Annotated in this window: 37 protein-coding genes and 5 pseudogenes (1 of these 42 cut by a window edge); 22 read left to right on the top strand and 20 right to left on the bottom strand. The window is 71.8% G+C overall.

Features of this window, described 5'->3' with window-relative positions; translation table 11 throughout:
• Positions 1 to 99: 99 nt before the first annotated feature.
• Positions 100 to 915: an SDR family NAD(P)-dependent oxidoreductase gene (locus ACP4IX_RS08895; RefSeq protein ID WP_426555185.1), complete on the bottom strand. Its 816-nt coding sequence runs from the start codon at positions 913 to 915 to the stop codon at positions 100 to 102.
• 72 nt (positions 916 to 987) lie between these two features.
• Between ACP4IX_RS08895 and ACP4IX_RS08890 the strand changes: the two genes are divergently transcribed.
• On the top strand, positions 988 to 1,575 hold the full coding sequence (locus tag ACP4IX_RS08890) for a TetR/AcrR family transcriptional regulator (RefSeq protein ID WP_426517475.1): 588 nt from the start codon (positions 988 to 990) through the stop codon (positions 1,573 to 1,575).
• Between the two features lie 71 nt (positions 1,576 to 1,646).
• Here the strand turns inward: ACP4IX_RS08890 and ACP4IX_RS08885 are convergent, their stop codons facing one another.
• From ACP4IX_RS08885 to ACP4IX_RS08850, 8 genes are all read right to left on the bottom strand, one after another.
• A complete protein-coding gene (locus ACP4IX_RS08885) occupies positions 1,647 to 2,879 on the bottom strand; it encodes an MDR family MFS transporter (RefSeq protein WP_426555184.1) in 1,233 nt (410 codons plus the stop codon).
• Positions 2,876 to 4,666, bottom strand: coding sequence for an ABC transporter permease subunit (locus ACP4IX_RS08880; protein WP_426555183.1), 1,791 nt, complete (start codon positions 4,664 to 4,666; stop codon positions 2,876 to 2,878). Before ACP4IX_RS08880 ends, ACP4IX_RS08885 begins: the two co-directional genes overlap by 4 nt.
• A 3-nt stretch (positions 4,667 to 4,669) precedes the next feature.
• Positions 4,670 to 6,172 carry an ABC transporter substrate-binding protein gene (locus ACP4IX_RS08875; protein WP_426555182.1) on the bottom strand — a complete coding sequence of 501 codons (1,503 nt, stop codon included), beginning with the start codon at positions 6,170 to 6,172 and terminating at the stop codon, positions 4,670 to 4,672.
• A gap of 80 nt (positions 6,173 to 6,252) precedes the next feature.
• Positions 6,253 to 6,819: an N-acetyltransferase family protein gene (locus ACP4IX_RS08870; protein ID WP_426555181.1), complete on the bottom strand. Its 567-nt coding sequence runs from the start codon at positions 6,817 to 6,819 to the stop codon at positions 6,253 to 6,255.
• A gap of 85 nt (positions 6,820 to 6,904) precedes the next feature.
• On the bottom strand, positions 6,905 to 7,990 hold the full coding sequence (locus ACP4IX_RS08865; protein WP_426555180.1) for a DNA helicase: 1,086 nt from the start codon (positions 7,988 to 7,990) through the stop codon (positions 6,905 to 6,907).
• Entirely contained in the window at positions 7,987 to 9,861 is a 1,875-nt protein-coding gene (drmB, locus tag ACP4IX_RS08860; RefSeq protein WP_426555179.1) for a DrmB family protein, read from the bottom strand. The genes ACP4IX_RS08865 and drmB overlap by 4 nt, the downstream gene beginning before the upstream one ends.
• The gene (locus ACP4IX_RS08855; protein WP_426555178.1) at positions 9,858 to 13,043 is read right to left on the bottom strand and encodes a helicase-related protein; all 3,186 of its coding nucleotides are present in this window, start codon (positions 13,041 to 13,043) and stop codon (positions 9,858 to 9,860) included. Before ACP4IX_RS08855 ends, drmB begins: the two co-directional genes overlap by 4 nt.
• A 65-nt stretch (positions 13,044 to 13,108) precedes the next feature.
• Positions 13,109 to 16,963, bottom strand: a complete 3,855-nt coding sequence (locus ACP4IX_RS08850) for a sigma-70 family RNA polymerase sigma factor (protein ID WP_426555177.1) — start codon at positions 16,961 to 16,963, stop codon at positions 13,109 to 13,111.
• Positions 16,964 to 17,185: 222 nt separating this feature from the next.
• Here ACP4IX_RS08850 and ACP4IX_RS08845 point away from each other — a divergent pair, with 222 nt between their 5' ends.
• From ACP4IX_RS08845 to ACP4IX_RS08830, 4 genes are all read left to right on the top strand, one after another.
• Positions 17,186 to 17,641 carry a protein kinase gene (locus ACP4IX_RS08845; protein ID WP_426555176.1) on the top strand — a complete coding sequence of 152 codons (456 nt, stop codon included), beginning with the start codon at positions 17,186 to 17,188 and terminating at the stop codon, positions 17,639 to 17,641.
• A 14-nt stretch (positions 17,642 to 17,655) separates the two neighbouring features.
• Entirely contained in the window at positions 17,656 to 17,847 is a 192-nt protein-coding gene (locus ACP4IX_RS08840) for a hypothetical protein (RefSeq protein ID WP_426517816.1), read from the top strand.
• 226 nt (positions 17,848 to 18,073) lie between these two features.
• Entirely contained in the window at positions 18,074 to 21,004 is a 2,931-nt protein-coding gene (locus ACP4IX_RS08835; protein WP_426555175.1) for a GTPase, read from the top strand.
• Complete coding sequence (locus ACP4IX_RS08830) at positions 20,997 to 22,733, top strand: GTPase (RefSeq protein WP_426555174.1); 1,737 nt, start codon at positions 20,997 to 20,999, stop codon at positions 22,731 to 22,733. The genes ACP4IX_RS08835 and ACP4IX_RS08830 overlap by 8 nt, the downstream gene beginning before the upstream one ends.
• Positions 22,734 to 22,824: 91 nt before the next feature.
• Here ACP4IX_RS08830 and ACP4IX_RS08825 read toward each other — a convergent pair.
• From ACP4IX_RS08825 to ACP4IX_RS08810, 4 genes and pseudogenes are all read right to left on the bottom strand, one after another.
• A pseudogene (locus tag ACP4IX_RS08825) lies at positions 22,825 to 22,965 on the bottom strand (DUF397 domain-containing protein); the annotation flags it as partial.
• A pseudogene (locus ACP4IX_RS08820) lies at positions 22,962 to 23,822 on the bottom strand (helix-turn-helix domain-containing protein). The pseudogenes ACP4IX_RS08820 and ACP4IX_RS08825, both read right to left, overlap by 4 nt.
• Positions 23,819 to 24,121: a hypothetical protein gene (locus ACP4IX_RS08815; RefSeq protein ID WP_426517501.1), complete on the bottom strand. Its 303-nt coding sequence runs from the start codon at positions 24,119 to 24,121 to the stop codon at positions 23,819 to 23,821. The pseudogene ACP4IX_RS08820 and the gene ACP4IX_RS08815 overlap by 4 nt, the downstream one beginning before the upstream one ends.
• Positions 24,118 to 24,726: a helix-turn-helix domain-containing protein gene (locus ACP4IX_RS08810; protein WP_426555173.1), complete on the bottom strand. Its 609-nt coding sequence runs from the start codon at positions 24,724 to 24,726 to the stop codon at positions 24,118 to 24,120. Before ACP4IX_RS08810 ends, ACP4IX_RS08815 begins: the two co-directional genes overlap by 4 nt.
• Positions 24,727 to 24,814: 88 nt before the next feature.
• On the opposite strand from ACP4IX_RS08810, the pseudogene ACP4IX_RS08805 reads away from it, so the two are divergent.
• From ACP4IX_RS08805 to ACP4IX_RS08785, 5 genes and pseudogenes are all read left to right on the top strand, one after another.
• Positions 24,815 to 25,006, top strand: a pseudogene (locus ACP4IX_RS08805) (SAM-dependent methyltransferase); the annotation flags it as partial.
• Positions 24,991 to 25,501: pseudogene (locus ACP4IX_RS08800) on the top strand (DUF664 domain-containing protein); the annotation flags it as partial. The pseudogenes ACP4IX_RS08805 and ACP4IX_RS08800, both read left to right, overlap by 16 nt.
• 91 nt (positions 25,502 to 25,592) lie before the next feature.
• Positions 25,593 to 26,573, top strand: a complete 981-nt coding sequence (locus tag ACP4IX_RS08795) for an alpha/beta fold hydrolase (protein ID WP_426517505.1) — start codon at positions 25,593 to 25,595, stop codon at positions 26,571 to 26,573.
• A 452-nt stretch (positions 26,574 to 27,025) separates the two neighbouring features.
• Positions 27,026 to 28,867 carry a protein kinase domain-containing protein gene (locus ACP4IX_RS08790; RefSeq protein WP_426555172.1) on the top strand — a complete coding sequence of 614 codons (1,842 nt, stop codon included), beginning with the start codon at positions 27,026 to 27,028 and terminating at the stop codon, positions 28,865 to 28,867.
• A 194-nt stretch (positions 28,868 to 29,061) separates the two neighbouring features.
• A complete protein-coding gene (locus ACP4IX_RS08785) occupies positions 29,062 to 29,595 on the top strand; it encodes an ATP-binding protein (protein ID WP_426555171.1) in 534 nt (177 codons plus the stop codon).
• Between the two features lie 54 nt (positions 29,596 to 29,649).
• Here the strand turns inward: ACP4IX_RS08785 and ACP4IX_RS08780 are convergent, their stop codons facing one another.
• Positions 29,650 to 30,048, bottom strand: a complete 399-nt coding sequence (locus tag ACP4IX_RS08780) for a hypothetical protein (protein WP_426555170.1) — start codon at positions 30,046 to 30,048, stop codon at positions 29,650 to 29,652.
• A gap of 315 nt (positions 30,049 to 30,363) precedes the next feature.
• Between ACP4IX_RS08780 and ACP4IX_RS08775 the strand changes: the two genes are divergently transcribed.
• The 3 genes and pseudogenes from ACP4IX_RS08775 to ACP4IX_RS08765 all read left to right on the top strand — a co-directional run bounded on the left by ACP4IX_RS08775 (position 30,364) and on the right by ACP4IX_RS08765 (position 34,781).
• A complete protein-coding gene (locus tag ACP4IX_RS08775; RefSeq protein WP_426517513.1) occupies positions 30,364 to 32,001 on the top strand; it encodes a hypothetical protein in 1,638 nt (545 codons plus the stop codon).
• A 75-nt stretch (positions 32,002 to 32,076) separates the two neighbouring features.
• Positions 32,077 to 32,400, top strand: a pseudogene (locus tag ACP4IX_RS08770) (DUF4357 domain-containing protein); the annotation flags it as partial.
• A gap of 245 nt (positions 32,401 to 32,645) precedes the next feature.
• Entirely contained in the window at positions 32,646 to 34,781 is a 2,136-nt protein-coding gene (locus tag ACP4IX_RS08765; RefSeq protein WP_426555169.1) for a UvrD-helicase domain-containing protein, read from the top strand.
• A gap of 15 nt (positions 34,782 to 34,796) precedes the next feature.
• Here ACP4IX_RS08765 and ACP4IX_RS08760 read toward each other — a convergent pair whose 3' ends face one another.
• The 3 genes from ACP4IX_RS08760 to ACP4IX_RS08750 form a co-directional block, all read right to left on the bottom strand.
• Entirely contained in the window at positions 34,797 to 36,458 is a 1,662-nt protein-coding gene (locus ACP4IX_RS08760) for an HsdM family class I SAM-dependent methyltransferase (protein ID WP_426517517.1), read from the bottom strand.
• Between the two features lie 473 nt (positions 36,459 to 36,931).
• Positions 36,932 to 37,357: a VOC family protein gene (locus tag ACP4IX_RS08755; RefSeq protein WP_426555168.1), complete on the bottom strand. Its 426-nt coding sequence runs from the start codon at positions 37,355 to 37,357 to the stop codon at positions 36,932 to 36,934.
• 74 nt (positions 37,358 to 37,431) lie between these two features.
• On the bottom strand, positions 37,432 to 38,004 hold the full coding sequence (locus ACP4IX_RS08750; RefSeq protein ID WP_426517521.1) for a dihydrofolate reductase family protein: 573 nt from the start codon (positions 38,002 to 38,004) through the stop codon (positions 37,432 to 37,434).
• Positions 38,005 to 38,357: 353 nt separating this feature from the next.
• Here ACP4IX_RS08750 and ACP4IX_RS08745 point away from each other — a divergent pair, with 353 nt between their 5' ends.
• Positions 38,358 to 38,573 (top strand): hypothetical protein, encoded by a 216-nt coding sequence (locus ACP4IX_RS08745; RefSeq protein ID WP_426517523.1) that lies wholly within the window; start codon positions 38,358 to 38,360, stop codon positions 38,571 to 38,573.
• A 171-nt stretch (positions 38,574 to 38,744) separates the two neighbouring features.
• Positions 38,745 to 41,735, top strand: coding sequence for a tetratricopeptide repeat protein (locus ACP4IX_RS08740; RefSeq protein WP_426517525.1), 2,991 nt, complete (start codon positions 38,745 to 38,747; stop codon positions 41,733 to 41,735).
• 157 nt (positions 41,736 to 41,892) lie between these two features.
• On the opposite strand, the gene ACP4IX_RS08735 is transcribed toward ACP4IX_RS08740, so the two are convergent.
• From ACP4IX_RS08735 to fusA, 3 genes are all read right to left on the bottom strand, one after another.
• Positions 41,893 to 42,867 carry an alpha/beta hydrolase gene (locus ACP4IX_RS08735; protein WP_426517527.1) on the bottom strand — a complete coding sequence of 325 codons (975 nt, stop codon included), beginning with the start codon at positions 42,865 to 42,867 and terminating at the stop codon, positions 41,893 to 41,895.
• 191 nt (positions 42,868 to 43,058) lie between these two features.
• Positions 43,059 to 44,681: a phosphodiester glycosidase family protein gene (locus ACP4IX_RS08730; protein ID WP_426555167.1), complete on the bottom strand. Its 1,623-nt coding sequence runs from the start codon at positions 44,679 to 44,681 to the stop codon at positions 43,059 to 43,061.
• A 508-nt stretch (positions 44,682 to 45,189) separates the two neighbouring features.
• On the bottom strand, positions 45,190 to 47,262 hold the full coding sequence (gene fusA / locus ACP4IX_RS08725; RefSeq protein WP_426517531.1) for an elongation factor G: 2,073 nt from the start codon (positions 47,260 to 47,262) through the stop codon (positions 45,190 to 45,192).
• 584 nt (positions 47,263 to 47,846) lie between these two features.
• On the opposite strand from fusA, the gene ACP4IX_RS08720 reads away from it, so the two are divergent.
• The 7 genes from ACP4IX_RS08720 to ACP4IX_RS08690 form a co-directional block, all read left to right on the top strand.
• Positions 47,847 to 48,779 carry a trypsin-like serine peptidase gene (locus ACP4IX_RS08720; protein ID WP_426517533.1) on the top strand — a complete coding sequence of 311 codons (933 nt, stop codon included), beginning with the start codon at positions 47,847 to 47,849 and terminating at the stop codon, positions 48,777 to 48,779.
• An 83-nt stretch (positions 48,780 to 48,862) separates the two neighbouring features.
• Positions 48,863 to 49,102: a carboxypeptidase-like regulatory domain-containing protein gene (locus ACP4IX_RS08715; protein WP_426517535.1), complete on the top strand. Its 240-nt coding sequence runs from the start codon at positions 48,863 to 48,865 to the stop codon at positions 49,100 to 49,102.
• Between the two features lie 100 nt (positions 49,103 to 49,202).
• Positions 49,203 to 50,540, top strand: a complete 1,338-nt coding sequence (locus ACP4IX_RS08710) for a S8 family peptidase (protein ID WP_426517537.1) — start codon at positions 49,203 to 49,205, stop codon at positions 50,538 to 50,540.
• Positions 50,537 to 50,785, top strand: a complete 249-nt coding sequence (locus ACP4IX_RS08705; protein ID WP_426517538.1) for a hypothetical protein — start codon at positions 50,537 to 50,539, stop codon at positions 50,783 to 50,785. Before ACP4IX_RS08710 ends, ACP4IX_RS08705 begins: the two co-directional genes overlap by 4 nt.
• Positions 50,786 to 51,204: 419 nt before the next feature.
• Positions 51,205 to 52,314, top strand: coding sequence for a hypothetical protein (locus ACP4IX_RS08700; protein ID WP_426517539.1), 1,110 nt, complete (start codon positions 51,205 to 51,207; stop codon positions 52,312 to 52,314).
• Between the two features lie 102 nt (positions 52,315 to 52,416).
• Positions 52,417 to 55,146 (top strand): hypothetical protein, encoded by a 2,730-nt coding sequence (locus tag ACP4IX_RS08695; protein ID WP_426517540.1) that lies wholly within the window; start codon positions 52,417 to 52,419, stop codon positions 55,144 to 55,146.
• Positions 55,143 to 56,331, top strand: partial view of a hypothetical protein gene (locus ACP4IX_RS08690; RefSeq protein WP_426517542.1) — the 5' portion only. Its footprint extends 2,369 nt past the window's final position; the window shows 1,189 of its 3,558 coding nt (coding positions 1-1,189); it begins with the start codon at positions 55,143 to 55,145; its stop codon lies off the right edge, out of view. The genes ACP4IX_RS08695 and ACP4IX_RS08690 overlap by 4 nt, the downstream gene beginning before the upstream one ends.

Here is a 56,331-nt window from a genome sequence, read left to right as displayed (position 1 = left end):
GCATCGTCGCACCAGCACTGAAGATGCAGTCCGCCGGGGCACCTTCACTTCGATCCACCAAACGAGATGATCCCTTAGTGCCCTCAGGCCGTCAGGCCCTCAGGCCGCCGGGACGGTCGCCGCCCCGGAGGACCGGGCCGAGATCATCCCGCTGAGCAGGACGGCCCGCCGACGGGTGAAGAAGCGGGGCAGGCGCACCATGACCGCGTTCAGGCGGCCCGACTGCACGCTCGGGCGCCGGCCCCGGTCGAGGACGCGCATCGCGGTCGCCACGACCTGCTCGGGGGTCTGGTAGCTGCCCCGGTAGGAGCCGCCGCTCAGGCCGTCGAAGAACTCGGTGCGGGTGAGGCCGGGGGCGAGCGAGAGCACCCGCAGGCCGGTGCCGCGGGACTCGTACCAGAGCGCCTCGGTGAAGCTGAGGACGAACGCCTTGCAGGCGGCGTAGACCGCCATCGCGGGGGCGGGCGTGTAGGCCGCCGCGCTCGCGACGTTCACGAGGACGCCCCGGCCGGAATCGCGGAGCGGCTCGATGAACGCGCGGGTGAGGTCGACGAGGTTCGTGACGTCCACGTTGATCTCGTCGGTGAGGCGGTCGGGGTCCTCCTTGTGGAAGGCGCCGTCGGTGCCGAAACCGGCGTTGTTCACCAGGCCGTCGACCCGGATGCCGCGCCGGGCCAGATCGGCGGCCAGCCGCCGGCCCGCACCCGGCACGCTCAGGTCGAGCGGAACCGCCGTGGCCCGCACACCGTGCTGGGCCCGCACCTCGGCGGCGAGCTCTTCCAGTCGGTCGTGCCGCCGTGCGACGAGGACGACGTCGGAGCCGCGGCGGGCGAGTTCACGGACGAAGGCGGCGCCGATGCCGGAGCTGGCCCCGGTGACGATCGTGGACTGGCCGGAGAAGTCGATCGGTGTCATGTCTGCACTGTAGGCAAGTTCTTGCACTCGGTGCAACACTGCGCGTGCGATGCAAAGCCATAGACTGGGTGCATGGCCGAAACCCCCACGCTTCGAGAGCGGGCGCGGCGCGCGGCGCGCGCGGAGATCACCGCCACCGCCATGCGGCTCTTCGCGGAGAACGGCTTCGACGCGACGACCATCGACCAGATCACCGCGGCGGTCGGCATCTCGCGCCGCTCGTTCTTCCACTACTTCGGCAGCAAGGAAGACCTCGTCCTGGGCGACACCGAGGCGCTCGGCGAGTCGGTACGGGCCGCGCTGGAGGCCCGTCCGGACGACGAGTCGGCCTGGGCGGCCATCCGGGAAGCCTTCCTGACCGTCCGGCCGCCCGGGGCCGGCACGGAGGAACTGCTCGTCCTCGCCCGCCTCCATCACGAGGCGCCGTCGTTGCGCGCCCGGCACCTGGAGAAGCACCTGCGCTGGCAGGCGCTGCTCGCCCCCGACGTACAGCGCCGCCTCGGCCTGCCCCCCACCACGGACCCCGACCCCCGGGCCCTGGCCTTCGTCGCCGCCGCGCTGGCCTGCCTCGACGCGGCCGTCGACGCGTGGTACCGCTCGGGCGGGACCGCCGATCCCGAGCGCCTCTTCGACGAGGCGGTCGCCACGCTCCGCAGCTAGGGACGGTCTCCACGGACCGCTGGGCAGTGGCTCCCGGGCGGGGCTGCCCGCCTGCCGCCGCGCCGAAGGACTCAGTGCCGCCGGGGCAGCAGCCCCACCGCCGCCAGCGGTACGGCGGCCAGGACCAGCCACGGCACGGCGGCCGGCAGCCCGCTGTCCAGCAGCAGGCCGGTCGCGGAACTGCCGGCCAGCACGATGAGCCCGGAGACCGAGGACAGCGCCCCCGTGTACAGCCCGAGCCGCCCCTCCTCGGCGAGGTCCGGCACCCAGGCACGGGCGACGGGCGCGACCAGCATCTGCCCGAGGGTGAGCAGGACGACGAACCCGGCGGCCGGCACCAGTCCGCCCGTCCCCGTCCACCCGGCGGGCCGCGCCAGCGCGACGACGGCGAAGCCGGCCGCGATCAGCGCCAGCCCCGCCACCATCGACCGGCGTGGCGCCAGCCGCGCCCCCGCCCACCGGGTCACCGGCAGCTGCGCGGTCACCACCAGCAGCGAGGACAGCGCGAACAGCCAGGCCAGCGGCGCCTGTGAACCGGCGGCCCGCTCCACCTCGGCGGGCAGCGCCAGGTAGAGCTGGTTGTAGGCGAGCAGATAGGCGCCGTACGCGCAGCACAGCGCGAGGAAGCGCCGGTTGCGCAGCAGCAGCCGCGCCCCGCCCTTGACCCGGACCTGGGTCCGCCCGGGTATGCGCTGCGGCAGCAGCCACGCGTGCCCGGCGAGGACGAGCACGAAGACACCGGCCCCGGCGAGGCACGCGGTACGGAAGTCGACGGCCAGCAGCAGGGCGCCCAGCAGCGGTCCGACGAAGGCCCCCGCCTGCCCGGCGACGGTGAACAGCGCGAGCACCCTGGTCCGGTCCCCGCCGCCCTCCTCCTCCCAGACGACGGCCTGCCGGGCGACCTCGGACTCGACGGCCGGCGAGAAGAGCGCGGCGGCGAACCCGATCAGCAGCACCGCCCCGACGACCGCCCAGGTCCGCTCGGCGAACCCGAGCCACGCGAACCCGGCGATCCGCAGCACGCATCCGGCGAGCACCACGGGCCGGATGCCGTACCGGTCGGCCAGCGCCCCGCCGACCACGAACAGCCCCTGCTGGCTGAAGGTGCGCAGCCCGAGCACGAAACCGACCAGCCACCCCGCCATGCCGATCGCCCCGCCGAGATGCTCGGAGAGGAACGGCAGGACCGCGAAGAAGCCGATGTTGAAGGCGAGTTGGGTGAGGATGAGCAGCCGGAGCAGCGGGGAGAGCGGGGCGCCGCGACCGGCGGCCCCCACGCGCCGGCCGGTGGATGTGGTGATCATCGGAGTGCGGTCGGTTCCTTCTCTGCGGCGGGCCGCCGGCTGACGACGGATTCCGTACGACGAGTTCGCCACCGAGGGGGACGCAGGCCGCCCGCGGCGGTGACGGCCAGCGCGCCGAGCAGGGCGAGGACGGCGGCGGGGGCGAGGACGGCCCAGGGGGCGCGCTCGGCGTAGGGCTGGTTCTCGGCGAGGAGCAGGCCCCACTCGGGGGACGGCGGCTGGGCGCCCAGGCCGAGGAAGCCGAGCGAGGCGAGCGCGAGGGCGACACCGGGCAGCCGCAGCAGGGCGTGGCGCAGGACGGGCGGCAGGACGGCCGGCAGCAGTTCGCGCCGCAGCAGGTACCAGCGCCCGGCGCCCAGGCCCCGGGTGGCCGTGATGTGCAGGGTGGCGCGTTCCTGGCGCAGCAGCGCCGAGGTGTGGGCGGCGAGCGGCGCCCAGGCCACGGCCCCCACGGCCAGCGCGGGCGTGGCCGCCCCGCTCCCCGCGACGGCGGTGACGAGGAGGGCGGCGAGTACGGGCGGAACGGCGTTGACGGTGTCGACGAGCGGCGCGGACACCCGGGGTACCAGCCCGAGGAGTACGCCCGCGAGCAGCGCGGCGGCGCTGATGGCGGAGGCGAGGAGCAGGGTGTCCAGGGCGCCGTGACCGACGCGGGCGAGCAGGTCGCGGCCGAGGGCGTCGGTGCCGAAGGGGTGCTCGAGGGAGGGTGCCCGCAGCCGCTCCCCCGTAGTGAGGGCGAGCGGATCACGGGTCAGGCCGAGCCCGATGACGGCGAGCAGGACGGCTCCGTAGACAAGGGGCAGCAGCCCGCCGGCGGGTGGGGCGGGCCGGTGCAGGGAGGACAGGGCGCCGTCGCGCAGTGCGGGGCCGGTGAGCAGGTGGGCGGCGACGCGGGTGGCACCGGTGGCGAGCGCGGCGAGCAGGACGAGGGCGAGGGTGCCGGCCTGGAGGACGGGGAGGTCCTGGGCGAGGGCGGCCTGGAGGGTGGTGCGGCCCAGGCCGGGGATGTCGAAGACCTGCTCGACGGCGACGGCGCCACCGGTCAGTCCGACGACGAACAGCCCGAGGTTGGGCAGCAGCGCGGGCACGCACCGCCGCAGCGCCTGCCGTGCGATGCGCCGCCCGGTCAGTCCCCGGGCGGCGGCGGCCAGTGCCCACGGCTCACCGAACGCGCCGGGCAGCAGGTCGTCGAGCAGCCGCCCGAGCACGGCCCCGGCGGGCAGCCCGAGGGCGAGCGCGGGCAGGATCGTCCACTGGAGCCCGTACCACCCCAGCGCGGGCAGCCAGCCCAGCTGCACCCCGACGACGGTGGCGAGCACGGACGCGACGAGGAACTCGGGCAGGGAGGCGATCACGGCGGACGCGGTGCCGCCCCGCCGCCGCCCGCCGAGCCGCCGCCGGGCGCCCAGCCGCAGTGTGCGGGCGCAGATGAGTCCGGCGGTGACGGCGGCGACGAGGAGCGCGGCGGTCATGAGCAGCAGGGAGGCCCCGAGCGCCCGGAGCACGTCGGGCAGGACGTCGCCCCCGGAGATCCACGACTGCCCCGCGTCACCGCGCAGCAGCCCGCCGAGCCACCGCGTGAGCACGTGCAGCGGGCCCCCGTCGAGTCCGAGCTGCTCCCGGACGTCCGCGAGCACCTCGGGCGTGGGCTCGCGCTCGGCCGACCGTGCCTTGAGGACGGTGTACGCCGGATCGGTCCGCGTGAGCCACGGCAGCAGCCCGATCCCGCACACGAGCCCCGCCGCGAGGACGACCCGCCACACCGCGGTGGCCACCTGCTGCCGCACGGCTCAGCGCCGCGTGCCGGTGCCGACGAGGGTGCGCTCGTACGGGTCGAGGATCACGCCCTGCACGGAGTCGGCGACGCCGGTGATGACGCGCTGGTGCACGAGCGGCACGACGGCGTCGCTGCCGAGGATGCGGGCCTCGGCGGCCATGGCGGCGTCCTGCCGCTTCGCGGTGTCGGCGGTCTTCTCCGCCTGGGCCACGGCGGCGTCGACGTCCTTGTCGCACAGCTGGGCGATGTTGAAGCCGCCGTCGCAGGCGTAGTCGCTGGCGAGGACGGCGACGGGGTCACCGGTGTCGAGGAGGGTGTTCCGGGCCAGTACGAACGCGTCGAACTTCCCCTCCAGCGCGTCGCCCTCCAGCCGCGAGTACTCGCGGACGGTGAGCTTCACCTTGAACCCGGCCTTCTCCAGCTGCTGCTTGACCACCTGGGCGACCTCGGGCAGCTCGGGCCGGTTGTCGTAGGTGGCGAGGTCGATGGTGTCACCGCCGGGCTTCGCGGCCGCCGCACGTCCGACGGGCGCGGTCCGCTTCCCCCCGGCCCAGGTCACGGCGGGTCCGTAGAGGCCGGCACCGGGGTCGGCGTACCCCTCGTACACGTCCTTGGCGAACACCGGGGTGTCGACGGCTGCGCGGGCGGCGGCCCGCAGCCCGGCGTCCTCGAAGGGCCCGGACGAGGCGTTGAGCAGCAGGCTGGTCGTGCGGGTGGTGGCGGTGTCGCGCCGGGTGTCCTTGTCGAGGGTGGCCGCCTGGGAGACGGGGACGGCCTCGGCGATGTCGAGCTCGCCGGTCCGCAGCGCGTTGGTGCGGGCGGTGCCGTCGGCGATGAAGCGGGCGTCGATGCCGGAGGCCTGGGCACGGCCGCCCCAGTACGCGTCGAACCGGTCGAGGGAGACGGAGGTGGCGCCGTTGACCTTGGTCAGCTCGAAGGGTCCGGTGGCGGTGCCGACGGGGTCGACGCGGTTCTTGTCGGCGTAGGCCTTGGCGGACAGCACGGCGAGGCTGGGGCTGGAGAGCCGCAGCGGCAGTACGGGATCGGGCGCGGAGGTCGTGATCCGCACCGTCCGCTCCCCTTCGGCCTCGGCGGTGAGGGTGACGCCGGCCAGGGCGGCGGGCGCGGGCTCGGCGTCGGTGGCGTGGGTGAGGGAGTCGGCGACGGCGGCCGGGGTGACGTCGGTGCCGTCCTGGAAGGTGGCGTCGCGGAGGGTGAACTCCCAGGCCTTCTCGCCGTCCCGCCGCCAGGACTCGGCGAGCGCGGGGGCGGCGGAGCCGTTGGCGTCGAGCGCGGTGAGGCCCTCGGTGACGGCGAGGCGGCTGAGGAGGGTGGCGTCGGCGCCGTAGGGGGAGAGGTTCTCGGCGGGCGGGAAGGCGAGGGCCACGCGGAGGCGGGCGCCGTCGGCGTTGTCGCCGGAGCCGGAGTCGTCGCTGCCGCCCGAGGCAAAGCAACTGGATATCAGCGGTAGGAGCAGGAGAGGGGCGAGCAGCCGGGAGCGGCGGTGGGAGCGCATGGTCCTCGGATCGATCGGTGTGCGGGAGCGGGTCGGGCGAAGGCGGCGGCGAGCAGGAGCCTACATGGCAACCGTTTCCATTACCTTGCCGCCCCCGGTTCCGCCGACCCGCGCTCCATCGGCACGTCGAAGTGCACGATCCCCTGCCCGCCGCCCGCGTCCTCCCGTTCGTCGTGCACCACCTTGGCGAGCGACCGCCAGAACGGCTCGGCGCCGGTGACGGCCGGGTCGGTGTGCAGGTAGACGGCCTTGTATCCGCCGTCCGCGACGGCGAACGCGAGCAGTTCGTCGACGAGCCGCCGGGCCAGCCCGCGCCGCCGGTGCTCGGGCCGCACGTACACGCGGCGCAGCTGCGCGGTCACGCCGGAGGGGTAGCGCTCGGCGACGTGGCGCGGGTTCGGCGGGTGTACGGGGCCGCGGGAGTCGAGGGCGCCGGTGGCGACGACCTCGCCGGTCCCGTCGACCGCGACGAGGAGGGTGTGCCGCTCCGGCGCGAGGTACGCGCCGGCCGGGTCGACGATGTCGCCGTGCCAGCGCGGGACGTAGCCCGTGCCGAAGTCGCGGTAGACGGTGTCGAGCATGACGGCTCGGGCACCGTCGAGGTCGGCGGGGGTGGCTGTCCTGAGGCTGTAGTCACTGCTGCGCACTTGCACATGGTACGCATTAACGGAATCCGCTGATCAACATGCCCCTCGGGTCGTGCTCCTCCCCCGCCCGCCCCCGACCGCTCCCTCAGCCGCGCATCAGCTCGCCCTTGCCCACCTGGGCCAGCAGCGGAGGCTCCGACTCCCCCTCGTACCCGAGGTGGAGCTCGCGCCGGGCCCTGGTCGCCAGGACGTAGTACGTCATGCGCAGGGCGGCCGCGGAGGGGTCGCCGGCCGCGTCCGTGTGGGTGTCGGGGATCACGACCGTGTCGAAACCGAGCCCCTTGGCGCTGGCCCGGTGGACGATGACGATGCCCGGACGGCCGAGGTCGAGGTTGCGGTACTGGCCGCCCTTCGCCTCGGACGTGTACAGCTGGGGCCTCAGTCGCGGCGCTCGGCGGGTCAGGCTGCCGAGCAGCGAGAACTGCGTGTGCCTGGAAGCCACGACGACGCCGATGGTGTCCTTCGGGTGCCGCTCCGCCAGCAGGGCCAGCAGGTCCGCGGCGCCCCGCTCGTGGAAGCGGTGCAGGCGCGGCGGCGGCCCCTGCCGGGCGGGCAGGGCCGGCGCGCCGGCGCCCGTGTGGAAGTGGGCGGCGAAGGACGCGATCTGCTCGGTGTTGCGGTGGTTGCCGTCGAGCTCGTGCCGGGCGCAGCGGCCGAGGTTCCGGGCGATCTCGGCGAGGGTGGAGTGCGTGTCGGTGAGGCGCTGGCACTCGTCCGCGTAGACCGTCGTACGGGCCCCGAGCATCCGGCAGAGCAGGTAGAACTCGGGCGGCAGGTCCTGGCCCTCGTCGACGACCAGGGTGAGGCCGGGGATCGGGCCGGTGTCGGCGGCCCGCTCGTACAGCGCGTGCCAGTCGTACCAGCCGTCGGCGCTGCGCGGAGCCGTGCCTCCGTGCCACTCGGCGAGCCAGGCGTGGGCGGTCGTGACGCGCACGCCGCGGTCGGCGTTGCCCAGGGCGTGGACCGTCGCGGCCAGCGACTGGCGCAGCAGGTTGGAACGGGTGAGCACGGCGACCGGGGTGCCGGTGAGGGCGAGCATGAGGGCCCGCTGTGCCGCCAGCAGGCTCTTGCCGCTGCCCGGCGGGCCGCTGATCAGATGGTTGCCGTCGAAGGGCAGGGCGTCGAGGCCGGCCCGTTGTCCGGGGGTGAGGTCGAGGTAGGTGAGGGTCACGTCTCCTCCAGTGCGTCGGCGGCGGCCGCGCGTGCGGCGGTGACGACGGGCTCCAGGTATCCGGGTACGTGCTCGCCGCCGACGACGAGGGCGCGGTCCAGGAGGGTGTTGCCGGTTTCGCAGCTGGTCTCGGGCAGCAGGGCGCAGGCGTGGCAGGCCGCGCGGTTGAGGTTGCCGAAGCCCTGGCCGGTGTGCTCGGCGCAGAGCGGGTCGGCCGAGCACCAGGCGGCGGCCTCCGTCATGCGCAGGAGTGTCTCGGCCAGTCGCGGCGGCTCGCCCTGGCGGACCAGCCCGCCGAGGGTGCCTTCGGCGTCGCCCGCCGCGGTGTAGACGAGGATGCCGTACTGGTCCTGCTCGGGGCGGGCGTACACGCGCTCCCGCAGGCTCGCGGTGGTGTAGCCGGACTCGAAGGAGAGCTGGCGGATCAGCAGGTGCGCGAGCGTGTGGAGGAGGACGAAGCGCGGCGCGAGTTCCGGGCCGGTCAGGGCCTCCAGGCGGTCCCGTTGGAAGGAGCGGGCCAGGTCGGTCCGCATGCCGGTGACACGCCTCCGTACGTCCGCGTCCGCCTCCCAGCTCGCGAGTTCGGCCCGGTCCAGGGTGAGGAAGATCCCCTCGCCGAACACCTCCACCGCCGGCAGCCACTTGAGGCGGCGGGCGGTGTCGGCCGGTACGGGGGGAGCATCCGGGGAGACCCTGCTGAAGCCGGACAGGGCGCGCACCTCGCGGAGCCGGTCGGCGAGGACGATCCTGCCGAAGCGGCGGCTGACGGCGGCCCACGGGTCGGTGGTCTCCCCGGCCAGGCCGAGGGTGGTCTCGCGCAGCGCGAAGTCCCGGGTCGCGGGCGGGACGGGCGCGGTGAAGGCGGCCCACTCCTCGCGGCTGAGGTCGGGGCGGGCGGGCGCGGCCTGCGCGTCGGACGCCGAGGCGTCCGGGGAGGCGCCCGACGAGGGCACGGGCTGCCCCGTCTCCTCGGCGAGCAGCGCGTCCATGAGGGCGTCGTCGGCGCCGGTGTCCTCCTGGATCATCGTCCGGAACACCCCCGCGCGCGGCGTGGCGGCCACCCGGCACAGTGACACCCACAGGTCGTGTTCCCGCACCTTGGCCGCCAGGCCCTCGTCGCCGTGGGCCGCCGGTACGTCGGACTCGGGGATGTCGAGTGCCGAGTGGACGATCGGGTAGTACAGGTTGCCGGCCGTGCGCTGCACGATCTGCACGGGCCGGGGGCACTCCGTCCGCTCGTTCGCCCGCTGCCACGGGTTGCGGCCGGAGCAGCGCATGCCGTGCGTGCCGAGGATGTCGAGGAGGTCCCGGGACGCGCCGCAGCCCTTGGCGGTGCAGGTGACGGAGAGCGCCTCGAGGCCGGAGGCCCGCTCGGAGACGAGGAAGCGCAGCCTGTCGCGCTCCTCGCAGCGTCGTCGTTCCCCGGCGTCGCGCCGCGAGTGGGCCCAGAACCACCAGTCGACGTCGCTGAGGTGCCCGGCCTGGCAGATCTGCACGAACCGCATGGGCGCGAGCGTCCGCGCCGGCGAGCAGGACGGGCAGCGCGGCGGCTGCCCGGGCTTCTCGTCGGCGATCCGCCAGCGCCTCATCCGGCGGCAGGAGCCGCAGAACAGCCAGGACGGGAAGCGGATGTACGGCGCTCCGGGCGCGTCGGGGACGTCGAAGCGGTCGTTGGCGGTGGCCGGTGCGGCGTAGAAACCGGTGACGCCCAGCCGGGAGGCGAGACGCGGGGACTCCAGCTTCTGCCTGCCCCTGGCCGGCCAGTCCCCGATGCCGGTGGCGACGAAGGACTCGCCCTGGATGTCGAAGACGGCTCCGACGCCGAACGGCACCACCGTCTGCGACTGGCGTACCCGCAGGGTGCGGCTCACAGGTCGGCTCCCTTCACCGTCACCTGGCATTCCCGGTCCACGTTGCGCATGGAGTTCGGTGTCTCCCACAGGCCGTAGTTCTGCTCGAAGCTCTTGATCAGGTTGGACTGGCCCTTGCCCTGGCTGCGGTAGTACAGCTCGCGGCCGTCCTTGCGGGCCTCGCGCGCCGCGTCCTCCCAGTCGGCGACCAGTCCCGCGATCTCCTTGCGGACGGCCTCACCGGCGGCCGGGTCGGCCGCCTCGGCCCGTACGGCCAGCTCCTCGGCGAGGGCCTCCACGTCGGGGAGGCGGTCCAGGACCTGCCCGGCCTGGTTCTCGGCGGTGAGCCCGAGCCGGTGCCGTACGAGGACGACCAGCGCGGCGTGCAGGGCGCGCCGCCGGGAGGGCACGGACCAGGGGGTGACGCTGGTCGGTTCGACGTGCCGGTACAGGGACCGGTGGTACACGTCGAAGGTCTCGTAGTGCGAACGGTCCCTGGGCCGGGTGGCGTTGAAGAAGGTCACGACGAGGCCGGGCACGGTGTGCCGGCCGACCCGGCTGGTGGCCTGGATGTACTCGGCGGTCGTCTTGGGCTGCCCCTGCATCAGCATCAGCGCGAGCCGCTTGACGTCGACCCCCACGGACAGCATGTTCGTGCAGGGCAGGAAGGACACCGACTGCGGGTCGTCCCAGTCCTTCTCCAGCCGGTCCAGCAGCACGGGCTGCTCGGCACGCGGAAGGTTGCTGGTCAGTTCCTGCACCTGGTTGTCCGCCAACGGCCGTACCCCGCTGCCCGTGTCGAGTCCGGCGAGCTGGGCGGGGATGTCGTCGGCGGCGGCCGTGACCGTGCGGCCGAGCTCGCGCAGGCTGTGGTGGTAGGCGACCAGGGTCCAGTAGGCGTCCCGGTGTTCCTCGGGCAGCTCCCACGCTCCCTGGAGCAGGGCGGCGGCGGTGGCCACGGCGGCGCGGCCCGCCGTATGGCCCTGGGCCATGACTCCGAGGTAGCGGCGGCCGGGCTTGGAGGTGTCGGGTTCCGCGAAGTAGGAGTGCCGGGCGTCGAGTCCGGCCGGCGGGAAGAGCTGGACGCCTCCGCCGTACAGGGCGCGGACCTGCTCCCCGGAGCGGCGGATGGTCGCCGTGGACGCCACCACCTTCGGTCCGGTGCCGTCGGGGCCGGCGCACAGGCCGAGGACGGCGGACTCGTACAGGCCGACGGTGGTGCCGAGCGGGCCGGTGAGCAGGTGCAGCTCGTCCTGGATGACGAGCGACGGCGGCAGGTTGCCGGCGCGGTCCGCCCTGCCCGCACTCCCGGGGCCGCCCGCACTCCCGGGACCCCCCGGGCTCCCTGCGGCGCCGAACAGGCGGCCCGCGCGCGGCTCCCAGGCGAGCCGGGCGAACTTGTCCACGGTCCCGAGGACGAACGTCGGCGGCCGGTCGTAGAGGTGCTCGTCCACGACGGCGACGGGCAGTTCGTCGTGGAAGACGCACTCCTGCCGTGGGCAGAAGAAGGCGAAGGAGTCGGCCGTGGCGCGCACACCGTAGTCGCCGATGTCGGACGACTTGTGGGCGGGCAGGATGCGGGTGCCGCACCACGGGCAGCGGTCGAGGATGAAGACGTCGTCGGGCTGGGCGGCCTGGCGGGCGTTCTCGAAGGCCGTCCGTGCCTTGTCGTACGTGTTCGGGGTGGTGGTCTCGCCCACCCACAGACCGATGGAGAAGGGCTCCTCGCCGTACGCCGCCGGATCCGCGCGGCGCAGCGTCTCCAGGGCGCAGACGGTGCCGGCGGCGCGCTGGAACTGCTGGGTGGTGAGGAGGCTGAGGGTGTACCGGCTGAGCACGGCCGTACCCCCGCCGTCCGGCCGTCCCCGGCGCAGCACCATCGTGAAGGCGGCCAGCAGCAGATACGCCTCGGTCTTGCCACCGCCGGTCGGGAACCAGATCAGGTCCGTCACGGCCCGGTCCGCGTGCCGGGGGTCGGCCGTGCCGTCCACGGCGAGCAGGAAGAACGCCAGCTGGAAGGGGCGCCAGGTGGCTCCCGGGGCCGGTTCCGGGTCGAGCGGTGCGGCTTCCCCGCGGGACCGCCTGGTGCCGGCGAGGTCGGGTGCGGAGTGGCGCATCTGCAGGGCCATGGCGCGGTTGGCGGCACGGAAGGCGTGCAGCAGTTCGGGGCGGCGCGGGTCGCAGAGGGTGCGGACGCCCGATTCGATGCGGGTGACGGCGGTGCCGATGCGGTCGAGGACGCGGGTGGCGGCCTCGCGCCCCCACCCGGGCACGTCCGCGTTCAGCTGTCCGACGTACCACGCCCGGTAGTCCGCCGCGAACTCGGCCAGCTCCTCCCGGAGCTGCTCGACCGGTACGGCGGGATCGGCGAGGTGGAGGAGATCGAGCACCGGCGAGCCGCTGAGCCCCGCGGCCCGTACGCCGGTGACCTCGGCCTCCGGCATGACGGCGGCGCTCAACTCGGTCACCTGTCCACCGGCGTCGTCGTACCGCTCCGCGACGGCGCATCCGTGGCCGACGGCGTGTGTGCGGATGTGCCGGTACTGGAGGCGGAGTTCCTGCTCCTCCGGGTCGCGGCTGGCCAGGCGGACGCTCGGGTACTGGAGCACCCTGCCGTCCACGGGCCGGGCGCTCAGCTCCACCTGGAACAGCATCCGGTCCCAGTGGGCGGCCTTGCCGAGGTCGGGCTCGTGCGCGGCGGCGTTGACCAGGGCGACCGTGACGAGCCGGCCGGTGCCGAAGACGCGTCGGCGGACGCGGAGTTCGGCGCGTCCGTCCAGCACCGTGACGTGATCGTGTCCCGGGGCGAGCCGGTGCGTCTCGGCGGGCAGCGGGACCCGCTGCCAGTTCCGGCCGCGCTCACCGGTGCGGGCGCGGGTCTCGTAGCGGGCGGCGGAGCATTCGATCTCCACGGTGTCCGCGTCGGTGTAGAAGCTGAACCCGAGGGAGGAGGGCAGCCAGGAGTTGGACTCGGGAACCGGGTCGGTGGCGGGCGCGGTGTCCTCGGCACGCCCCTCGGTCCCGGCGCCCTCCAGCTCCTCGGCGGCCACGTCCAACTGGCGCTGGAGGTCGGCCTCCTGCGGGTACAGAGTGCCCATGAGGTACTGCCGGTCGGGCGGGGCGTCGAGCGTCTCGTGTTCGCCGTCGACCGGGCCGACGAGCTGCCGTCGGAGATAGGCGACGAGTTCCTGTCGGGGATCCATGGTGTTCCTGGTGGTCGGTGCCGTGACGTGCTCGGACGGACTGGCGGGTGCGGCGGACGCGTGACTCATGAGCGGCGCCAGCGGTCCCGGAGCGAGGTGCGGCTCTGTGCGGCAGCCGCTTCCTGCGCGGCGGCCAGTTCCGCCTGAACGGTGCTGAGCCGCGACTGCAGATCGGTGATGCGGAGCCAGGCGTCGTGCTCGCTCTGCGCGATGCGCTGTGCCGCCTGCTGCTCGGTCTCCTCGGCGCTTCGACGGGCCGCCTCGACGAACAGGTCCCGCTGCGCGACGGCGGCCTCGGCCTCCCTCAGCCGCGCCTCCACCTCGGCGACCCGGGCCCGCACACCCTGGCGGTATTCCTCCCGGGCCGACGCCGCGGCCCGCTCCCGCTCGGCGGCGGCTTCCTCGGTCGTACGCAACCTGGTCTCCAGCTCGGCGACGCGCTCATCGGCGGCACTTTCGCGGTCTGCGGCAGCCGCCTGAGCCGCCCTCAGCCGTGACTCCAGCTCCCCGATGCGGGCCTCGGCGCCCTCCCGGTACTCGTACAGCCTCCGCTCCAGCTCGTGCGCCCGCTCCTCGGCGGCGGTCGTCCGCAGGCCGGCCTCCTCGGCGCGTTCGGCCCTGAGCAACAACGCCGCGTACGCCTCCCGGTGCTGCTCCTTCAGGTGCGCGAGGTGCTCCTCGGCCTGGTGCCGGACATGCCTCTCACGGCGGTCCAGGGCACGGTCCGTACGGTGCAGCAACTCCGCTTCGAGCGCGTCGAGCCGGCGCTCGGCCTCCGCCCGGACGGCCGCGACCCGCTCGTCGGCGGCGCCGCGCACCTCACTCAGCCGGCGCTCGTGCTCCCGTGTCAGCAGGGCGATTTCCGCCTCGTGCCGGGCCCGCGCCGCGGCGAGCAGTTCCTCGGCGCCGACGACCGGCGGCTCCTCGGCGCCGACGACCGGCGGCTGCTCGACCGGAGCGGCCTCCACGGAGACCGGCGCCGAAGGCTCACCCTGGACGCCGGCCGTGCTGCCCTCGGACGGGCCGGCGGCACCCTCGTCGCTGCTCGCCCTCGCGGACGCGGGCTCCGTCCGCACCGGGGGTGCCGCGACGAACTCCCGCAGGGCGTCACGGACGACGAGGCGCGAAGCGGCACGCACCAGGGGCTTCGTGGCAAGGTACGCCCGTGGCGTCGCCCCGGCCAACGCGTCGACGGGCCGCTCGAAGAAGTGCTCGGGCCGCAGCTCCCGGCGCTTGACGGTGTCGAAGACCTCCTTGAGCACGTCGAGGGCCTCGACCACGGGACGGTCGAGCATCCCGCGCTCCCGGGCGGCCCGCACCACGGAATCCGTGGCGGACGACCCGAGCAGCACCGACAGTTGCAGATGCCCCAGGGCCAGCAGCGCGTACTCGGCGAGCCAGGCCACTCCCCCGCCCATGGGCGGCTGCGTCAGTGTCCGGGCCTTGTCCCAGTCGGCGGTGGTCTGCGGCGTCGTCCCGGCCGGGCGTTCCGTCTCCTGCGGTTCCTCTTCCGGCTCCGGCTGCTCCTGCTCCTGCTCCTGCTCCTCTGTCCGGTCCTCGGCCCGGCTGTCAGCCCGGTCCTCGGCCCGGCCCTCAGTCTTCTGCTCCGCCTCCCGGCCTTCCGTCAAGGTCTCCGGCTCCGCACCCGGGGTGGCGGCGGCGAGGAACTCCCGCAAGGCATCACGCACGGCCAGTCGCGACTCGCCGTTCACCAGGGGGCTGTCCCCGAGGTATGCACGGGGTGTCGCCCCACGCAGCGCCTCGGCCGGACGGTCCAGGAAGTCCTCCGGCCGCCGCTCGGCCACCGATACCGCGTCGAAGACGCGTCGCAGCACTTCCAGTGCCGTCAGCACCGGCCGCGGGAGCGGCGCGCCGTCCCGGACGTACCGCGCCACCGCATCGGTGGCCGGCTGTCCCAACAACGCGGCAAGACCGGCGTCTCCGACCGCTGTCCGTGTGTATTCCGCGAGCCACGAGATCTGGTCCATGGGTGCTCGCGCCAGCCGACGGGCGTGCTCCCAGTCGGCGGCGACCACGTTGGAAGCCCCGGTGCAAGCAGCCTCGCCGGCGTCCGCGACCGCCCCGTCCAGTGCGCTCTCCTCGGAGATGTCCGTCCCCGCGGGTTCCGGCTCCGCTACGGCGTCGGCGATCGGTGCGTCACCGACTTCCTCCCTCTCCCCCGCCACCGCGGTCCGCACCGAAACCGCAGCCACCTGCCCGTTCTCCTGGTCCTGCTTCTGCTCCCAGGTGGCCCGGGCGAGGCGCTCGGCCCTGGCCTTGCGGAGTGCGAGCCGGGCCCGGGCGGTCCGGGCCGCATGGGTGGCGCGGGCGAACCGCTCCGCCCTCCTGGCCTCGGCCGCCTGCTCCGCCGCATGCTCGGCCTTCTCGCACACGGCGTCCAGGCCGACGAGGCCCGCCGTGCGCACGCGCTCCCGCAGCACGGGCCGCACCTTGGTCTCGATCTGCCGGATGCGTTCCCGTGTGACGCCGAACTCGCGTCCGAGATCGTCCAGCGTCGAGGGTTCGTCCCCGTCCAGCCCGAGCCGCCGCACGAGGATGCGCGCCTCCCGCTCGGTGAACGTGTCCACCACTGCCAGCAGCTCCGCGACGTGCAGGGCACCGATCACCTGCGTGTCGACCGACGGCAGGAGATGCGTCTCGGCCACGAAGTCCGCCAGGGTCGCGCCGTCGCCGATGACACGGTCGAGGGAGTCGGTACGGCGCGTGAGGCGACGGATCTCCTCGACCTTCTGGAGGGTCATGTCGCACCGCACCGCGACGTCGGCCGCGCTCGCGTACCGCCCCTCGGCGGCCAGGGCGCGTTCGGCCCTGGCCACCTTCCGCATCTGTTCATGCATGTGCACGGGGATCCGGATCAGCGCGCCCTCGTCGGCGATGGCCCGGGTGATGGACTGCCGGATCCACCAGGTGGCGTAGGTGGAGAACTTGAACCCCTTGGTGGGGTCGAACTTCCGGGCGGCCCTCAGAAGACCGAGCAAACCGTGCTGGAGCAGGTCGTCGTAGTCGAGGCCCTGTTCCAGGTACGGCCGGACCAGAGAACGCACGAGCCGCTGATTGTGCACGACAAGGCAGTCACGGGCTCGGACCCTGAGGTCGTCCGGCGGCAACGCCTTCAGTTCTTCCTCGTCCGGTTCGCGCGCGATTCCCTCCACCCCGCCCCGCACCATGAGGGCCAGTCCCACCTCGGCCTGCGCACTCAGCAGTCGGCTGCCCGGGCGTCCCTCGCGCCGGTCGACTTCGAGTACGGCGTGGGCGGCGGCCAGCGCTTCGGCGAGGTCGGCAGGCGCCGCGTCCACCGCGAGGCCGTCTCCCGGCTCCTGCGGCTCCTGCGGCTCCTGCGGCTCCTGCGTGTCCTGCGTGTCCTGCGGGTCCGGATCGGCGGAGACGTCCGCGTCCGGCGACGTGCCGGACGGTATGGACTCTCCCTGCTCGTCCCGGCTGGACGGCACCTCGCCCGGCGCCCCCTCCGGGCCCCGCACCAGCGTCCCTTCGCGCAGTTGCGCGGCCTCGCGCGCGTCGAGCCCGGCAAGCCGGACCACACCGTCCAGGGCACGGGAGGTGACATAGCCGTCGGCGTCCGCGTACCGGGCGAGCAGGTTCCGCACAGGGTCCAGCCGAGGAATCACGTTCTCTCCACGATCGCGTGCAACCTTTTCACGGTCTCGGCTGTCGCCTTCTGTGTGCACGTGCAAGTCCCGCACGGGCAGCCCCAGCCGGGCCAGCTCGTGACGCAACCGCTCCCGCTCGCCGTCCCCCAGCGCGAGCGTCCGTACGTTCTCGTCGAAGACGAGCTCCGGGACGACTCCGTCCACGGCCGCGCGCCGGAGTCGCACGAGCAGCTCCGCGACGGCCTCGCGCAGGCCGGACGGCCCGTTCCCGGCGGCAACCGGCTGAGTCATTGCGTGCACCCCCCAAGCTTTCACGAGGAACGCTAGACTCAACGCGTTGATGCTGTCAACAGAGGAACTTCTGTCACGCGCGAGACAGTTCGTGTACGGTACGCACTGGCGCCGTCGGCTCTCCGCCACAGTGAACGGGGGCGTCGCCGGATTGGGGGCGTTCCAGTGGGTCCGCGCGGGGACGCGGCACGGGAAACGCGGGCGAGGGGCGAAGGAGCAGCAGTGAGCCACGGGCTGATCGACGGCAGATTCCGCGTCGGACGCGTCATCGGCAGGGGCAACATGGGGGAGGCCCGCCAGGCCGAGGACCTGCACGCCCCGGAGGGGTCGTCGGAGCGCACGGTCGCCGTCAAGACGATCCTGCGCCGCCGCACCGGCACGCGGATCGATACCGGCGGGGACGCGAAGGCCGTGCAGCGGTTCAACCGCGAGGTGCGGATCATGCGCCGGCTGCTGCATCCCAACCTCACCCGGCTCGTGGCCGGCGGCATCGACCAGGGCCCCGGCACCCCCGGGGGCCTGCCCTACCTGGCCATGGAGTTCCTGGACGGCGAGACCCTGCGCGACCTCGTCGAGGAGGAGCCGCAGTTGCCGGTCTCCTGGGCCGCGGCCACCGGCGCCCAGGTCGCCGCCGGGTCGCCACCGCGCACGCCGCGGGCATCCTGCACCGGGACCTGAAGCCCGCCAACGTGATGCTCGCGCAGGGCGGCACGGTCAAGGTCCTGGACTTCGGCATGGGCAGCATCGTCGACGACCCGGACCAGACGCGGCTGACCAGCACCGGCGTCAGCGTGGGCACCGCCCGCTACAAAGCCTCATCCAGCCTCCGGCCGGAACCGAAAGCAAGGCGATGCGCTTGTCACAGCGATCGCGGAGGGCACTGACGGAACCGTCGTCGCCAACGACAACTATGTGGAGTCGCAGAGCAGATACCTCTGGTTGCGGAACAAGAAGCGAGTGTTCGGGGCCACCTTGTCGCAGGGCGTGTGGGGTTTCACACCACGCGCCTGCGTACCGCCCCGTCATCGGATCGTGCAAGCGGAAGTACCCGAGCAGTCCCGGGCCTTGATTCCCCTGAGTCCCGGGCCGCCGCCCCCACGAGGAGTAGTGGTGAACGAAGCGGCAGTAAATGACACGGCGAGTCTCAGAGCCGAGGTGCTGGCCCTCCTGCTGGAGCCATTGGGTGTCGACGCCATGGCCGGGTCAGCCTCGCTCGAGAGGCTCGCCAAGGACGTGGAGGCGGTCGCCCAAGGGTGCGGGTGTGCCGGTCTGCCACCGTCTGGGAGCACTCTGCGGTGGGTATCCGAAGCTGTGGCAGCGTGCATCGAGGGTCAGGAACTGGTCCGTCTGGCAACGGCTCGGGGCCGGACTCTGACACTGAGCGAGACCAGAGCCCTCCGGGAGCTGATGCGGCTCAAAGGACTACGGTCTCATCTCGAGGCACTTGAGGGTGTGCCGGTGGAAGCGCTTCGGGCGGACCTCGCGGCTGTGGCGCTCGCGGAACGGGTACTGCCTGGAGTCCTTGAGCCGTTCCGTCGTGCGGATCAGGAATGGCCCAAGGAGATCTGGCGTTCGATCCGTGAGATCGACGTCGAACGCGCGCTGAGCGACCTGACCCGTCCCCGCATCACTCGGCAGGCGGCAGCTGCGCGGGAGCTCGTCCTCCAGCACAGCATCTCGGCAGCGCAGGATCTGCGTAACCGAGATCTGATGACCCGGCTTGAGAAGGTGCGGGACTTCATCGCCGCGGAGGAGTCGTACGAGGCGGTTCTGTCCGAGCGACTGGAGTGGTGGCGTTGGCTAGGGCCGGACGCGCGGCTCGGGTTCAGATCGGATCGGCGTGACGCCCTGGTGTGGGCGATCGAGGCTCGCGACACCGGCGCCATCTCCGGGAGTACTGTGGAGATACTCGCGGATGACAGCGCGCGGGCAGTGATTGAGCATGGCCTCTCAACAGCGCTCGTGAGCACGACCGCTTCCTTCGGAGCACCGGCCACGAGTTCGGCCGCACGGCTCGCGACGGGACTACTGGCGGTCGCCTCCCAGACCGACATCGACACACTGCGCGCTCTTGAGTCCTGGTACATAGAAAACGCCGAGTTGTTCGACCGCGTGGCCGCTGCGATGGACGCGCGGCGAACCGAACCGGATCTCGACGAGGCCCTGGAGTCCCTGGTCGGCGAGCTCGCGCTTCCGACCGGGGCAGTGGACGTAAGTCGCTCGGCCTATCGCAATATTCAGTCCATCCTCCGGGCCAAGGCCGAAGCCGACCTTCAGCAAAGGTCGTACTCCCCGCACGCGATCGAGAGCGAGGATCTTGTCCGGTCCATCAGCCGTATCGGGACGCTCGAACGCGAACTGCGCGATGCCGTGCGGACCGTTCCCGCAGTGAGAGGCAGACTGCTCGTGGCCATCGTCGGAAGAACCAAGTCCGGGAAGACCACACTCCGCAAAGCCCTCACGCGCGATGCGAACCGAACCGGGATCGGGCGAGGCGCACACCGCACCACACGGAAGACCTCCGCATTCGATGTCGGTGCCGTGACCTATCTCGACACGCCCGGCGTCGCCGCGAAGGACGACGACTTCGACGCCCAGCACGCCCGAGCCGCGTGCGATATCGCCGACGCGGTCATCTGGAACTATGCCGACACTCTGCGCGACGAGGAGTCCGCCGAACTCCAGCGACTCCTCCTCTCGGGGAAACCTCTGCTCGCCGTCGTCAATGTGAAAGGACGGGTCAACACACCTCTCCGTCTTGAACTCTTCGCGGATCGCCCGATCAGAGAGTTCAAGTCGGCGGCGGAACACGCCACCCGGATCGAAGAGGTCGCCAGAACAGTCGGAGTCGCGCCGCCCGTCATCCTCGAAGTCCACTCCGGCGCCGCGCACGAGGCGCTGTCCACGGAGGATCGCGAGTTGGGAGACAAGGCCCTTCGGGCGAGCAGGTTGCCCGAACTGGAGCGGTCCCTCGAACAGCTCCTGGCCGAGCGCGCGATTCCCCTTCGCGCCGTCCGGCTGGCCGAAAGCGTACGGGCGCCGCTCGCCGCGATCCACGACCGGCTGATCGAGGAACTCCCCCACATCGACCTCGCACTTCGCGAACTCGAACGCTCGGCGCCGAGTGAACGAGCCGCGTTGCTCGAAGTTTTCCGTATCGCGGGCCGGGACACGAGCGACCGGCTCGAAGCCGAGCGGCACCGTGCCAAGGAGCGGTTGCCGGATGTGGTGCGGGAGCTGGGCGGCGCGGATCACGCGCAGCGGTGGAGCGACTTCGTCACCGGGCTGAAGCTGGAGGCACTTGTCTCAAGTCTCGAAAGCGAGCTCGATCAGGAGACGCGGAAACGGGGAAAGATCCTGCGCGCGCAGGCAAGCACCCCGGAGCCACAGGACGACGAGTACCTGGAAGTACGACCGCGTCCCGACGCCGGCGGCGTGGGCACGGCGGCTGCCAAGGGAGCGGCGACAGCCCTCTTGGGCTCCGTCGCCGCCAAGGGAATCCCCAAGAAGCTCGCTCCCCCTCCCGTGGTAGTAGCGGACTACGTACTGACGCCCCTGGCCGGAGCGGCGAAAGCGGTGAGCAGCGAGGTTGATCGACTGCGACAGGCGCGGGACGAGTGGGCCCTCGAGACCACGGCCGCGGCCGCGGCCAGGCTCAATGAACTGTTCGACGAACGCGCAGTACAGGTGGCTCGGATCGTCGCCGACACGACGGCTCACGTAGGTGCTCAGTTCGAAGCTCAGTCCACGGACATCGGTCGCACACGGGAGCGGTTCGAGCAGCTTCGTCAGCTGCGGTCGGCCGTGCGCTCCGCCCTTGATGCGATCGACCTCGTACTGGTGCGTCGGTTCCTGGCCCTTACGGGCGGGGATCCAGCGACCGTCCGCTCGGCACGCCGAACGCCAGGAGTCGAGCTTCGCGTGTGGACCGAGGCGTCCAGCATCGCGGATGTGCGGGCGTGCTTGCAAGATCGACTTGTGGATGTCCTCACTGAGCGAATCGAGATCCGCAGTGCAGACGAGGGGAACGCAGATGACTGACGGCAATCCGGTTGACATGTCGGAGAGTGACGAGGATCTGACCTCCTTCGTGCCCGCGCTGAGTGCGCGGGCTGAGAGTGTCCTGAACGCTCACCCGCGTACTCGGGACCTGACAGCGGACCTGCCCCGTGTGGACACGAGTCCCCTGCACATCGCCCTCCTGGGCCCCTACAGCGCCGGGAAGTCGACGCTCATCGCGGCGCTGCTCCGGCTCCCGCCGGCCGAGGTCGCCGAACTCGTCGACGCGGCCCCCAAAACGCACGAAGCAACGCCGTACCACTGGAACGGCGTGACGCTGGTCGACCTGCCCGGGACCCTGTCGGGCAACGACGCGCACTCCGAAGCGGCGCGGCGCGGCATGCGTGGCGCGGACGCGCTGATGATCGTGACGACGAGCGAGCTTCCGGGCGAGGCTGAGACCAGGGCGATTCTGCGGACGCTCGGTGCCGACGGGTTCGCTGATCGAAGTGTCATCGTCGTCAACAAGATGAGCGCCGAGAATAGCGACCGCGAGGTCGTCCTCGATGAGATCCGCAAGCGGCTCGGGCCCTTCGCCGATCGCGTCCCGGTCATTCCGACCGATGCGCGCGACTATGTCGACGCGGTCAACGATCCCGAACTTACGGAAGAACACGTCGAGTTGCTCGTCGCAGAGAGCGGCATCGACGCCCTCACCGCCGAGTTGCGGAGAATCACCGCACCTGGTGTCGAAGGAGTACGGCCCAAGGCGCAGGCGCACGAACTCATCCGGGTCTTGGAGGACGCCGAGCAGCGGTGGGAACTGGGCGGAGAGGAACTCGACGCAGCGCGGACCGCGAAGAAGGTCGAGGAGTCGATCTCCCGGGCGAGGGAAGCGGTGCTGGACGCCCTGGAGCGGGAGAGCGAGATCGTCGCCTCCAGGATCAGAACGGCGGGAGGCAGAGCCGCCGACGGCGTCTCCGAGAAGAACGGCGCCGTCCCCGTCGACATCGCCACTTCCGTCACCGGGGAACTGATCGATGCCCGCACCGATTTCGACGTCAGGTTCTCCTCGTCGGTGTGGGCCGCGTTCGATGCGCTGGTCGCCGAGTACGGCGACGCCGTACCCGAGCCCGAGGCCTGGGTGAACGAAGTCGACGCCTCCGAGGCGACACTCGCCGCGCCCATGGAGTCACAGTCACCGTACGAACAGACCATCAGGGAAGCCGCGGAGAAGGCCGCGAAGGTGGGCGCCAAGAAACTGCACGAGTGGATCGGGAAGGTCGCCGACGAGCCGGAAGAAGCGGCAGCCAAAATCGCGAACTGGCTCAACAAGACCCGCGCCGGCCAAAAAGTGCTCGACGCCGGCGGGAAGATCACCAACGGCGTCGGCAAGTTCAAGCCGTGGGGCAAGCTCAAAGCAACCCAGAAGGTCGCCAGTACGGCCGGAAAGGTGCAGTGGGCGGTGACGGCCATGGGCCCGTTGATGGACGTGAAGAGCATCGTGCAGGCCCAGAGCAACTGGCAGGCGATCAAGAAGCGTCGACAGGCGCTCCGGGATCACTTCGCCGACGTGGCGCTCAGACAGCGGACCGGCCTTACTGACCTCGGCCGGCAGCACCTGAGCGAGTGGGTCGCGGAGGTGGAACAGTCCCTCAGCGGCCTCACGAAGCAAGGTACGGAGATCAGCCTGGCGCGTGAAACGGCCTTGGAGGAAATCAAGGGTCTCCGCGATGAGGCCGAGAGGCTTATCAGGCCGGCCGCAGATTGACCTGGCGGGCCGGTGTCCCGGCGGTGAGCGTGACCACGCCACCGCCGGGAGGAACGCGACTCAGGCCCCGGCCACGAATGTCACGAACACTCCCGACGGCAAAGTGCGGGCGCGTCACATCCTTGGAGTCCCGTACATGGACGGTTTGCTCGGTGATGGCAACCTCGATGCAGCTGTCACCTTGTGCACTGCTGTAGCTGGACTTGAACCAGTCGAGTTCAGGCGTGCTCATAGCGCTCCTCGCATCCGCTCCAGCAGGCCCCTGGAGTCCTTCGGGGTGAGGGCCTGCGAGCGCAGTCCCGCATAGCGCATGTGGAGCTTGCTGACCTGTTTCGGGTCAGCGATCAGGCGGCCGTTCTCCTGTTCCTTCCGCGTAGGCACGCCAGCTGGCGTCCGGGGTCTCCAACCATTGGATCGGTCCAGCCATGCATGCGTGGTACTCGCTGTTCGCCGGCATGACCTGAAGCGTGACGTTCCTGGGCGCGACGAGCTCCAGGACATAGTCGATCAGCTTACGCGTCACCTCGGCACCACCGAGACGCCGCATGAACACGGACTCTTCCACGATGAAGTCGAACGCCGTGTTGGGCCGCTCCTTGAGCAGGCGTTGCCGCTCCAAGCGCGCCTGCACCGTCGCCTCCAAGTCATCGTCGGCCATGGGCGGGATGTCATTTTCGCAAAGAGCCCGCATGTATGCCTCCGACTGCAACAGCCCCGGAACCAGACGACATTCGTACGTGCACAGACTTACCGCCACTCGCTCCAGCTTCGCCCAACGCCGGAACCAAGCCGCCAGCCCCGCCTCCCCCGAGTCAGAAACCGTGCCGAGTGCCGCAACGCCCCCGTGTTCCCCAACGCCTCCTCCGCCCGCTCGACGAACGACGCGTCCGGCATCCGCCGCCCCAACTCCACCGACTCCACGGTGTGCTTGGAGTACCGGACCAACTCCCCGAACTGCACCCTGCTCAGCCCCGCGTGCTCCCGCAGCGCCTGAACCACTGCCCCGAACGTCCGCAGACTGTCCGACGGATCCGGTTCCCGCTCGCACTCCCCGCCCGGTACCGCCGGTTCCCCATGGTCGGTCGTCATTCGAGGCCCCCCTCCAGGTGCTCACACGCCAGGTCCCTCTCCCTGAGAACGCCCAGAGTGGCCGGAACGAATTCGCCCTCGCCGCCGGGCTCGGTCCAGACCTGCGAGCCGGTCGCCGCGTCGACCAGGGCGAGACCGGTCTCCGTACGAAGCAACTCGGCGGAGGGCGGGGCGGTCGCTGCCGGCTGCTCGGCTCTGGCCTGATCCGACTCGCCCTCGACGACGAGGGTGTCGCGCGCGGTCTTTGCGCGGTGAGATCCCGCTGCTGACGGGGATACGGACTCTCTCGCCGAGTTCACCGTCGGCTTCCGGCCTGAGACGACCGATGAGGGTCGGTGCGTACATGCGCGCGCACCCCCTGCAGGCCGAACAGGATGAGGAGTTCCACCGGGCCGCCGTCGGCGCTGCCCAGCCAGTGCGGCGTGGACGTGTCGAACTCGGCCGCCTCACCGGGTGACAGCGTCAGGTCGCGCTCGCCGATCACAAGTCGCAGGCGTCCGTTGAGCACGTAGAGCCATTCAAAGCCTTCGTGGGTCTGCGGGGTCGGTTCGAGCGGTTCCAGCCGGGCGGGGATGATCATCTTGAAGGCGTGCTCCCCGCCCGGTCGCCGGGACAGGGGAACGAAGGTCATTCCGAACCGTCTGATCGGCTTGAGGTGGATCCGGGGATCGCCGGTGCGTGCGGCACCGACGAGGTCGTCCAGCGGAACGTCGTAGATACGGGCCAGCGGCAGCAGCAGCTCCAGGCTCGGCCGGCGCTGCCCGCTCTCCAGCCGGGAGAGGGTGCTCTCCGACACCCCGGTCATCGCCGCGAGACCGGCGAGGGTGATGCCGTGGTCACGACGCAACGCACGGAGCCGCGGCCCCACCGCGTCGAGCACGTCGTCGTCCGTCTTGGGATCCATGAGGCCCACCTTGCCATTAACGCAAGATTTCGTGCCAGGTCGTGGTGCGCCTGGCAAGACTGAGTGCGTACCGACACAAGGAGTCCTGATGAGCACCACTGGTGCGGTCGCGTTCCGGGACGGCGTCTCCGCGGCCCGGTCGGCAGCCTGCCACCCGCAGCCGAATGCCCGCCTCACCGAGACCGTGACGGGCCTGCCGCCCGGTGACGCGTGGGACCTCGGATGTGGTGACGGCGGCGACGCGCTGTGGCTCGCCCGCCTGGGGTGGCAGGTCAGCGCCGCGACACCCCGCCGCCCCGGACGGGAAACAGAGGGATCGACGTCCTGCGCGGATTCCTCGACCACCTCCGGACCTCGATCGCCGGGAAGGCCGACGGTGCCCCCGAGCCGCGGGTGCGCACAGCCGCGGTGCCGTCGGGTACGAACCTGCTCGGCCTGCTCGGCCTGCTCGACTTGCTCGGCCTGCTCAACCACCTGACTTTCGTCGAGCGCTCGATGTTCCTCGGGGACGACGTCACCGACTGGCAGGCGATGTTCGAGGCCGCACCGGCGGACAGCGCGGCCGTTGTCGTCGCCCGATACCGAGACGCGGACGAGCGCGCGAACGACGTTCTCGACGGGTGCGCCGATCCCGGCGCACCCGTTCCCCGACCGCGGACAGCCCGGCCCGCTCCCCGTGTCCGCCGGGCACTCATCCACATGACCGAGGAGACCGGCCGGCACGCGGGCCACGCGGACATCCCTCCGCGGACGCATCGACGGCACGACCGGCCGCCGAACCACCTTCTCCAGGACGGAAACACATGACCACCCCACCACGGCCGTTGCCGCGCCACCTCCTCCGATCCGCATACACGGTGGCAACCGTGTTGCTCACCCTCCTGCTCACGGTCGTCACCGCAGCCTGTTCCCCGTCCACGTCCACGCCGGCAGCCGGCGACGACGTTCCCGCCTACACCGCCGCCACCCAGGACGATCCCCGGTTCAAGAGCACCTTCCGACACGAGTTCGCCGACGTCGACGGCGTCCGCATGCACTACGTGACCGGCGGCAGCGGCACGCCCGTCGTGCTGATACACGGTTGGCCACAGACCTGGTACGGCTGGTGGCCGGTCATGCCAGAACTTGCCAAGCACCACACCGTCTACGCCATCGACCTTCCCGGACTGGGTGACAGCAAGGGCTCACCGACCGGCTACGACAAGGCGACGCTGGCACGGTACGTGCACACGCTGGTCGCCGATCGGCTCGGGGTGAGTGACGCCCGTGTCATCGGGCACGACTTCGGCGCCGCAGTGGCATTCCAGTACGCCAGCCAATTCCCCGACGACACCGCACGCCTCGGCTACCTCGACCTGCCGCTGCCCGGGCCCGCGATCGACGCGCCCACCTACCGCTCACTGAGCTGGCACATCGCCTTTCACTCCCAGCGACGGGTCCCCGAGGCGGTTGTAGGCGACGATGTCCGCGAGTACCTGGCGCTGTTCTATCCCCAGGTCTCGTTCGGCGGCACGGCGTTCGGTGGCACCTCTGACCGTTCCCCGTTCACCACCGCCGAGATCAACGAGTACGCACGGACCTACAGCCGGCCCAAGGTGCTGGCGGGCGGCTTCGAGCTCTACCGCGCCCTCGACAAAGACGTCCGCGACACCGTGGCAGCGGCACCGACACGTGTCCCGGCCCTGGTCATGACCGCCCAAGGGCAGCTCGACGCCATCCGGGGCACAGTGGCCCCGCGCATGACCAACATCGTGCGGGCGGTGGACGTGCCGAACGCCGGGCACTGGCTCGTCGAGGAGAATCCTCGGTTCGTCACCGCCGAGCTGTTGCGTTTCCTCGACGGATGACCACGCCGCCGAGGCGGCGCGGATGCCGCCTCGGCGGTCCCGGCGCGGCGCGAGGCGCGGGCGAGTACGAGAACCGCGTCAGCGCCCTCGGCCAGTGCCCGGGCCCGGGCCCGGGCACTGGCCCCTCGCCAGGCCCCCCACCCGTCGCAGCTGTCCTGATCCACCGTCTGAACCGGTCCGCAGCTGCTTGGCGTTGTGTGTCCGCGGGAGCTACTGCCCCCGTCTGACAAGGACCCCTTGGTCACCGACGCCCAGCGTGACCCACGCGGCTCCACGCGGTCCACCGAACGTGCCCGTACGCTGACGCAGCGTACGGGCACCGGGTCCTGGCCCCCGAACCCGTCTTGAGTCGTGGTCACGGGGGAGCAGCCGTATGACACTGTCTCCGAGTTCCGATTCTCTGAGGTCCAGGAACTCCGGCTTTGGACTCAGTCGGATTCGGGGGGGATCAGGTGCGGCCGCAAGACGTCATCGAACAGCGCTACGTACTGGCCGGGTTACTGGGAAAGGGAGGTTTCGGTCAGGTCTGGCGGGCCTTCGACACCCGAGTCAGACGGGAGGTGGCGGTCAAGATCGGGCATCCGCAGTCGACCGAAGACGCTCGGCGCTTCGCCCTGGAGGCCGAACTGGTCGGCAACCTCAACCACCCCAAGATCGCGGCTCTGTACGACTACGGTGAGACCTGGCACGAGGGCGAGAGACTCATCTACCTGGTGATGGAACTGGTCCGGGGTGAAACCCTCGACCATGTCATCCGCCGCGGCGTTCCACCGATCGCGTCCTCCCTCACCTGGGCGCAGGACATCTGCGAAGCACTGGGCGCCGCCCACGACAAGGGAGTGGTGCACCGGGATGTGAAACCGGCCAACGTGATCATCACGGAGTCGGCAGCAGGCTCGGTGAAGGTCCTCGACTTCGGGATCGCCAAACACCAAGCGCACACCGGTATCACCGCCGAGGGGTACGTCATCGGCTCCTGGCAGTACATGGCACCGGAGCGCTGGGCGGGCGGCGCGCAGGTCGACGGACGCGCCGACCTGTATGCCGTGGGCTGTGTACTGATGCAGTTGCTGACGGGGCGCCTCCCTTTCGAAGGACGCGGAGTTCACGAACAGCAAGCCCAGCATGCCGGCGGCACACCGCCCCGCCCCAGTGCGATTCGCCCGGGGCTGCCCGAAGCCGCGGACCGGTTGATCCTGGACCTGCTGGCCAAGGAGCCCGCGCAGCGGCCCGCAAGCGCACAGCAGGTGGTGGACCGCTTGGCCGACATCGGCCGGCACCTCCGCCACGCCCGTCCCGGCCACACGCCGCCCGCCTCCGACAACCCTCGCCCGCCGACCGGGTACACCGCCACGGTTCCCCTGACCGAGGTCGATCCCGCGAGCCGGCCGGGCGACCCCGCTCGCGCGGCCCTGGAGCGCCGGCTCGACCGGGTCCTGGCCCACCATGCCGCCGGTGACGAGGGTGAGTTCGTCCGGCTTCTCCACCTGTTGATCCACGACCTCACCGACGAGCTGGGAGCCGACGACCCGCTGACGGTCGAGGCGGCCTATCAGCGCGCCATGTACGCCTGGCAGACGGCACACGACCAGGAAGGCCTGGAAAGCGTACTGCCGCGGCTGATCCGGGTCCTGGGCCCCGAGCATCGTCGCACCATCGACGTCCGGGCGGTCCTGACCGGAAACACCGCCGCCCGCGGGCAGACCGACGGCAGGGTCCACATCCCGGAACTCAGGGACATCATCGCGCAGGCCACCCGGATACTGGGCGCACTCGACCCCATCACTCTGACCGCCCGGCTCGACCTCGCGGACGCGCTGGATCGCGCCTACGACGCATACGGTCGGCCCCTGCCCAGCACCGGACCCCGCGACAACGAGCAGGCGGAGCGCCGCCGCACGCTGCTGGAACCCCTTCTCCCCGATCTCGCGCGAGGGCTGGGCGAGGACGACTCCCGCGTCGTCCGGACGCGGCTGCGTCTCGCCCTCGACACCTACCAGGTCGGGGACTACGGTGCGGCTCTCCCCTTGTACGAACGGCTGTTGCCGACCACCCCCGCGGCTCTGGCCAGGACCGACACTCGCCTGCGCGTTCAGCACGCACACTGCGTCGCCGAAGCCGGCGATCCGGAACGCGCGCTGTCGCTACTGGATTCGCTGCTCAACACGCTCAGAAACAGGCCTGGCCAGGACTTCCAGCAACATGCGGCGCCGGCTCTCGCCCTGCGCGCAACGCTCAAGAAGCAGGTCCGGCAGAGCAAGCGGGGCACCGCTCGCACCTGGTTCCGGCCGTGAACACGACCAGGCGGCCGAGTCGCTGCGAAGGGCGTCGACCACGGCCGCGACCGGCCCGCCGCCGCCCGTGGTCAGGTACGCCGGCAGGGCGAGCGCGGCAACCCGCGTACCGCGCACAGACAGCGCCCGTACTCCGACTCCACGTACGGGACGACCTCCTGGAACCGCCCTCGTGCGCCCGTCACCGTGGTCCCATGAGCGCAACCACGCCCCAGCCTCCCGCCGCCGTGCGGATGTTCCCGCAGCAGTTCTCGTCCACGCGTCGCGGCGCTCGTCTCGCCCGGCTGCTCGCCTACGAGCAGCTGCGCACCTGGCAGGCCCCTGCCGACCTCACCGACCGCGCGGAGCGGATCGTGGCGGAGCTCGCGGCCAACGCGGCGCTGCACGGCCGGGTCCAGGGGCGCGACTTCCGTCTCTCCCTCACCCACGACCCGGCCGCCGGCGCCCTCCGCATCGCCGTGACGGACGCCCGCGGGGACCGGCTCCCGTCCCCCGTGGCGGACTTCGCCGCACCGCTGCACAGCGAGTCGGGCCGCGGGCTGCTGATCGTCACCGCGCCGGCGGACCGCTGGGGCACGGAACCGTATCCGCCAGGCGGCAAGACCGTATGGGCCGAACTGTCCTCCCGGCCGGCGAGCACCCTGCCGTCTGCCGTCACCGATCACGACGACACGGCCGCGGGAACGACCTTCTCGTGGCCGGAAGTCAGCTGTCCGCGTCCCTCCTGAAGGTCGTCGACGGAAGTTCCGGCATGTCTCCCGCACCATGCCGGCGCTGCTCGCTCACAGCCCCGCCCGTGCCAGCAGCAGGGGCAGCGCCTCCGGCTTCACCTTCTGCACCGACCTCACCTGACCGAGGCGCAGGTCCTCCCTCGGCACGGGGTTGCCGAACAGTGCCTGCGTCGGCTCGGTCAGCAGGGTCACGTCGACGCGGTAGCCGTACTCCGGACCCTCAGGGTCCACGTGGGGAACGTCGTCAATGTCGGCCACGGCGGCGACCGCCGACACGGGGTGAGTGAAGAAGAACCACAGGCGGTCACCCTTGTTCATGCGGTTGCACCGGCTCAGCCAGAGGTCGAGCTCGGGTTCCTCCCGGGCGAGGCGGTGAATGGTCTCGCTGGTGGAAGGCTCCCCGTCCAGGGTGTCCTTGCTCGGGTTGAGGATGTATATCCAGTCCTCCACCGTTCCCCCTCCGCAGCCACGGCGCCCGACAGCCCGAGCGCGCATACCGGGTGCCATCGTGCCAGTCGGGAGAGCCATGTGCACCAGGGTTTGCACGCCGGTACCGAGAAGCAACCATTCGAGCACCGTTCACAGATTCGAATGGATGGAACTCGTGTAGCGTGTTGACGTCGCTAACAGGTCTCAGTCATGCTCAGAGCGCCAACGCGGCATCCCTCGGTCGACGGCCTCCTGGTGGCCTGCGCCCGCAGGACAGCTGAGCCCACACGCCGATGAGCCCCCACACCCGAACGGCCCCGGAACGGAGCATCCGCATTGGACAACCGCCGCTACCGCATGGTCGTCGCCAGCGGTCTGGACTACGTCAACACGGGCGCGAAGGTCGACGGCCAGCTGCGCCTGTGGCTCAAGGAGCCCCCGAAGGCCTACGACGTCGCGGCGTTCGCCGAGGGACGCAACGAGATAGCCCGCGGCGTCACCCTCGACCACGACTCCGCCACCGGCACCTCCGGGGCCTACGGGCGATGGCGACTGCGCGAGACGCTGCCCGGCGGGACCTGGCAGACCACGGTGCTGATCCGTCAGGAGGGCGGCGGTCCCACCCGGGTCCAGTTGGATGTCGAACACCTTCCGGACGATCCCGAGGTGGTGCCCGTACCGGCCAAGACTCCCCGGCTCGCACGCAGTCTTCTCGGGGTCATCCGTGCGCGCGACGGCATCGCCGACGTCACGGCCCAACCCCAGGTGGTCGAGGCGGAGGACGTGGACGCCGTCATCGACGAGCTGTGCGACGAGACCCGGCGGATGCCGATCGTCGTGGCGAGCACACCGTACGGTGTCGACTTCGACACCTGGCTGGAAGACACGGTGGACCCGTTGGTCCGGCCCCTGGCCGGTCTCGCCATCCTCTACCTTCTGTCCCCGGAAGCGGAACTCCGTTTCAACCGCGCTCTGGAATACCACCAGGTGTACGGCGGCGGAGTGCGCACCTACCTCCCCGGGGTCGATCCGGCCTGGCCCGCGGACGGGCAGCGGCACCGGGTGATGTCCCGCCGGCTGATCACCGAGCGGTCCTCCCAGGCCCGCAGGATCATCGCCCAACTGCCCCAGCGGCTGGCCGCCCGCGCGCCGCTGCCCGCCGAACTCGACTCGGTGCCGGTCATGCGGACCCGCGCGCTGGGCGGCACCGCCGCACCCGAGCTGGAACGACTGCGGGTGGAGAACGAGGTCCTGCACGAGATCCTGGAGGAGGCGGGGCGGGAGCAGCGCGTGCGAGCCGACGAGATCCGCGATCTCAAACACGAGCTGCGCAAGGCCGAGGACAACGAGACCCTGCTGATCGCCGAGTACGACGAGCAGTACCGGGAACTGCACACCGCCCGAGCGCGGTTGCAGGTTCTGCGGAAGCAGATGGCCGACCTGGGCGCCGGCGCCGCCGCCTACGCCCACCACCCCGCGCCGGACGACGAACCGCAGTCCTTCGAGGAACTCCTCCGCCGCATCGCCGATCTGCCCCGGCTGCACTTCACCGGCTCCCGCAAGGTGACTCTCGAACTCGACGCACAGGCGCACGGGTCGTCATGGGTGCGCATGACCTGGGACGCGCTGCTGGCCCTGCGGGACTTCGCCGAAGCGGCCGCCTCCGGTCGTACCGGCCGCGACTTCAAGCAGTGGTGCGCCGACGCTCCCGGCGGTGCCCGCACGATCTCCCCGCGGAAGATAGTGCGTGACGAGTCCAAGTCCGTGAAGGCCAACTCGAGCTGGCGGCGCCAGCGCACGTTCCCCGTGCCGGAACACATCGACTCCCTACGGAAGGTGTTCATGGGCGCACACGTCCGCGTCGGCGGCGGCAACACGATCGCACCGCGACTGCACTACTTCGACGGGGCCTGCGTCGAACACGGCATTTACGTGGGATACATCGGGCCTCATCTGTCCAACACCCTGACATGACCGGCCAGAGGCACAGCCCGCTGTCGGTGACTGCCAGTACGCTGCCAGAAGGATCAGACCAGCAGGTGGGGGCCCATGGCCGACGAATACCCGGAGTTCCGGCTGCGGCTGCCGAACGGTGGACCGTACGCGCGCGGGCGGGTGCTGCCCTCGAAGGGGATGAACGGCAGCCCGCAGTTCCTGGTGCTGGCAGGTTCGCCGGTGCGGCGGGAAACCCTGCCGGGTGCGGGTCCGTACGCGGCGGCGCAGCGGGAGGCGTTGATCGAGGAGGGCGCGATCCGGGAGTCCGAGCAGTGGCCCGGCTACTTGGAGGCGGCACGCGACGTCGAGTGCAACTCGCCGTCGGCCGCCGCCTCGATCGTGGCCGGGCGCGGCGCGGACGCCCTGACCGAATGGCGTACGGAGGAGGACTTCCCGCTCGCCGACTACCTCGGCCACTCCTGGCGCGCGCCCCGCAAGGCCTGGCTGGTCCGCGGGTCGAACGTGGCGGGGCGTGACCTGGTGAGGCGGCTGTGGCTGCCCGACGGGCTGGTCACGTCGCGCGGCGGATGGGCGGCGGCTGACGCGACGGTGCCGGATCGGCGCCGGTACCGCGCCCGTATGATCGGCCGGGCAGTGTCCGTCAGGGGTGGGGAGTACGCGTCGTGCCGCAGCTTGCGTTCGCCAACAGCTTCTGGGAGAGCTACGACGCTCTCGAGAAGCCGGTCAGGAACGGCGTTCGCAAGGCGATGCAGAAGTTCCAGCAACTCACCGTGCCGGAGCTGCAGCAGGACAAGGGACTGCACCTCGAATCGGTCGAGAAGGCCGCCGACCGCCGCATGCGGACCATCCGCATCAACGACTTCTGGCGGGGCGTCGTGCTCGCCCCGGACGACGGCAGTGATGTGTTCCTGCTGGTCAACGTGGTGGCGCATGACGACGCCTACACCTGGGCCGCCAAGCGGCTGTACACCACGAACTCCGCGACGCGCGCCCTGGAGGTCCGCAACGTACGGGCGATCGAGCAACTGACCCCGCAGCTCGAGAAGGCGGCCGCCGCCGCCGAATCGCTGCTGTTCGCCCCGTACTCGGACACCGTGCTGCGCGAGCTGGGCATCGACGACCAGGTGCTGCGCGCGGTGCGGACGATCATCGACAAGGCTCAGCTGGAGGCCTTCGGGACGCTGTTGCCGGAGGACCAGTTCGAGGTGTTGCAGTACCTCGCCGAGGGGTTCCCGCCCGAGGAGGTGTACCGGGACGTGGTCGCCGTACGGCGTCCCGTCGACGCCGGGCCCGACCCGGACGAGACCCTCGCCGCCGCCATCGCCAACACCACCAGCCGGATCACGCTCGTCAGTGGGCCGGACGAACTCGCCGACATCCTGGAGAAGCCGTTCACGGCCTGGCGGGTCTTCCTGCACCCCTCGCAGCGCCGGGTCGCCTACCGGGTGTCGTACGGCGGTCCGGTGCAGGTCACCGGCGGTCCCGGGACCGGCAAGACGGTCGCCGCCCTGCACCGGGTCAAGCACCTGCTGACCCGGTCGCCCGAAGCGCGGGTCCTCCTCACCACGTACACCAACGCGCTGGCCGCCTCGCTGCGCGAGAACCTCGGTCTCCTCCTGGACGGTGACGCGGCGCTGCTCGACCGGGTCGAGGTGACCACCGTCAACGCCTACGCGCACGGTGTCGTGGCCCGTATCGACGGCAAAGTCCCCTCCCCCGTCGGTGACCGGGAGGAGCGGCAGGTGTGGCAGCGGGTCGTCAAGAAGCTCGGGCTGCCGTGGACGGAGCAGTTCCTGGCGCAGGAGTACCGGCATGTCGTCCTCGCCCAGGACCTGCGCACCCTGGCCGCGTACCGTGCCGCGTCCCGGCGCGGGCGTGGCAGCGCGCTGTCACCGGCGCGGAGGGAGCTGCTGTGGCCCGCCGTCGAGCTGTTCGAGTCGATGCTGCGCGAGCAGCGGTCGACGACGCATCTGAAGGTGTGCGCCCGGGCCGCCGAGCTCCTGGCCGCGTCGGCGCCGACGCACGACCATGTGGTGGTCGACGAGGCGCAGGACCTGCATCCCGCCCAGTGGCGGGTACTGCGCGGCGCGGTGGCGCCCGGCAGTGACGACCTGTTCCTCACGGGCGACCCGCACCAGCGGATCTACGACGCGAAGGTCTCGCTGGGTTCCCTCGGCATCACGGTGGCGGGGCGCACCCACCGGCTGCGCATCAACTACCGCAGCACGGAGGAGATCCTCGCCTGGTCGACGGGCATCCTCAGCCCGGTGTCCGTCGACGACCTGGGTGGTGAGGGCAGCGACACTCTCGCCGGGTACCGTTCGCTGCTGCACGGGCGCAGGCCGCAGGTGGAGGGGCATGGTTCGGAGCACGCGGAGGTCACCGCGCTCGTCGAGCGGGTCCAGGGGTGGATCGCGCAGGGCATCAGCCCTTCCGAGATCGGCGTGTGCGCTCGGTTCAACGTGCTGCTGGACAAGGCGTACGACAGGCTGACCGGGGCCGGGGTGCCGGTGGCGCGGGTCAGGGACAGTCCCGGGCCCGGTGTGGACGGGGTGCGTCTGGCCACGATGCACGCCATGAAGGGGCTGGAGTTCCGCTGTGTCGCCGTGCTCGGAGTGACGGCGGGGGCGGTGCCGTTCACCCGCGAGGTGACTCCGGCCGCCGTGGACGCGTTGCAGCACGACTCCGACCTGTTGCGGGAGCGCTGCCTCCTGTTCGTCGCCTGCACCAGGGCGCGCGAGGCGCTGGCCGTCTCGTGGAGCGGGACGGCCAGCCGGTTCGTACCGGAAGCCTCGTGACGTCGTGACGGTGTGTCACTTCCGCGGCCGTAGCGCCCCGTTGCCGATGCCGTCGCGGGCCAGCTCGGCCGCCTGCCCGGTCAGCTCGGCGATCCGTCGCGCCCGTTCCTCGAACTCCTGCAGCCTGCGGTAGGCGGTGCCGTAGCGGCGCTGCTCGGCGATGTCCATCTGCGGGATGCGGGCTCCCTTGCCGTCGAGCCGGAAGGTGCCGCTGGCGCTCGTGGAGCGCCGGGTGTTGGACGCGCTGCGCAGGAAGCCCCGCAGGAAGTCCGTGTCGAGCTGGTCGCTGGTCGAGACGGGTTCCGCGTCCCCGTACTCGACCAGCCCGGCGCGCGCGAGGTCGGCCACGCTCACCGACGAGCCGTCCAGGGCGCCGGGTCCCTCGCCCGCGTCCAGGTCCGGCAGCAACTCGGCCAGTCTGCCCACCTGTTCGGCCAGCTCCTCGCGAATGGCCCGGTACTCGGTCGCGTAGTCGCGGTGCGACTCCTCGACGTGACGTCCGGGCGTGAGGTCGACCGTGTCGTCGAGGAGGTCGATGAGGGGGACGTCCGTGATCTGCTCGGGTGCGGGCTCCAGGTCTCCGTCCGGGTCGTTCGCCGTCAGGTCGATCATGCGGACGCTCGTCGCGGCGTCGCCCGCGGACGACGGACGGCGCAGGTGCCAGAGGTGCACGGGGAGGGCGTGCGAGGCGGCGCTGCCGGCCGGCAGGGCGGTCACCTGGGTGAGGATGCCGCGCCGTACCAGCTCGGCACGGATGCGCCGGCCCGCCTTGCGGTAGGCGACCGAGGCCGCCATGACCATGACGACCCGGCCTCCGGGGACGGTGTGCGCGTAGGCGTGCTGGAGCCAGGCGAGCTCCCCTTCGGCGCGCGAGGGTGTGCCCAGTTCCCAGCGGGAGTCGAGGAGCAGCTCCTCCCGTCCCCAGTCCGGGTCTCCCACCGGGGGGTCGCAGACCACGAGGTCCGCCTTGAGGCTCGGCCACCTGTCCTCCCGCAGGGAGTCTCCGGCGACGACCTCCACCCCGGCGTGCCCCGTCAGGTCCGCGCGCAGTCGGGCGAGCCGGGCGCTGTGCGGATCCGTCTCCTGACCGCACCGTCTCGGCCCGCGGTCCGGGCCGACGGCGAGCAGCAGGGTGCCGATGCCGCATGCCGGATCGAAGACCGTGGCGTCGGGCGCCACCGGGTCCGCGAAGTACCGCAGAGCACGGACGATGCGGGGCGAGGTGACCTGGTCCGATCCGGCCCGGCGCACGGAATCCGTGAACCGCTCCGCAAGAGCCTCCACCACCTCCCCGGCCGGCCCGCTCTCGGCGAGGACACGCGCCAGGCCGACGATCTCGTCCGGCAACGCGTGATCGTCCGGCACACCGTCGCCGGCGGCGAGGAGCTGCGCGACCGCCGCGAGCCCCTGGACCATGTCGTCGCCGTACACAGCCCGCAGCGCCTGCCAGAGCTGCACCTCCTGCGAGAGGTCCTGGCCCTTCCGCTGCTTGTTCAGCCACGTCTGCACGTCGGCCAGGGCGAAGAGGGGGCTGTTCACACTGCCACCGGCGGGCGCGGGAAAGTCGTCATACCGCCGTCTCCAGTTGGAGACTGCGGCACGGGTGACGCCCGCCAGCCGGGCGATCTCGGAGCCGGTGACCATGGGGCCGGCCGGGGTCGCGGGAGTGTCTGCCATAGTGCTCAACCGTACACAGCACCTACCGGCGCTTCAATGACTGCCTCGTTGACCGCGCTAACGACTGACAGGACCGATGTACCGGTAAACCGAATGCCGGGCCTGCGCCCGGCCCGAGCCGGCCACGGCTGTGCGCCGCGTCCGTCCTGTCGAATGGATACGGACGTCCCGGACGAGGCAGTCCCGGGGAGGTGAGGATGCCGCCCACTGTGTTCATCGACGGGCGAGGGCCGCTCAGGCAGCCCCACTGCGGCGTGGTGCTCCGCGAAGCCGGGGCCGGGTTCGACGCCGCCCGGCCCGGTCTCGGCGGCCGTGCGCGCGGAGAGCGGGTGGTCGGCTCTCACCTGGTGGTGAACCTCGCCATCGTGGTGCGACCAGTTCTGATCGCCGGCCACGACGGCGGAGACCATCGGCGGATCCGAACCGCCGACCGCCCGCCCGTCCGTCAGGTGGAGCACTGGGACGCCCACTGCTCAGTCGAGACAGAACTCGTTGCCCTCGACGTCCTGCATCAGGATGCACGAATCGTGGTCGTCAGCCAGTAGGCGCACGCGTACCGCGCCGAGCGGGACCAGTCGGGCGCATTCGGCCTCGAGCGCCGCCAGGCGCTCCTCACCCACGAGCCCGGTACCCACCCGCACATCGAGATGCACCCGGTTCTTGACGACCTTGCCTTCGGGAACGCGCTGGAAGAACAACCGCGGGCCCACGCCTGAGGGATCACTGCATGCGAACCAGGAACCCCGATCCTCGGGCGGCCTAGAACGGTCGAAGTCGTCCCAGGTGGCGAAACCTTTCGGCGGCGACACGACGTACCCCAGCACCTCGCACCAGAAACGAGCGACGCGCTCGGGTTCCGCGCAGTCGAAGGTGACTTGGAACTGCCTGATCGATGACATCGGCGCACGATAGCAGGGGCCCGTTGCCACCTTCCGGCACGTACTCAGCCAGGTACGGCACAGCGGGGTCCTCGTCAGCGGACCACGTCGAAGATGTTCTTCTGCAGTCCGTTGGCATAGGCCTCGTGCTCGACGAGCTTCAGCTTCTGCGTGTCCTTGTCCGTCGCGCTGAAGAGCCGCTTGCCCGCGCCGAGCAGCAGCGGGAAGACGATCAGGTGGTAGCGGTCGATCAGGCCGGCGTCCGAGAGGGCCTGGTTCAGGGAGGCGCTGCCGTGGACGATGATCGGGCCGCCCTCGGTCTCCTTCAGCGCGGCGACCTCGTCGAGCGAGCGCAGGATCGTCGTCCCTCCCCAGTTCGACACCAGGCCGTCCGTGGTGAGGGTGGTGGAGACGACGTACTTCGGCATCACCTTGTAGTCGGCGAAGTCCTCCATGTCGGGCCACACGGGGCTGAACGCCTCGTAGCTGACCCGGCCCATGAGCATGGCGGTGGCGGTCTTCTGCTCCTCGCCCTTGATGCCGAACGCCTCCGGGAGGAACTCGACGTCCTTGAAGGTCCACCCCGAGTTCCGGTAACCGGGTTCGCCGCCGGGGGCCTCCACGACTCCGTCGAGCGAGATGAAGGCCGTGCTGATCAAAGTACGCATGTGAGGTTCCTCGGTGTCTGGTGTCCGGTTCTCAGCAAGTCCGGTCGGTGCACGCCACGTCCGCACCCGTGGCCGCGGCGCACCGACCATGACCTCTGACTGCGGTTCACGGCGAAAGTCATCGGTCGTCGCCCGCCCTCTTCCCAGCGGCCTCGAACCCGGCGACGGCGTAGGAACGGACCACGACGCCTTGGACCGTGCGCGGCACGGGCGGGTCCCTGGCCGGGACCGCCGGCCGATGACGTGCCGGACGTACCGATGCGGCCCCTCCCGAATCGCCGAAAAGGTACCGCCGTGCCGCACACATGCCTACTCTGGTCCGGCTGACAGCCGAATCGGCAAAGGGGGACGCGGTGGATCCCATGGTGGTGGCGGGGTCGGCCCTGGCCGGCGCGGGGGCCACGGACGCCTGGCAGCAAGCCCGCGCGGGGCTGGTGAGACTGTGGCGGCGGGTGCGCCCGGCGGAAGCCGGCGCGGTCGGGGAGGAAGAACTCTCCGGCGTCCGCACCCCCTCCTACGACACGTCGCGGTGGTACCTCTCGCTGGGCGACCAGCACGTCCACCGGTGAGCGGACAGCCGCCCGCCTCGGCGCGCCCGTCCTTCCCGCCCCGCCCCCGTGGCGGTCGCGCGGCGGGAGGCCCGTCGCCTCGCCGCGGGCCGCGGCCGGGGTGTCCCCGACCGCACGGCGTCCTGTCCGCGGCGTCGTGCGTGGTGCCGCCCCACGGAGAAGGTTGAGGTCGTGTCGCGTCCGCACCCGCTCAAGGGCCCCTCGGACGACGGGAATCCGTCGCCTCGCCCCGCCCACGGCACCGACCCGCACCCGGCCTCTCCCCCGGCTTCCACGTCCACGGGCGACAGGCGTCCCCCGGCTTCGGTCAGGGCGTCGGCGACAGGGTTCGGGCGCACCTTCGTGTCCCTGCGGGACCAGACCATCCACGAGGCGCCGGCGCCGTACCGCCTCACCGAGTGGTCCGCCGGCCCGGCCGTCCTGACGCCCGAGCAAGCACGTTCGCATCCCAGTCTGCTGCTGCGTCCGGGGCACGCGGTGGTGCCCTTCACCGGCCGTGCGTCGGATCTGGAGAGCCTGAGCCGCTGGCGGGACGACGGCGCCGACGAGGGGACGGCGGTCCGGTTGGTGCACGGCCCCGGCGGTCAGGGCAAGTCCCGGCTTGCCGCGCAGGCCGCCCGGCTGTGGTCGGCCGACGGGTGGGACGTGCTGGTCGCCCGTCACCGCCGGGACCACTCCGGGCCGGCCGCGGAGGCCGCCCGTCCCGCGGAAGGCGCCCTCGGCACGCTGGTGGTCGTCGACTACGCCGAGCGGTGGGACACCACCGGTCTGCTGGCCCTGCTGAGCGACCTCCGCGGGTCCGGCACCCCCGTCCGGGTACTGCTCCTCGCCCGGCCGGCCGGACACTGGTGGCAGGTCCTCCAGTACCGGCTCGACCGGGACCTGGGCGTACCCGCGGACGCGCGGGAGCTGGGACCGCTCGCCCCGCTCCCCGCCGACCGGACGGACCTGTTCAAGGCGGCACGCGACGGCTTCGCGGAGCAGCTCGGCGTACCGGACACGGAAGGAATGACGCCGCCCGCAGCCCTCCTGCTGCACGAGGCGTACCGCTCGGTGCTCAGCGTGCACATGGCCGCGCTCACCACCGTCCTCGCCCACCTCGACGGGACCACCGCGCCCACCGACCCCACGGAGGTCTCCGCCTACCTCCTCGCACGCGAACGCGATCACTGGCAGGAGCTGCACGAAGGCCTCGACCGATCGTTTCCGACCGGCCCGGACACCATGGCCCGGGCCGTCTACACCGCGACGCTCACCGGCCCGCTGCCCCACCGTGCCGGGCTGCGGGCGCTGCGGGAGATCGGCGTGCACACGGCCGAGCCCGGGCAGGTCCTCACCGACCACGCCTTCTGCTATCCCCCGCCGGCCGACGGCACCGTCCTCGAACCGCTCCGTCCGGACCGCCTGGGCGAGGACTTCCTCGCACTCTCCACTCCCGGGCACGCCTGGGGACATCCGGCCGACCCGTGGGCGGACGAGGCGGTCGCGGAGCTGCTGTCCGGGGCGCCGGAGGACCCGTCACCCCCCTGGGTTCCGGCGGCGCTGACCGTCCTGATCGAGACCGCACGCCGCTGGCCCCACATCGCCGGACGGCTGTGCCAGGTGCTGCGCGACCGGCCCTGGCTCGCCCTGCGCGGCGGCAACGGCGTACTGATCGCGCTGTCCGAGCTCGACGTCCTCGACAGCGCCCTGCTGGAAGCTGTCGGCGACCACCTTCCTCCCGGCCCCGACATCGAACTCGACGTCGGCATCGCCGCGTTCGCCCGGCGCCTCACCGAGGACCGGCTGTCCCGCACCGAGGACGCCGCCACACACGCCCGGTTGCGCACCGAACTCGGTGCCCGGCTGGCCTCCGCGGGCCTCCCTCCCCAGGCGTTGGTCGAATTCCAGGAAGCCGTCGCGATCTACCGACGGCTCGACCCCGCCGGCTACACGCTGGAGCAGGCCCACGGGCTGTTGATCGCCCTCGGCGGCCTCGGCCACGCCCAAGCCTCGCTGGGCCGGTGCGAAGAGGCACTGACGAACACCACCTCTGCGGTCGAGGCGTTCCGTGTGTGGGCCTCGATACACCCGGCCGCGCACGGGCCGACGCTCGCGTGGCACCTGACCAGCCAAGGCGACCAGCTGTGGGAACTGAGACGGCGGCAGGAGGCCTTGGACGCCACCGAGGAAGCCGTCGGCATCTGCCGGCCGTTGGCTGAGGACGCGGACCCGTACGGCGGTGGGGCGGCCCTCGGCGCCGCGCTGGGCGCTCTCGGCATGAAGCTCCTGCGGATGGACCGGGCCGAGGAGGCCCTCGCCGCGACCGCCGAGGCGGTGACGGTCCATCGCCGGCTCGTCACGGCCGATCCGGCCGCTCATCGACCGGGCCTGGCCGAAAGCCTGTTCAGGTACGCCAAGGTCCGCGAGACACTCCAGGTCGACACCGACCGCGCCGCCACCGCCGCGGCGGAGGCCACCGACATCTACACCGGCCTGGCCGGAGTGCGGCAGGACCAGTTCGCCGAACCCCTCCGGTCCAGCCGACGGCTCCAGGACGACCTCGGCGACACCTCGTTCCCGGCCGCGTTCCGACGGGCCACTCTGCGGCAGGGCGCCGCATACGTCTCGGTACCGCTCGACGACGCGCCCGCCCTGGCGGCCGGCATCCTGGTGAGCCACGCGGACCGGTGCCTCGCCGAAGGACAGCCGGCGAAAGCCCGCGACCTGCTCACCGAGGCCGTCGACCAGTACCGGAACCTCGCCGACAGCGACCCGGACCCGTACGCGCACGAACTGGCGAGAGCACTGCACCTGGTCTCGCTCGCCGAAGCCGGGCTGGGGGAACTCGCATCGGCTCTGGCCCACACGACGGAAGCCACCGGGCTCATACGGCTGCTGGTGCGGGCCGGGATCACGGACCCGCCCGCCCTGGCCGCCGTCCTCATGACGAACGCCGGTATCCGCAGCGCGGCAGGCGCGGAACTCCCCCTGGCACTCGACCCCGCCAGGGAAGCGGTGGAGCTCTACGAACGGCTCGCGGACCGGGCGCCGGCCACGTTCGCCCGGGAACTCGCCCTCGCCCACCACCTCCTCGCCGAGATCCTGCACGGCCTCGGTGACCACGCGGCGGCCGCCGAGATCCTCCGTGCCCTCGGCACCGACGGTTGGGGCGAGTCATGACGCGGACGCCCGTCGGGGCGGGGCGGGCGGAGCGGCGCTGATCCGCGGCCCCGCGGCCCCGGTCCCACCCGCGACGGCTGCCGCGGCGGGACGGACGAGGCGGAGGGTGACTCCGGCACGCGGCCCAGCCGGTGGCGCATGTGCGACCGACGTCGGTTCAGGCGGCGCCGTCGCCCTTCAGCGCCGCCAGCAGCATCGGCAGCGAAGCGTGCAGTTCCCGCTCCCAGTACGCCCAGCCATGGGTTCCCGGGCCGTAGAAGTGAGTGGTCAGGTGACGGGCCCCCACCCGCCTCAGCTCCGCCGCGAGCGCGTGGTTCTGCCGGCAGAAGTCGGCCTCGAGCGCGCTCGTGCTGCCGGGTGGGTCCAGCGGCCCCGTGGTGCCGTCGCCGCAGGACAGGTACACCGGAATCGACCTGAGTCGCTTGACGAGGTGGAAGGGGTCGTGGGCCCGCCAGATCCGGCGCTGGGCCACCGGGTCGCCCCAGACGCGGAGCGGGTCGTTGTTCTGGCCGGCGAAGAAGCCCATGATGCGGTTGACCGACTCGTCGTTCAGGAGGGGGTGCGCGGAGCCGGAGTAGGCCGCCGTCGCCTTGAACATGCCGGGGTGCCTGGCGGCGTACAGCAGGGCGCCCTGACCGCCCATGGAAAGGCCCGCGACCACACGGTCGCTGCCGGCGCCCCAGTCGCGTTCCAGGAGGCGGCGCAGCTCCACCGTGTGGAAGGTCTCCCACGCCGGGTCGCCGCCCTTGCCGTGGTTCCACCAGTCGCTGTACCAGCCGTTCCAGCCGGCCTCCGGCATCACGACGAGGACGTCGCGCAGGCCGTCGGTCTCCGCGACGTCGGTCATCGCGGTCCACGAGGTGTAGTCGCCGCAGCAGCCGTGCAGCAGCCAGAGGGTGGGCCAGTGCTGCCGGCGCCGGTCCTCCGGGTCCCAGCCGTCCGGTGTGAGGAGGCGGACCTTGACCGTCCTGCCGCCCAGGGCCGCGGAACGCACCGACAGGTCGACCTGCCGGTCCGCGACCCGGGTGACCTCCACGACCTCGGCGCGGGGCACCCCGGTTCCCGCTCCCGCGGCCGGTGCGGGTGTGGTGGGGGCGAGGGTGGCCAGCAGTACGGCCAGGACGAGCAGCACTCGGGCTCGGAGGGGTCGAAGGGGTCGAGGTGCTCGTGGGGGTCGAGGTACTCGTAGGAGTCGAGGTGCTCGAAGGGCTCGAAGGGCGGTCGGGGCGGTGGGCACGTTCGCGAACACGGCGGCTCCCTGCGGTGGGTTGCGGTTCGTCGCTGCGGTGCGGGTCCAACTGCTCAGCGGGACTGCGGGACAGGTCAGTGTCCGTGCCTTCGCGGCAGGATCAGCAACGCGTCGCCGACGGGGCGTTCGCCTGCGGCGTCCGACGGGTCGCTGATCACGTCGCCGTTCGACACCATCGTCGTCGAGCCGCCGCCGTCCAGGTTCACCGCGTCGCGCAGGCCGAGTGACGTGGCCACCTCGGCGCTCTCCCCGATGCTGAGCCCGAGCGAGTCCGTACTGCGTCCGTCGGCGGTGACGAGGACGGTGCGGCCGGCGGCGTCCACTCCGGCCAGGGTGCGCGGGTTGCGCTTGTGGACCCAGCCGTAGTACCAGCTCGGGTCGCCGGGGCGGACCATGCCGTCGGTGGCGGGCGTGACGTGGAGCCGTCCGTCGCGGACGAGTTCGGGGCCGGCGTTCAGGATGTCGGTCCGGGGCGAGGGCGAGACCCGGTGGCCGCGTTCGTCGATCAGCGTCGTGCTGACGCGGAGGCGATGGCCGACGTGTGCGAGGGCGGCCAGGTCGGCGACGCGTCGGCCGGTTGCCTGGACGGAGCTGCCACCCGGCGGGAGCGCTCCGCCTCGTGGTGAGCGCAGCTCTACGATCCGGTCGTGGGCGTCCAGTACGGCCTCCAGCCCCTCGCCCGGGGGCGTGTGCCGGCCGTAGTCCGGTGTGAAGGCGACCAGTTGGTCGGGGTTGGTGCACGTGGCGTCGTGCAGGGGCATCGACGTGGGGGCGTCGCCGGCCGTGCCGCCGCAGTTCCTGATCAGGCCGGGTACGCGGTTGACACCGTTCAGGGGGAGGGAGGAACCGGCGCCCTCGACCTGGCCCTGCCAGGTGAACCGGACGATCTCCGTCCGCCGGCCGTTGGCGTGGAGCACCAGGCTCGGGCGTCCGGCCACCGGTTCGCTCAGCAGGCGTCCGTCATACACGCCTACGCCTGCCGGGTCGCCCGGCGCGCCCGCCTTCGGGTCGAGCACGAAGAAGCCGGCGTTGACCGCGGCGGTCGCACCGGCCGACATCGACAGTTCGCTGGTCGTCTCCCGGTTCTCCAGGTCCGGGCCGTACGCCGCCTCGAGGCTGCCGCGGAACCTGCGCGGGTCTACGGTGAGCACGTCGACCCGCCACGGGCCGCGGTCCGCGGCACCGCCGTCCCAGCCCGTGTACACGGTGGATCCCGTGTATCCGGCCGCCCTCAGGCGTGTGCGTTCGGACGTCGCGGCGGACTGTGTGTCATACGTCCCGATCCGCACCCGCCAGCCGAGTGCGCCGCCGTCGTAGTCGGCCGTCCCGGGCGTCGTCACCTGCTCGACCCGGGCCCGGAAGCCGTCCCGCTTCAGCTCGGTGGCCAGTTCGCCGGCGCTCGCCCTGTCCTTCAGGGCGGTCGGCGGGGCGTCGGGGTCGGGCGAGGTGTCGCCGCCGGGGATGGAGACCTCGACCGTCCAGTGCAGCGACGGGTCGGCGGCACCGCGCACGATGCGGGTGAGGGTGACGCCGGGCTGGAGGGTCGTGGTGGTACGGGTCTCGGGCAGGTCCGAGGGGCCCAGGGGCAGGGTGCGCGGCTTCGGCTGCGGCGCCGGCGACGACGCCTGGGCCGGCAGTGCGCCCACCGCGGCCAGGACACCGAGGACGGCACCCGCGCCGCACAGTCTCTTCTTCATCTGCACCGCCTGGATCGAGGACCGGGGACGAACACGCGCCATCCTCTCCGTTCACCGCTGTCACAGACATGGACAGCCGCCCAACGTCCACTGCACAAGTAGCGACCGGTTCCGGCGCCGCGTCAAGGTCCGAACACGCCTGTGCTCCGGTCTCCCCGCGTCCCCTGTCCCCCCATGCCCTGTGCCAGGGACCGGGGATCGGGCGGGCGAGCGGTGTATCGGCGAGGCCCTGCGGGATCCGTCTGGGCGGTCGGCCGGTCGGGGCGGCGGCGGGCGTGCCGAGAGCCGCCCGCAGCGTTTCGACGGCGAACTCCAGCCGGTTCAGCGACCGGACGGTAGCCGGCACGTGGGTGGGGTCCGTCCGCGCCCGCCCCGCATCGACGTCGAACCCCCACCCCGAGCGACAACGCCGGTCTTCGGGAACACAACCGGATCTCGAAGACCGGCGTCACGCCGGAGCCCGGGTCCACCGACGGCATCCCCTGCCCGGGCGGGGCAGCCCGGCCCGCTACCGCGCCGGTGTCGCCGCCGTGGCCGATGCCGGTGCCGGTGCCGGTGCGTAGCCGGTGGGCCGTGCGGTGAAGGTGCCGCGGCCCCGGGTGCGGCTGCGCAGCCGGGTCGCGTAGCCGAACAGCTCGGCCAGCGGCACGGTGGCCGTGACGACCGCCGCGCCGCCCCGCGTGTCGGAGCCGGTGACCCGGCCGCGGCGGGCGGCCAGATCACCGAGCACGCCGCCGACCGCGTCCTCGGGCACGGTGACCGTGACCTCGACGACCGGTTCCAGCAGGACCATCGCCGAGGCGCGCAGGGCGTCGCGGAGACCGAGCCGGCCGGCGGTGCGGAACGCCGTGTCGGAGGAGTCCTTCACATGCGTCTGGCCGTCGGTGAGCGTGACCCTCAGGCCGGTCACCGGGTGACCGCCGAGCGGACCCTGCACCAAGGCGTCCCTGCAGCCCGCCTCGACGGCCCGGACGAACTCCTGCGGCACGCGTCCGCCGACGACGGCCGAGCGGAACACGAAACCGCCCTCGTCCGCGTCCCCCTCGCCCCACGGCTCCACGTCGAGAACGATGTGCGCGAACTGCCCGGCACCCCCGTCCTGTTTGACGTGCCGGTAGACGAAACCGGACACGCCTTCACCGACCGTCTCCCGGTACGCCACGCCCGGGCGGCCGACGGCGATCTCGATGGCGTGCTCGCGCCGGACGCGTTCCACCGCGACCTCCAGGTGCAGTTCGCCCATGCCCGACAGCACGGTCTGCCCGGTCTCCGGGTCGGTCCGCACGGCCAGCGAGGGGTCCTCCTCGGTCAGCCTGGCCAGCGCCGAGGCCAGCCGGTCGGTGTCGGTCGAGCGACGGGCCTCCACCGCCACGTGCACGACCGGCTCGGCCACGCCCGGAGGCTCCAGGACGAGGGGAGCGCCCGGCGCGCACAGGGTCGAGCCGGCGAGGGCGGCCTTCAGACCGACCACGGCGACGATGTCCCCGGCGACCGCCCGCTCCAGCGGGTCGTGGCGGTCGGCCCGTACCCGCAGGATGCGGCCGATCCGCTCGGTGCGCCGCGTGCCCGCGTCCCACACGGTGTCTCCCTTCTCGATCGTGCCCGAGTACACCCGCAGATACGTCAGCCGTCCTGTCGGGGTGGCGTTCACCTTGAACACGAGTGCCGCCATCGGCGCCGTCGGGTCGGCGGGCCGTTCCTGTTCCGCGCCGCCGTCGGTGCCTCGTACCGGGGGCACGTCCAGCGGCGACGGCAGGTAGGTGACGACCGCGTCCAGCAGCGGTTCGACACCGCGGTTGCGGTAGGCCGAGCCGCACAGCACCACCACGCCGTCGCCGTCGCGCGTCAGGTCGCGCAGCGCCGTGGCGAGAGTGGCGGCACTGAGCGTCTCCCGGTCGCAGAACTCCTCCAGCGCGGCCGGGTGGCGTTCCGCCACCGCCACCTCCAGCAGCCGCCGCCTGCGTGCCGCCTCCTCGCGCAGGGCGTCGGGCACCGGTCCCTCCTCGGCCGTCTCCGCACCGTCGGCCCACACCAGGGCGCGCATGCGCAACAGGTCGACGACGCCGGTGAAGCCGTCCTCCGTGCCGATGGGCAGCTGCACGACCAGTGGTACGGGGTGCAGCCGCTCGCGGATCGAGGCGACCGCCGTGTCGAGGTCGGCGCCCGCCCGGTCCATCTTGTTGACGAACGCGATCCTGGGCACGCCGTGCCGGTCGGCCTGCCGCCACACGGACTCGCTCTGCGGTTCCACACCGGCGACCGCGTCGAAGACGGCGACCGCGCCGTCCAGCACGCGCAGCGAGCGCTCGACCTCGTCGGCGAAGTCGACGTGCCCCGGGGTGTCGATGAGGTTGATCCGGTGACCGTCCCAGGAGCAGCTGACGGCCGCGGCGAAGATGGTGATCCCGCGATCGCGCTCCTGCGGGTCGAAGTCGGTGACGGTCGTGCCGTCGTGGACCTCACCGCGCTTGTAGGTGGTGCCGGTGGTGTAGAGGATCCGCTCGGTGACGGTGGTCTTGCCGGCGTCGACGTGGGCGAGGATGCCCAGGTTGCGGACGGTGGTGAGAGAGGTGCTGCGCATGGCCCCGTGGCCTTTCGGACGGTCCGGAAACGGGCAGCGCGATTCCCCGGACACCCGCCGAGCGCGCGCCGTTCCCGCCGACGGGCCCCACAGGGGGGTCGGCGGGAGGCGACGGAGCGTGGTCAGGCGGGCGTCGCGGGCATCCGGTACCGGCCGCGCAGCGGGCACCGGACGGACCGGGACACCAGGATCACCGTGTACCGGGGACGGGGAGCGACGACGGCGGTGCGGTCACGCACGGCGGTCTCCCCTCACTGGTCTCGGGCGCTCCGCGGTGGGCGCCCGTCTGCTCTGCGTTCGGTGAGTGTAGGCGGCGGCGGGAGGGCGGGGCCACGCGTTTTCCGCGCCGGCGTGTGGCACGGGCCGGAGGGCCGGGGCGGGCCAGCCGTCAGGAGTGCGAGGTCCCCCACTCCCGTGATCGCGGTTGCGGGAGACCCCGGCATCCGGTATTGCGCCCGAGTGGTGATCACGACGTCACGAGTGTTACATGAAAAGCAGAGAGAGAAAGATGTCAAAATGGGTATCGGCTGACAGCCCGCACCGCTCGTCTCTCCCTGTCTGAACATTCTCTTCAGGGATTCCCCATGACACGCGATCTCCATTCCCCAGTGTCCAACCAGCTCAGCGAAACGGCGGGTCCCACCCAGGAGCGGACCGCTTTCCAGGAACCCTCCGAGGGAGAACCGGGCGCGGGGAGCGCTCTGACCCCGGACGGTCTGGAGGACGTGGGCGGTTACGTCCGTGCCACTCCCGTCGCCGTGCAGGCGGGTGAGGGGGTACCGCCGTCCACTTCCCTGCCGGACATCGGCGCGGCCTCCTTCGGCGCCGGTGACGCGACGGTCGAGACCGTCCACCTCCCCGACGACCGCGTACAGATCACGGACACGGCGGCCTACCCGTGGCGCGTCCACTGCTCCCTGCTCATCACGGCCGCCGACAACTCCCAGTGGATCGGCACCGGCTGGTTCATCGGGCCGCACACGCTGATCACCGCGGGACACGTGGTGTACATCAAGAACAGTGGTGTCCCCGGACGCGACGGCTGGGTGCGGAGCATCCAGGTCATGCCCGGCCGCAACGGCGCGACCCTGCCGTACGGCTCCGTCACCAGCACCAGCTTCCGGTCCGTCAAGGGCTGGTTCCAGTTCGGTGATCAGAACTACGACTACGGGGCGATCATCATTCCCACCCAACTGGGATCGAACACCGGGTGGTTCGGCTTCGGCGTCTGGTCGGATGCGGACCTGCTGAGCACGGTGGGGAACATTTCCGGTTACCCCGGCGACAAACCGGCCGGCACCCAGTGGTACGCCGCGCGCGGAATCAGCTCGGTCAACGCGCTGAAGGTCCACTACGACATCGACACCGCCGGCGGACAGAGCGGCAGCGCCGTTTACCGCGAACTCAACGGACACCGCTACGGCTTCGCCGTCCACGCGTACGGCGGTGCCACCACGAACTCCGGAACACGCATCACCCAGCAGGTGTACGACAATTTCGTGGCCTGGAAGGCATGAGGGCGCACAGGCGCCACGGGCCGTCACTCGGACGGAGTGCGGGGGAACCGTGCGGCGGTGGGCGCTGCCTCATCACCGGCGTCGTGCTCGACAGCGTCGGCACTCCTGTCGCGGGTGCCACCGTCCACCTCGCCGACGGGCCCGCCGCGTTCCCGGATGTCGCGGCCCTGACCGGGCAGGACGGCCGCTTCTCCTTCGCGGTGCCGGTGGAGGGCGTCTACACGGTGGTGTGCCGTGCGCCCGACGACACGGTCCGGCAGGTCTCGGCACGTGCCGAGACCGCGGAACCGGCCCGGGTCGAATTCCACGTCGGCGACGTGTGAACGGCGGACCGCACGCCTTCGTTCCGCGTCCCGCCGGCGGGCCGAGAGAAGAGGATCCGCGTCCCGCCGGAGCAACAACAGAAGAAGAGGCGAACGACAAATGGCCAACGACCCCATGGACAGCAACCGCTTCGGCGAGCAACCCGGCGGACCCAACGGCACCGTCCTGGGTCATGACGCCGAGTACACCGGCCGGTACGTTGTCCTGTTCGATGCGAGCAGTCAGGAGAGCGGAATCAGCGCGCTGAGTTCTGCCGCCGGTATCGCGCCGCTCGAGCGCGTCACGGGCACCGAGGAGGCGGGGAACGTCGCCGAACTACTGGAACGCCCCGACGTCTCGGTGCTCTTCGAGGACCTCAGCGCGGCGGTCGTCGAGGTCCGGCCCGAGCAGCGCCACACGCTGGTGCTCACCGCTGAGGCCGAACCGTCGATCGTCACGGCGGAACCGGAGCGGATGGTTTACGCGCTCCCCATCACCACGCCGCAACAGGCGCCGACCGAGTTCTTCCCCGCGTTCCGCAGCGACGAGGACGTGACCGCCCGCCACGCCAGGGCCGAGACGGCCGCGGTACAGGGCCCGTCGTGGATCGAGGACGGATTCACCTGGGGTCTGCAGGCCGTCCGGGCCCAGCTGTCCCACCTCACCGGGGACGGTGTGAAGGCCGCCGTCCTGGACACCGGTGTGGACACCGGCCACCCCGACCTCGCCGGCCGGCTGGAGGCGACGGAATCCTTCGTGCCCGGCGAGACCGTGGACGACGTCCACGGCCACGGCACGCACTGCGCCGGCACCGTCGCCGGACCGGCCGATCCCCAGCGGGGTCCCCGCTACGGCGTGGCCCCCGAGGCCCGGCTCCTCGTCGCGAAGGTACTCAACAACAGGGGCAAGGGCCCCGACGGCCAAATCCTCGCGGGCATGGCCTGGGCCGTCTCCCACGGAGCCCGGGTGATCTCCATGTCGCTCGGCGCGCGGGTGCGGCCGGGCGAGCTCTTCCCCCAGACGTACGAGACGGTGGCCGTGCGCGCTCTCGCTCTCGGAACCCTGATCGTCGCGGCCGCGGGGAACGACAGCCGCAGGCCTGTCCGGACCGATCCCGTGAGCCGGCCTGCCAACTGCCCGTCCATCCTCTCGGTCGCCGCGCTCGACAGGGCACTTGCGCCCGCGCACTTCTCCAACGGGGCTGTCAACGGCCAGGGCGGCGAGATCAACATCGCCGCGCCCGGCTGGCAGGTGCACTCGGCCGCTCCCGGTGGCGGTTACCAGGCCATGAGCGGGACCAGCATGGCGACACCGCATGTGGCGGGTGTCGTCGCCCTGCTCGCCCAGGCGCACCCCGACGCCTCCGCGGCCGATCTCTCGGCCGCTCTGGTCACCGGCGTGTTCCCGCTGGGGCAGCCCGCAGCCGACATCGGCGCGGGCCTGCTGCAGGCACCGTGAACGGGACGTCCGGGCCCACGCCGATCGGGGTCGTCGTCGCGGTGGCCCTCGACCGCTTCACCGACGCGGTCGAGGGCCTGCGGCGGGCCGGGATGACCGTCACGAGCACCCAGCCGGTCCTCGGCACGCTCTCCGGCACCGTCCCGGAGGACCGGATCGGCGCCCTCGAGGCGGTCGACGGCGTCATTTCCGTCGACCGCGAGCGCACCGTGCGGGTCCCCCGCCCCGACTCACCGATCCAGTGACGCGTGCACGGCGCGGATCCGGCCGCCGCGGGCGTGCACGGCGTCAGGCCGCCGTGATCCGACCGCCGCTACGGTCCCGCGTGTCCACGTCGATCGCTCCGGAAGCGGCACCGTGGAACCAGGTGGCCTTCTCCGTACCCCGGCCGTGCTCGTCCGGACCGACGTCACCGATGGTTCGGAGGCACCGGTCAGCGTGGTGGGAGCGGGGCCGGTGCGTTTGCGGCGGTCCCCTCGCGGTGACAGGCTGGAAGGTGCGGCGGGCCGTGCCCGGAGGCCATCCCCCACCCCTCGCCGTACAGCGTGCTCATGGCGTACGACCGCCCCAGGGCGTGACGTACTACTCCTGTCTTGGTTCCCGGATGTCGGGAGGCGGCACGCCGCGTGTGTCGGCATGCCCGTGCTCGGGAGATGAACCCATCATGGCGACCACATTCTTCACCGAGGTCGTGGACCCCTCCAACACCGCTCATGGGCAGGTCTCCCTGGCTCTTGACCCGAGTGACAACCCCTTCCTCGCGTACACGACGCCGTCCGGCGACGTCATGCTGGCCAAGAGGGGCGATACGGAGTGGCAGTGCGAACGGCTGCCCTCGGAACCGGCGGCGCACGACGCCTACCGGATCGGTCTGGCCGTCGACAGCGGGCTCAACCAGCATGTCGCCTACCAGAGCAGAGCCACGGACCGCCTGATCTACGGGGTACGCAAGGCCCATGAAAGCCAGTGGCATCTCGAGGAGGTCCCCACCTCGGCGGGGCTGTTCCCCGACCGCGTCCGTTTCCCCTCCATGAGGGTCAACGCGGGTGTCTTCAGCGAGGATCCGTTCAAGGACAGACCTCACTTCGCCTACCAGTCGCGCCTGCAACTGTGGCACGCGACCAAGGCTCCGCCGAAGACCGACCCTGGGCAGCCCGCCACCTGGAGGAAGAACGTCAACGTCGTCGACCCGGGGGGCACGGCGGAGGCAGGGTGGTTCCCGGCACTGACCTTCGACCGCAGGAACGAGACGTTGCGGATCGCCTACGTCGACGATCTCTCACACACTGGGTCGCCGGTCAGGCGGCTGCACGTCGCGACCATGACTCCTGGCACCGATTTCGTGGGGCAGGAGGACAGTTGGCACATCCAGGTGCTGCACGGGGGCCAGGTCTCCGGGGAACTCCCGGCGATGGAGCACTCCATCACCGGCGAGAGCGTCGTCTCCTACTACGAGGCCCAAGGGAGGACGCTCAACGTCTGCATCTTCGGCAACTTCCCCGAGTCGCCGGCGATCGAGGTGGTGGCCGGTGCGGTGGACAACGTCGGCGTCCGCCACTCGGCGTGCGGCATCGCCTTCCCGGCGAACATCTGCGTCGTCTACGGCTCCGGGGGCCAACTGAAGTTCGCCAGGCGTACCGGCATCGGAGCCTTCGACATCCAGGACGTGGAGGCCGGCGGCGCGTGGAGCGACCTCAAGGTCGACGGTGTGGGGAGCCTCCACGTGGCACACATCGCCGGGGGAACGCTGCGGTACGGCCTTGCGCCGGCGTAGCCGACGGACTACTGCCGGGACCGACGTGGCCCGGACGGTCACGCGCGCGGGCCCGGCGCCGAAGCCGGTGCCGGACGGTGACATCGAAGCAGGTGAGGACCAGTGGAACCGCAGAGTTTCCTGATCGTGCGAGCCGACGACCTGGTGGTCCTCACCGTACGGTTGTCGGGGTTCGAGACCGGTGACCAGGGCCCGTCCGGCCGGCCCGTCCTGGCGGCGACGGGCCCCGCGGCGACCGTGACCGTGGGGCTTCCGCCCCAGGCGATCCTGGAGCAGCCGACCGCCCCCGGTTTCCAGGCGACCGGTATCGTGCACACCGACTCGCGCCTGTCCGGCCCCGGCGAGCTCGTGTTCAGCGTGCCCGCGGGGACCATGATCGAGCTGAGCGCGGCCGGGATCCTCGGGGCGCTGGCCGACGGCCGCGCCCAAGTCGCCCCGGTCTCGGCGGTCGAGGTCCCGTGGGGACTGAAAGTGGCGCCGCTGGCCCGGACCCAGGGCGCCGAGGTGGTGGCCGGGCACGCGGCCCGCCCCGTGGTCACGCCCGGGTCGGGCACGGTGGTCCTGTGGTCCATGCCGCTGCGGGCGAGCGACGCGACACCGGGTGACGCGGGGCTGACGATACTGCCCTCGTTCGTCGCGGACAGCGGCATCGTCGCCGAGAGCCCCTTCCAGAGCCCCTCCCTGGACGGGTGGCGGGGCGACATCGTGTCGTCCAGCCACACCGTCTCGCGGCCCCTGGCGACCCGCCTCGAGCTGACCGCGCTGGGCGGCTCGCTCTCGGCCGCCGGGACGTGGCCCTCCCTCTCGTGGACCCACGAGACGGTCCTCGGACGCGATCAGAAAGTGGATGTCACCGCGCAGGGACGACTGTGGCCGTTCGGCTTCCGAGCGATCTACCAAGAGGTCACCACGCGGGAGTTCATGCCCGTGCACGACCCGCAGGCCCTCGGCTGTGTCGCGGGACTCGTCAAGAGACGGACGCTGGTGATCATCCGACCGCTCCTCGACGGGACTCGCACACCGACCTTCCCGTTCGACGAGGTGGAGATCCTGGGGCGGGAATTCCCCCTCAGCGGCACGGTGGAACCGCAGGACCGTCAGTTGTTCCTCCCCGGGGGTGCCTCCGACCCCGTGTTCTTCCCGGTCCGCTGCCGCTCCGGAAACACGGACATCGAGTTCTCCCTCCCGCTGGTCTTCGTCGGCGACACACGTCCCGGCCCCTCCTCTGCCGTACTGGAAGAGTGGCGACCCCACTCCTCGGCCCGCATCGCGGGCACCCACCTCGACATGGTCGGCGCGGGCAACAGGCCTGGAGACGTCCTGGAAGTACACGCGCTCACGTTCTCCGGCGATGACGGCGGCACAGGAAACCGTCCGGACGTCGTGAGGTTCGACGCCGTGCTGCCCGCCCTGCGCTCCCTGCTCACCGGTGCCCACGACCAGGCACGGACACTGCGGTACGCGCCGCAGCTGCGCTCCCCGTCGGATCCGTCGACGGACGTCGAGGCGACCGCCGCCGTCCCGGAGGTTCCGTTCCTCTTCGACGCGCCGGCCGGTGTCCCGGTCGACTTCACCCGCAACGCCGACCGCTCGGGAGGCCTGGTCGCCCCCCGGTTCAGCGCGGACGGGATCTCCCGGGAACTGGGGCCCGTGCCGACCGGTGTGCTGACGGGCGCCCCGAACCTGGAAGCCGCGCTGGACTCCGCGTTCGGCGGGGCCACCCTGTTCGGCTTCCCGCTCGCCTCCCTCATCGACGCCGCGCTCGCTCCCAAGCCGCCCGCCATCGTCCAGCGGCGGGCGCACGACTCGCTGTTCACCGAGATGCGGTGGGAAGGGCTCAGGCTGAAGGCGCACGGCGCCTTCCGGGCGAGGGCCACGGGCCCACCGCCCGCACTCGACCTGTTCGCCGGATGCGCGCCGGCCGCCGGCTCACCCGGCGCGCTGGAACCCGTGACGACCTGCTCCCTGAAGAACTTCACCCTCGTCCTGCCGCCGCCACCGATGGCCCCGTTGGTGAAGCTGTCGTTCGACTCGGTGACGTTCCGGCGGACCGCGGGCCACGCACCGGCCGTCACCGTCGAAAGCCCGAAGATCGAATTCGCCGGCCCGCTGAAACTCCTGCAGGAACTCCAGACGCAGTTGGAGAAGCTCATCGCGGGGCACGGGCCGACCAGCGGCGTGTCGCCCACGGGCGTCACCGTGGGCTACGAGGTCGGCATCCCGAAGGCGGCGGCCGGCCTGTTCGTGCTGCAGAACGTGACCGGTCGGATGCGGGTGGTGGTCCCCTTCGTGGAGCAGCCGGTGACCGTGTCGCTCGGTTTCGCCAGCCGGGAGCAACCGTTCGCTCTCACGGTCTCCGCGTTCGGCGGCGGCGGGTACGCCGACATCGAGATCGCCGGCGACAACGAACCACGGGTGGAGATCTCCCTGGAGTTCGGCGCGATGCTGGCCGTCGACTTCGTGGTGGCCAAGGCCGAGGTGCACGCTCTGGGAGGGGTGCGCTTCCAGCGCCATCCGGACGGTCATGTGGAGCTGGAGGCCTTCATCAGGATCGGCGGCAGTGTGGAGCTGCTCGGCCTGGTCACCGTCTCCCTCGAACTGCGGGTGTCGCTCACCTACCTCGACGGCCCCCCGAGGCTCTTCGGCCGCGCGACCGTCGTGATCGAACTGGATCTGACGCTGTACTCGGAGACGGTGACGGTCGACAGCGGCACGTTCGAACTGATCGGCGGCAGTGCCCCCGAAGCGCGCATGGACGGCCTGTCGGTCGCCGAACGGGACGCGTCGGGCTTCGATGCGTGGCGACGCTACCGGAAGGCGTTCGCGTCATGAGTGACATGCTGTGGATCCCGGTGCCGGACGGTTTCGACGGCGACGGCCCTCTCCTGCGCGTGCTCGTCGTGCCGAGGCTGGCCGGCGGCACCCCGGCCGGGCACGGGATGGCCCAGTGGCCCCCCGCCGCCCTGACCGGTGGCACCGTGCGGGTCGAGACGTTCGCCCCGGGCGGAGCCCCACCGGCTGCTCCCGACAGGCAGTTCGACCTGGTGCCCCGCCTGCACGACCAACCGGGCGTCTGGCAACGGCTCGTGGCGGGGCTGCCCGTGGAAAGCGCCGAAGCCCGGCCGGCCGGGCCGGCCGACGCCCCGCTCACCGTGTACGCAACGTCCGAGGACCTGGACGAGGTGACACACACCTTCCACGCGGCGTCCAGGGCCGAGGTCACCACCCAGCTCGGCGCCGAGTCGCCGGACTACACCGGCAAGGTGCGTGACGCGCTGCTGAGTGACCACTGGCTCGGCCCGGAAGCGCCGCGCACCGCCGCCCCTGTGGCCGGTCCGCCGGCCGACCGGCCGGGATTCAACCGGACGTTGTCGCTGCTGCGTGAACATCCCGCGGTGCTGCGGGCACTGGGCCTGGTCTTCGAGCTCCGGCTCGGTCCCGGCGGGATCGACGACCCTGCCGCCGGGACGGTGCGGGTGGTGTGGCCGGGCCGTCCCGCCGGGCTGCCCGAGATCGTGTCTCCTCGCACGGCGTTCGGCGACGGCTTCCGGCCGACCGCCACGGGCCGGGTGGAGGGAGGCATGGTCACCCTCGACCAGCGGGACGGGAGCGGGGCCCCGCGCTGGCAGGTCGCCACCGTGGACGTGGACGTGGCCGCCCAGCGGATGCGGGAAGCCGCCCGCGCGCTGGCCACGCATCCGGGCGAGCAGCCCGCCCTGCCCGCCCTTCGCTCCGACGGGCTCCAACTGGTACTGCGCGGGCGGGGCGAGGACATGGAGGAACGACGCGCCACGGGAGCTCGTACGCTCGGCTCGGAACCGGACGTCCTCACCGCCGACGACCTGGTCCTCGGTTACCGCGTCGACGTTCTTCCCGGACTCGGCGGGGACGACTGGTTCTCGCTGCACCGGCGCAGGGCCACCTACCGCGTCCACGAGCGGCGCCCCGACGGGGGCCTGTCCGACGACTTCACCACCCTCGGCGCGGGTGGCGAAGGGACCGGGGATCTGCCCGAGG

Source organism: Streptomyces sp. WG5 (assembly GCF_049974565.1).
Lineage (GTDB): Bacteria > Actinomycetota > Actinomycetes > Streptomycetales > Streptomycetaceae > Streptomyces.
Note: the sequence above shows the minus strand (reverse complement) of the source record. Positions and strands in the feature narration are given on the sequence as shown.

Excerpts from the sequence above, each read along its gene's own strand:
- ACP4IX_RS08830 (WP_426555174.1), top strand. The coding sequence starts at position 20,997 with ATGACTGACGGCAATCCGGTTGACATGTCGGAGAGTGACGAGGATCTG.
- ACP4IX_RS08875 (WP_426555182.1), bottom strand. The coding sequence starts at position 6,172 with ATGCGCTCCCACCGCCGCTCCCGGCTGCTCGCCCCTCTCCTGCTCCTA.
- ACP4IX_RS08885 (WP_426555184.1), bottom strand. The coding sequence starts at position 2,879 with ATGATCACCACATCCACCGGCCGGCGCGTGGGGGCCGCCGGTCGCGGC.
- ACP4IX_RS08810 (WP_426555173.1), bottom strand. The coding sequence starts at position 24,726 with ATGGATCCCAAGACGGACGACGACGTGCTCGACGCGGTGGGGCCGCGG.
- ACP4IX_RS08755 (WP_426555168.1), bottom strand. The coding sequence starts at position 37,357 with ATGTCATCGATCAGGCAGTTCCAAGTCACCTTCGACTGCGCGGAACCC.
- ACP4IX_RS08750 (WP_426517521.1), bottom strand. The coding sequence starts at position 38,004 with ATGCGTACTTTGATCAGCACGGCCTTCATCTCGCTCGACGGAGTCGTG.
- ACP4IX_RS08840 (WP_426517816.1), top strand. The coding sequence starts at position 17,656 with ATGCTCGCGCAGGGCGGCACGGTCAAGGTCCTGGACTTCGGCATGGGC.
- ACP4IX_RS08760 (WP_426517517.1), bottom strand. The coding sequence starts at position 36,458 with ATGGCAGACACTCCCGCGACCCCGGCCGGCCCCATGGTCACCGGCTCC.
- ACP4IX_RS08700 (WP_426517539.1), top strand. The coding sequence starts at position 51,205 with ATGGCGACCACATTCTTCACCGAGGTCGTGGACCCCTCCAACACCGCT.
- ACP4IX_RS08720 (WP_426517533.1), top strand. The coding sequence starts at position 47,847 with ATGACACGCGATCTCCATTCCCCAGTGTCCAACCAGCTCAGCGAAACG.
- ACP4IX_RS08730 (WP_426555167.1), bottom strand. The coding sequence starts at position 44,681 with ATGAAGAAGAGACTGTGCGGCGCGGGTGCCGTCCTCGGTGTCCTGGCC.
- ACP4IX_RS08710 (WP_426517537.1), top strand. The coding sequence starts at position 49,203 with ATGGCCAACGACCCCATGGACAGCAACCGCTTCGGCGAGCAACCCGGC.
- ACP4IX_RS08850 (WP_426555177.1), bottom strand. The coding sequence starts at position 16,963 with ATGACTCAGCCGGTTGCCGCCGGGAACGGGCCGTCCGGCCTGCGCGAG.
- ACP4IX_RS08890 (WP_426517475.1), top strand. The coding sequence starts at position 988 with ATGGCCGAAACCCCCACGCTTCGAGAGCGGGCGCGGCGCGCGGCGCGC.
- ACP4IX_RS08895 (WP_426555185.1), bottom strand. The coding sequence starts at position 915 with ATGACACCGATCGACTTCTCCGGCCAGTCCACGATCGTCACCGGGGCC.
- fusA (WP_426517531.1), bottom strand. The coding sequence starts at position 47,262 with ATGCGCAGCACCTCTCTCACCACCGTCCGCAACCTGGGCATCCTCGCC.
- ACP4IX_RS08855 (WP_426555178.1), bottom strand. The coding sequence starts at position 13,043 with ATGGATCCCCGACAGGAACTCGTCGCCTATCTCCGACGGCAGCTCGTC.
- ACP4IX_RS08785 (WP_426555171.1), top strand. The coding sequence starts at position 29,062 with ATGAGCGCAACCACGCCCCAGCCTCCCGCCGCCGTGCGGATGTTCCCG.